At 73.6% G+C, this 54,841-nt stretch carries 56 protein-coding genes (1 of these 56 cut by a window edge); 31 read left to right on the top strand and 25 right to left on the bottom strand.

Features of this window, described 5'->3' with window-relative positions; translation table 11 throughout:
- The 8 genes from ACZ58N_RS23770 to ACZ58N_RS23735 all read left to right on the top strand — a co-directional run.
- Positions 1–8 carry the 3' end of a PP2C family protein-serine/threonine phosphatase gene (locus tag ACZ58N_RS23770; RefSeq protein ID WP_471163272.1) on the top strand. The gene continues 1,195 nt to the left of window position 1, outside the view, so the window shows 8 of its 1,203 coding nt (coding positions 1,196–1,203); the start codon falls outside the window, past its left edge; the stop codon is at positions 6–8.
- 111 nt (positions 9–119) lie between these two features.
- Entirely contained in the window at positions 120–1,400 is a 1,281-nt protein-coding gene (locus ACZ58N_RS23765) for a PP2C family protein-serine/threonine phosphatase (RefSeq protein WP_471163269.1), read from the top strand.
- Positions 1,397–3,118, top strand: coding sequence for a sensor histidine kinase (locus tag ACZ58N_RS23760; protein WP_471163267.1), 1,722 nt, complete (start codon positions 1,397–1,399; stop codon positions 3,116–3,118). Before ACZ58N_RS23765 ends, ACZ58N_RS23760 begins: the two co-directional genes overlap by 4 nt.
- Entirely contained in the window at positions 3,115–3,573 is a 459-nt protein-coding gene (locus tag ACZ58N_RS23755) for a response regulator (RefSeq protein WP_471163264.1), read from the top strand. Before ACZ58N_RS23760 ends, ACZ58N_RS23755 begins: the two co-directional genes overlap by 4 nt.
- Before the next feature lie 25 nt (positions 3,574–3,598).
- On the top strand, positions 3,599–3,961 hold the full coding sequence (locus ACZ58N_RS23750) for an STAS domain-containing protein (protein WP_471163261.1): 363 nt from the start codon (positions 3,599–3,601) through the stop codon (positions 3,959–3,961).
- A gap of 113 nt (positions 3,962–4,074) precedes the next feature.
- Complete coding sequence (locus ACZ58N_RS23745) at positions 4,075–4,515, top strand: ATP-binding protein (RefSeq protein ID WP_471163258.1); 441 nt, start codon at positions 4,075–4,077, stop codon at positions 4,513–4,515.
- 94 nt (positions 4,516–4,609) lie between these two features.
- Positions 4,610–5,320: a restriction endonuclease gene (locus tag ACZ58N_RS23740; RefSeq protein ID WP_471163255.1), complete on the top strand. Its 711-nt coding sequence runs from the start codon at positions 4,610–4,612 to the stop codon at positions 5,318–5,320.
- A 183-nt stretch (positions 5,321–5,503) separates the two neighbouring features.
- A complete protein-coding gene (locus tag ACZ58N_RS23735; protein ID WP_471163253.1) occupies positions 5,504–6,280 on the top strand; it encodes a hypothetical protein in 777 nt (258 codons plus the stop codon).
- 52 nt (positions 6,281–6,332) lie between these two features.
- On the opposite strand, the gene ACZ58N_RS23730 is transcribed toward ACZ58N_RS23735, so the two are convergent.
- Both ACZ58N_RS23730 and ACZ58N_RS23725 read right to left on the bottom strand, forming a co-directional pair.
- The gene (locus ACZ58N_RS23730) at positions 6,333–7,166 is read right to left on the bottom strand and encodes an SDR family oxidoreductase (protein WP_471163250.1); all 834 of its coding nucleotides are present in this window, start codon (positions 7,164–7,166) and stop codon (positions 6,333–6,335) included.
- A 231-nt stretch (positions 7,167–7,397) separates the two neighbouring features.
- Positions 7,398–7,838: a DUF6086 family protein gene (locus tag ACZ58N_RS23725; RefSeq protein WP_471163248.1), complete on the bottom strand. Its 441-nt coding sequence runs from the start codon at positions 7,836–7,838 to the stop codon at positions 7,398–7,400.
- 259 nt (positions 7,839–8,097) lie between these two features.
- On the opposite strand from ACZ58N_RS23725, the gene ACZ58N_RS23720 reads away from it, so the two are divergent.
- Positions 8,098–9,510, top strand: a complete 1,413-nt coding sequence (locus ACZ58N_RS23720) for a lamin tail domain-containing protein (RefSeq protein WP_471163245.1) — start codon at positions 8,098–8,100, stop codon at positions 9,508–9,510.
- 85 nt (positions 9,511–9,595) lie between these two features.
- Here ACZ58N_RS23720 and ACZ58N_RS23715 read toward each other — a convergent pair whose 3' ends face one another.
- Positions 9,596–10,201 (bottom strand): TetR/AcrR family transcriptional regulator, encoded by a 606-nt coding sequence (locus ACZ58N_RS23715; RefSeq protein WP_471163242.1) that lies wholly within the window; start codon positions 10,199–10,201, stop codon positions 9,596–9,598.
- Between the two features lie 148 nt (positions 10,202–10,349).
- On the opposite strand from ACZ58N_RS23715, the gene ACZ58N_RS23710 reads away from it, so the two are divergent.
- Together ACZ58N_RS23710 and puuE are read left to right on the top strand one after the other, a co-directional pair.
- Positions 10,350–10,808, top strand: a complete 459-nt coding sequence (locus ACZ58N_RS23710; RefSeq protein ID WP_471163240.1) for a hypothetical protein — start codon at positions 10,350–10,352, stop codon at positions 10,806–10,808.
- Between the two features lie 96 nt (positions 10,809–10,904).
- Complete coding sequence (gene puuE / locus ACZ58N_RS23705) at positions 10,905–11,813, top strand: allantoinase PuuE (RefSeq protein ID WP_471163237.1); 909 nt, start codon at positions 10,905–10,907, stop codon at positions 11,811–11,813.
- A gap of 61 nt (positions 11,814–11,874) precedes the next feature.
- On the opposite strand, the gene ACZ58N_RS23700 is transcribed toward puuE, so the two are convergent.
- The 3 genes from ACZ58N_RS23700 to ACZ58N_RS23690 all read right to left on the bottom strand — a co-directional run bounded on the left by ACZ58N_RS23700 (position 11,875) and on the right by ACZ58N_RS23690 (position 15,222).
- Positions 11,875–13,311 (bottom strand): MFS transporter, encoded by a 1,437-nt coding sequence (locus ACZ58N_RS23700; RefSeq protein ID WP_471163234.1) that lies wholly within the window; start codon positions 13,309–13,311, stop codon positions 11,875–11,877.
- Between the two features lie 361 nt (positions 13,312–13,672).
- Positions 13,673–14,962 (bottom strand): cytochrome P450, encoded by a 1,290-nt coding sequence (locus ACZ58N_RS23695; RefSeq protein ID WP_471163231.1) that lies wholly within the window; start codon positions 14,960–14,962, stop codon positions 13,673–13,675.
- A gap of 83 nt (positions 14,963–15,045) precedes the next feature.
- Positions 15,046–15,222: a hypothetical protein gene (locus tag ACZ58N_RS23690; RefSeq protein WP_471163229.1), complete on the bottom strand. Its 177-nt coding sequence runs from the start codon at positions 15,220–15,222 to the stop codon at positions 15,046–15,048.
- 573 nt (positions 15,223–15,795) lie between these two features.
- On the opposite strand from ACZ58N_RS23690, the gene ACZ58N_RS23685 reads away from it, so the two are divergent.
- Both ACZ58N_RS23685 and ACZ58N_RS23680 read left to right on the top strand, forming a co-directional pair.
- Positions 15,796–16,644, top strand: a complete 849-nt coding sequence (locus ACZ58N_RS23685) for a hypothetical protein (RefSeq protein WP_471163226.1) — start codon at positions 15,796–15,798, stop codon at positions 16,642–16,644.
- A 271-nt stretch (positions 16,645–16,915) separates the two neighbouring features.
- Positions 16,916–18,229: an aminotransferase family protein gene (locus ACZ58N_RS23680; protein WP_471163224.1), complete on the top strand. Its 1,314-nt coding sequence runs from the start codon at positions 16,916–16,918 to the stop codon at positions 18,227–18,229.
- Positions 18,230–18,315: 86 nt separating this feature from the next.
- Here ACZ58N_RS23680 and ACZ58N_RS23675 read toward each other — a convergent pair whose 3' ends face one another.
- From ACZ58N_RS23675 to ACZ58N_RS23660, 4 genes are all read right to left on the bottom strand, one after another.
- On the bottom strand, positions 18,316–19,560 hold the full coding sequence (locus ACZ58N_RS23675) for a YcaO-like family protein (RefSeq protein ID WP_471163221.1): 1,245 nt from the start codon (positions 19,558–19,560) through the stop codon (positions 18,316–18,318).
- 245 nt (positions 19,561–19,805) lie between these two features.
- Positions 19,806–20,654, bottom strand: coding sequence for an ABC transporter permease (locus ACZ58N_RS23670; protein ID WP_471163219.1), 849 nt, complete (start codon positions 20,652–20,654; stop codon positions 19,806–19,808).
- The gene (locus ACZ58N_RS23665) at positions 20,651–21,763 is read right to left on the bottom strand and encodes an ABC transporter ATP-binding protein (protein ID WP_471163216.1); all 1,113 of its coding nucleotides are present in this window, start codon (positions 21,761–21,763) and stop codon (positions 20,651–20,653) included. Before ACZ58N_RS23665 ends, ACZ58N_RS23670 begins: the two co-directional genes overlap by 4 nt.
- 186 nt (positions 21,764–21,949) lie before the next feature.
- Positions 21,950–22,132: a hypothetical protein gene (locus ACZ58N_RS23660; RefSeq protein WP_471163213.1), complete on the bottom strand. Its 183-nt coding sequence runs from the start codon at positions 22,130–22,132 to the stop codon at positions 21,950–21,952.
- Positions 22,133–22,540: 408 nt separating this feature from the next.
- On the opposite strand from ACZ58N_RS23660, the gene ACZ58N_RS23655 reads away from it, so the two are divergent.
- From ACZ58N_RS23655 to ACZ58N_RS23630, 6 genes are all read left to right on the top strand, one after another.
- Positions 22,541–23,455, top strand: coding sequence for an MbnB/TglH/ChrH family RiPP precursor modification enzyme (locus tag ACZ58N_RS23655; protein ID WP_471163211.1), 915 nt, complete (start codon positions 22,541–22,543; stop codon positions 23,453–23,455).
- Positions 23,452–24,255: a hypothetical protein gene (locus tag ACZ58N_RS23650; protein ID WP_471163208.1), complete on the top strand. Its 804-nt coding sequence runs from the start codon at positions 23,452–23,454 to the stop codon at positions 24,253–24,255. The genes ACZ58N_RS23655 and ACZ58N_RS23650 overlap by 4 nt, the downstream gene beginning before the upstream one ends.
- 175 nt (positions 24,256–24,430) lie before the next feature.
- Complete coding sequence (locus ACZ58N_RS23645; RefSeq protein ID WP_389709427.1) at positions 24,431–24,967, top strand: NUDIX hydrolase family protein; 537 nt, start codon at positions 24,431–24,433, stop codon at positions 24,965–24,967.
- 254 nt (positions 24,968–25,221) lie between these two features.
- The gene (locus ACZ58N_RS23640) at positions 25,222–26,568 is read left to right on the top strand and encodes a phytase (protein ID WP_471163204.1); all 1,347 of its coding nucleotides are present in this window, start codon (positions 25,222–25,224) and stop codon (positions 26,566–26,568) included.
- A gap of 199 nt (positions 26,569–26,767) precedes the next feature.
- Positions 26,768–27,505, top strand: a complete 738-nt coding sequence (locus ACZ58N_RS23635) for a DJ-1/PfpI family protein (RefSeq protein WP_471163201.1) — start codon at positions 26,768–26,770, stop codon at positions 27,503–27,505.
- A gap of 176 nt (positions 27,506–27,681) precedes the next feature.
- Positions 27,682–28,089 carry a VOC family protein gene (locus ACZ58N_RS23630; protein WP_471163198.1) on the top strand — a complete coding sequence of 136 codons (408 nt, stop codon included), beginning with the start codon at positions 27,682–27,684 and terminating at the stop codon, positions 28,087–28,089.
- 95 nt (positions 28,090–28,184) lie between these two features.
- Here the strand turns inward: ACZ58N_RS23630 and ACZ58N_RS23625 are convergent, their stop codons facing one another.
- A complete protein-coding gene (locus ACZ58N_RS23625; RefSeq protein WP_471163196.1) occupies positions 28,185–29,186 on the bottom strand; it encodes an SDR family NAD(P)-dependent oxidoreductase in 1,002 nt (333 codons plus the stop codon).
- Positions 29,183–30,367 (bottom strand): UDP-N-acetylglucosamine--N-acetylmuramyl-(pentapeptide) pyrophosphoryl-undecaprenol N-acetylglucosamine transferase, encoded by a 1,185-nt coding sequence (locus ACZ58N_RS23620; protein WP_471163193.1) that lies wholly within the window; start codon positions 30,365–30,367, stop codon positions 29,183–29,185. Before ACZ58N_RS23620 ends, ACZ58N_RS23625 begins: the two co-directional genes overlap by 4 nt.
- Before the next feature lie 73 nt (positions 30,368–30,440).
- On the opposite strand from ACZ58N_RS23620, the gene ACZ58N_RS23615 reads away from it, so the two are divergent.
- Together ACZ58N_RS23615 and ACZ58N_RS23610 are read left to right on the top strand one after the other, a co-directional pair.
- Positions 30,441–31,205 carry a response regulator transcription factor gene (locus tag ACZ58N_RS23615; RefSeq protein WP_471163190.1) on the top strand — a complete coding sequence of 255 codons (765 nt, stop codon included), beginning with the start codon at positions 30,441–30,443 and terminating at the stop codon, positions 31,203–31,205.
- Entirely contained in the window at positions 31,202–32,590 is a 1,389-nt protein-coding gene (locus tag ACZ58N_RS23610) for a sensor histidine kinase (RefSeq protein ID WP_471163187.1), read from the top strand. Before ACZ58N_RS23615 ends, ACZ58N_RS23610 begins: the two co-directional genes overlap by 4 nt.
- Positions 32,591–32,671: 81 nt before the next feature.
- Here ACZ58N_RS23610 and ACZ58N_RS23605 read toward each other — a convergent pair whose 3' ends face one another.
- Together ACZ58N_RS23605 and ACZ58N_RS23600 are read right to left on the bottom strand one after the other, a co-directional pair.
- Positions 32,672–33,211, bottom strand: coding sequence for a DUF5133 domain-containing protein (locus ACZ58N_RS23605; protein ID WP_471163184.1), 540 nt, complete (start codon positions 33,209–33,211; stop codon positions 32,672–32,674).
- 253 nt (positions 33,212–33,464) lie between these two features.
- On the bottom strand, positions 33,465–33,743 hold the full coding sequence (locus tag ACZ58N_RS23600) for a DUF6480 family protein (protein ID WP_471163181.1): 279 nt from the start codon (positions 33,741–33,743) through the stop codon (positions 33,465–33,467).
- A 281-nt stretch (positions 33,744–34,024) separates the two neighbouring features.
- Between ACZ58N_RS23600 and ACZ58N_RS23595 the strand changes: the two genes are divergently transcribed.
- The gene (locus ACZ58N_RS23595) at positions 34,025–35,257 is read left to right on the top strand and encodes an FAD-dependent oxidoreductase (protein WP_471163179.1); all 1,233 of its coding nucleotides are present in this window, start codon (positions 34,025–34,027) and stop codon (positions 35,255–35,257) included.
- A gap of 131 nt (positions 35,258–35,388) precedes the next feature.
- Positions 35,389–36,630 (top strand): cytochrome P450 family protein, encoded by a 1,242-nt coding sequence (locus ACZ58N_RS23590; protein WP_471163177.1) that lies wholly within the window; start codon positions 35,389–35,391, stop codon positions 36,628–36,630.
- Positions 36,631–36,722: 92 nt separating this feature from the next.
- Here ACZ58N_RS23590 and ACZ58N_RS23585 read toward each other — a convergent pair whose 3' ends face one another.
- From ACZ58N_RS23585 to ACZ58N_RS23575, 3 genes are all read right to left on the bottom strand, one after another.
- Complete coding sequence (locus ACZ58N_RS23585) at positions 36,723–36,941, bottom strand: hypothetical protein (RefSeq protein ID WP_471163174.1); 219 nt, start codon at positions 36,939–36,941, stop codon at positions 36,723–36,725.
- A 197-nt stretch (positions 36,942–37,138) separates the two neighbouring features.
- Entirely contained in the window at positions 37,139–37,690 is a 552-nt protein-coding gene (locus ACZ58N_RS23580) for a DM13 domain-containing protein (RefSeq protein WP_471163171.1), read from the bottom strand.
- 140 nt (positions 37,691–37,830) lie between these two features.
- Positions 37,831–39,072: a saccharopine dehydrogenase family protein gene (locus tag ACZ58N_RS23575; RefSeq protein ID WP_471163168.1), complete on the bottom strand. Its 1,242-nt coding sequence runs from the start codon at positions 39,070–39,072 to the stop codon at positions 37,831–37,833.
- A 179-nt stretch (positions 39,073–39,251) separates the two neighbouring features.
- Between ACZ58N_RS23575 and ACZ58N_RS23570 the strand changes: the two genes are divergently transcribed.
- Both ACZ58N_RS23570 and ACZ58N_RS23565 read left to right on the top strand, forming a co-directional pair.
- Entirely contained in the window at positions 39,252–39,959 is a 708-nt protein-coding gene (locus ACZ58N_RS23570; protein ID WP_471163165.1) for a TetR/AcrR family transcriptional regulator, read from the top strand.
- 202 nt (positions 39,960–40,161) lie between these two features.
- Positions 40,162–41,742 carry an APC family permease gene (locus ACZ58N_RS23565; protein WP_471163163.1) on the top strand — a complete coding sequence of 527 codons (1,581 nt, stop codon included), beginning with the start codon at positions 40,162–40,164 and terminating at the stop codon, positions 41,740–41,742.
- Here the strand turns inward: ACZ58N_RS23565 and ACZ58N_RS23560 are convergent.
- The gene (locus ACZ58N_RS23560; RefSeq protein ID WP_471163161.1) at positions 41,730–42,590 is read right to left on the bottom strand and encodes an MBL fold metallo-hydrolase; all 861 of its coding nucleotides are present in this window, start codon (positions 42,588–42,590) and stop codon (positions 41,730–41,732) included. The genes ACZ58N_RS23565 and ACZ58N_RS23560 overlap by 13 nt on opposite strands.
- Before the next feature lie 134 nt (positions 42,591–42,724).
- Between ACZ58N_RS23560 and ACZ58N_RS23555 the strand changes: the two genes are divergently transcribed.
- The 4 genes from ACZ58N_RS23555 to ACZ58N_RS23540 all read left to right on the top strand — a co-directional run bounded on the left by ACZ58N_RS23555 (position 42,725) and on the right by ACZ58N_RS23540 (position 46,013).
- Positions 42,725–43,282, top strand: a complete 558-nt coding sequence (locus tag ACZ58N_RS23555; RefSeq protein WP_471163158.1) for a pyridoxamine 5'-phosphate oxidase family protein — start codon at positions 42,725–42,727, stop codon at positions 43,280–43,282.
- Between the two features lie 141 nt (positions 43,283–43,423).
- Positions 43,424–44,194, top strand: coding sequence for a VanZ family protein (locus tag ACZ58N_RS23550; RefSeq protein WP_471163155.1), 771 nt, complete (start codon positions 43,424–43,426; stop codon positions 44,192–44,194).
- 9 nt (positions 44,195–44,203) lie between these two features.
- On the top strand, positions 44,204–44,899 hold the full coding sequence (locus tag ACZ58N_RS23545; protein ID WP_471163152.1) for a response regulator transcription factor: 696 nt from the start codon (positions 44,204–44,206) through the stop codon (positions 44,897–44,899).
- The gene (locus tag ACZ58N_RS23540) at positions 44,892–46,013 is read left to right on the top strand and encodes a sensor histidine kinase (protein WP_471163149.1); all 1,122 of its coding nucleotides are present in this window, start codon (positions 44,892–44,894) and stop codon (positions 46,011–46,013) included. Before ACZ58N_RS23545 ends, ACZ58N_RS23540 begins: the two co-directional genes overlap by 8 nt.
- Here the strand turns inward: ACZ58N_RS23540 and ACZ58N_RS23535 are convergent.
- From ACZ58N_RS23535 to ACZ58N_RS23525, 3 genes are all read right to left on the bottom strand, one after another.
- Positions 45,997–46,890 carry a virginiamycin B lyase family protein gene (locus ACZ58N_RS23535; RefSeq protein ID WP_471163147.1) on the bottom strand — a complete coding sequence of 298 codons (894 nt, stop codon included), beginning with the start codon at positions 46,888–46,890 and terminating at the stop codon, positions 45,997–45,999. The two genes, ACZ58N_RS23540 and ACZ58N_RS23535, sit on opposite strands and share 17 nt — an antisense overlap.
- A 256-nt stretch (positions 46,891–47,146) precedes the next feature.
- A complete protein-coding gene (locus ACZ58N_RS23530; RefSeq protein ID WP_471163144.1) occupies positions 47,147–47,359 on the bottom strand; it encodes a DUF4287 domain-containing protein in 213 nt (70 codons plus the stop codon).
- Between the two features lie 102 nt (positions 47,360–47,461).
- Entirely contained in the window at positions 47,462–48,913 is a 1,452-nt protein-coding gene (locus ACZ58N_RS23525; RefSeq protein WP_471163141.1) for an amidase, read from the bottom strand.
- 148 nt (positions 48,914–49,061) lie between these two features.
- Between ACZ58N_RS23525 and ACZ58N_RS23520 the strand changes: the two genes are divergently transcribed.
- A complete protein-coding gene (locus ACZ58N_RS23520; protein WP_471163139.1) occupies positions 49,062–49,685 on the top strand; it encodes a TetR/AcrR family transcriptional regulator in 624 nt (207 codons plus the stop codon).
- Positions 49,686–49,757: 72 nt separating this feature from the next.
- Here ACZ58N_RS23520 and ACZ58N_RS23515 read toward each other — a convergent pair whose 3' ends face one another.
- On the bottom strand, positions 49,758–51,239 hold the full coding sequence (locus ACZ58N_RS23515) for an MFS transporter (RefSeq protein WP_471163137.1): 1,482 nt from the start codon (positions 51,237–51,239) through the stop codon (positions 49,758–49,760).
- 183 nt (positions 51,240–51,422) lie between these two features.
- Here ACZ58N_RS23515 and ACZ58N_RS23510 point away from each other — a divergent pair, with 183 nt between their 5' ends.
- Positions 51,423–52,784 (top strand): AI-2E family transporter, encoded by a 1,362-nt coding sequence (locus ACZ58N_RS23510; RefSeq protein ID WP_471163135.1) that lies wholly within the window; start codon positions 51,423–51,425, stop codon positions 52,782–52,784.
- A 10-nt stretch (positions 52,785–52,794) separates the two neighbouring features.
- On the opposite strand, the gene ACZ58N_RS23505 is transcribed toward ACZ58N_RS23510, so the two are convergent.
- From ACZ58N_RS23505 to ACZ58N_RS23495, 3 genes are read right to left on the bottom strand one after another with little or no spacing between them, the layout of a single operon-like run.
- A complete protein-coding gene (locus tag ACZ58N_RS23505; RefSeq protein ID WP_471163132.1) occupies positions 52,795–53,556 on the bottom strand; it encodes a metallophosphoesterase family protein in 762 nt (253 codons plus the stop codon).
- Positions 53,553–53,807: a hypothetical protein gene (locus ACZ58N_RS23500; RefSeq protein ID WP_389709482.1), complete on the bottom strand. Its 255-nt coding sequence runs from the start codon at positions 53,805–53,807 to the stop codon at positions 53,553–53,555. Before ACZ58N_RS23500 ends, ACZ58N_RS23505 begins: the two co-directional genes overlap by 4 nt.
- Positions 53,804–54,496, bottom strand: a complete 693-nt coding sequence (locus tag ACZ58N_RS23495; protein ID WP_471163129.1) for a nucleotidyltransferase family protein — start codon at positions 54,494–54,496, stop codon at positions 53,804–53,806. Before ACZ58N_RS23495 ends, ACZ58N_RS23500 begins: the two co-directional genes overlap by 4 nt.
- Positions 54,497–54,841 lie beyond the last annotated feature (345 nt).

Raw genomic sequence — 54,841 nt, 5'->3', positions numbered from 1 at the left:
AAGGATAATTGACCGGTTCAAATATTGCCTAACGGCAAATGATCACTCTAAGCTCACCCCCGACGCAACCGGGCGTCCCCCGGGCGCACGCGCTCCGTGGCGAGAGGGGATGGCGCGCCATGGGGAGCACGATCGGCCTGGGGTCACCCCAACCCGCAGGCCGCACACCGCGGCCGACGAGCCCTCCCCCACCGGCCTCCTCCATCGAGCAGGACCGGTCCCACGCCCTGTGGAGCGGCCTTCCGCCGTACGTCCTGCTCATCGAGGACGACGAGGGGGACGCCCTCCTCGTCGAGGAGCTGGTCGAGGACAGCGGCGTCGACCTCCGCCTCGGCCGGGCCAGGTCCCTGTCGGACGCCCTGTCCCGGCTGGAGACCGAGCCGCCCCAGTGCGTCCTGCTCGACCTGCACCTCCCCGATGCCCAGGGACTCGACGGCCTCACGAAGGTGCTGGCGGCCTCCTCCGAGGCCGCGGTGGTGGTCCTCACGGGGCTGTCCGAGGAGCAGGCGGGGCTCGGCGCCGTGGCGGCCGGGGCCCAGGACTACCTGGTCAAGGGCCGCCTGGAGGCCGACGTCTTCGTCCGGGCCATCCGCTACGCGATCCAGCGCAAGCGGACCGAGCTCGCCGCGGTCGCCCTCCAGGCGAGCAAGCTGCGGGCCGAGGAGAACGCCCGCCTGGAGCGGGGCCTGCTGCCGACCCCGCTCCTGCTGGACGACGCCGTCACGGTGGTCGCCCGGTACCGGCCCGGCCGCGCCCAGGCGCTCCTCGGCGGGGACTTCTACGACGTCGTCCAGACCCGCGACGGGGCCACGCACGCCGTGGTGGGCGACGTGTCGGGCCACGGGCCGGGCGAGGCCGCCCTCGGGGTGTGCCTGCGCGTGGCGTGGCGGGCCTTCGTGATGGCGGGCGCTCGGGGCGAGGAACTGCTCAAGCTCCTGGAGGAGATCCTGCTGGCGGAGCGGTCCGGACCCGAGATCTTCGCCACACTCATCGCCGTCACCCGTCCTCCCGGCGCCGACGTCATCTCCGTGCAGCGCGCGGGGCACCCCGGCTTCCTGGTCAGGTCGGCGGCGGGGGTCGACCTCGTGGAGGTTCCCGGGGGTCCCGCCCTCGGCATCATGCCCGGCTGGGGCGCGGACTGGCCCGTGACCGAGGTGCCCCTGGCACCGGACGGCGCCGTGATGCTCTTCACCGACGGTCTGATCGAGGGGCGCGTGGGCCCCGGCTCCGAACGCCTCGACGAGACGGGCCTCCTCGACATCGCCCGTCGGCACTCCGGGCTGCCCGCCGAGGCCTTCGTCGACACCCTCATCCGGGCGGCGCAGGGCCGGGCCGCGGACTGGGGCGGGCTGGCCGACGACGTCGCCGTACTCCACCTCGAATGGAACACCCCCTCGTGAACGCCCGAGAACGAACCGACCCCACTCCCGGTGAGGCCGCTCCCACCGAGCCCCTCCCCACCGAGCCTCCTTCCGCCGCGCTCCCCCCTGCCGGGGTCCCGGTCGCCGCGGCCGGTCGCGGGGGTGCCAGCCTGCGGGCCTGGCTCACCACCGTCCTCGCCGTACTGGCCCTCATGGTCGTCGGCACGGGCGCGGTCGGAGCGACCCTGCTGTCGAACACCACCGAGGCGGGCGACCGGCTCGTCGACGGGATCCTCCCGGCGCAGCGCGACGCGCTCCGGCTGGAGGCGGCCCTGCTGGACCAGGAGACCGGGGTCCGCGGCTACCTCCTGGCCCGCGACCCGGCCCTCCTGGAGCCGTACGAGCGCGGCCTGGAGAGTGGCCGCCGGGCGGCGGAGCGGCTGTCGCTGGTCCAGAACGAGAACGCCGGGGTGCGGGCCGATCTGGTCGCCGTGCAGGACGCCGTGCGCGTCTGGCAGGACGAGTTCGCGACCCCTGCCGTCGCCGCGGTGCGCGCCGGCGGGGAGCCTCCGTCCGTCGTGGCGGGCAAGGAGAAGTTCGACGAGGTGCGCCTGCGGCTCGCGGAGCAGCAGGCACGGCTGGACCGTGTCCAGACGGACGCCCGCGCCACCTTCGGGGAGGCCCGGGTCCAGCGCGACCGGATCCTCCTGGCGATCGTGGCGGCGTTCCTGTTGGCGGGTGCCTGCCTCGGGTTCCTGCTCCACGTGGGCGTCCTGCGTCCGCTCGCCTCGGTGCGGACGGCGTCCCAGCGGGTCGCGGACGGGGAGTTCGAGCGAAAGATCCCCGAGGCCGGGCCGGCCGACCTGCGCTCGCTCGCCCGCGCGGTGGAGGCCATGCGTCGTCGGACCGTCGAGGAGTTGACGGCTTCGCAGCGCAACGCGCGGGAGCTGAACCGCACGGCTGCGGAGCTGGACGCCCAGGCAGGTGAACTTCGGCGTTCGAACGCCGAGTTGGAGCAGTTCGCGTACGTGGCCTCGCACGACCTCCAGGAACCGTTGCGCAAGGTCGCCTCGTTCTGCCAGTTGCTGGAGAAGCGCTACGGGCAGCAACTGGACGAGCGCGGTGTCCAGTACATCGCGTTCGCCGTCGACGGCGCCAAGCGGATGCAGGTGCTGATCAACGACCTGCTGGCGTTCTCCCGGGTGGGCAGGGTCCAGGACGCGCGCGAGACGGTCGCGCTGGACTCCACCGTCGACCGGGCCATGCGCAACCTGGCCGCCGCCGTGGAGGAGCACTCCGCCGAAATCACCCGGCCGGATCGGCTCCCCGAGGTACTGGGCGATCCGACGCTCCTCACCATGCTCTGGCAGAACCTGGTGGCCAACGCCGTCAAGTTCCACTCCCCCGGGCTCGCTCCCCAGGTGGAGATCTCGCTGCTCGACGAGGCCGCGACGGAACCCGGATTCCACACCTTCGCCGTCACGGACAACGGGATCGGCATTCCCGCCGAGTTCGCCGAGAAGGTGTTCGTCATCTTCCAACGGCTGCACGGCCGGGAGACGTACGGTGGCACCGGGATCGGGCTCTCCCTCTGCAAGAAGATCGTCGAGCACTCAGGGGGGCGCATCTGGATCGACACGGCCCACACGCCGGGCACCCGGATCATGTTCACCCTGCCCGTGCTCGCCCCGGACACCACCGCGAGCGACCCGGCCCCCGCATCCGATTCCGCAGTAGACGAAGGAACCAGCCGATGACCACCCCCACCTCCGGGCCCGCGACGGCGCCCGCGGAGATCCTGCTCGTCGAGGACGACGCGGGAGACGAACTCATGACCCGCGAGGCCTTCGAGGACAACAAGATCGGCAACGTCCTGCACGTCGTGCGGGACGGCCTGGAGGCGCTGGACTTCCTCTACCGCCGCGGGGACCACGCCGGCGCGCCGCGCCCGGACCTGATCCTCCTGGACCTGAACCTGCCCAAGTACGACGGCAGGCAGGTCCTCGAACAGATCAAGACGGACCCGGACCTGAGCCACATCCCGGTGGTCGTGCTCACCACCTCGGCGGCCGAGGAGGACATCCTGCGGAGCTACAAACTGCACGCGAACGCCTACGTGACCAAGCCGGTGGACCTCGACCAGTTCATCCGGGCGATCCAGCAGATCGACGACTTCTTCGTCACCGTGGTGAAGTTGCCCCGGGCATTCTGAAAGCGCAGGAGAGGAAGTGGGAAACGTGGACACGCAGAGCGGCGACGCCCGCAACTACGTCGAGACGCGGTCCGACGGGACCGTACGGATCATCGTGATGGCCGGCGAGTTCGACATGGACACCGTGGGTGAACTGCGGACGGCGATGGATCCCGAGGTCGTAGGCATCGAGCGGTTCGTGCTGGACGTCTCCGGTGTGACGTTCGTCGACTCGACCGCCCTCAGCATCATGCTTCAACCCGCCCTGAACCGGCCGGTGGTGCTGGCGGGGACGGTCCCGAGCCGCCTCGCGCGGCTGCTGGAGGTCACGGGCGCGGGCCGGGCGTTCGCCACGGCTCCGGACGTGGCCGAGGCGACGGTCGTGGAGCTCCCTCCGCGGCGGAACTGAGCCCTGGTGGCGTGGGGCCGGAGGAGGAAGGTGTTTGCCTCTGCGATTGCGGGGGCCCGCGCGGGGCAGACGGACACGGTCCGACCGCGACGAGACCGAAGAGGAGGTGAACGGTGCTGCCCGCTGACGGCACACCGCCGCACCCGGTCCCGATCAACGCCATGCAGGCGCGGGATCATGTGCGGTCGCTCATCGAGGCCTCCGGGATCGCGCGGGACGGAGCCGCCGCGGAGGACGCCCTGACCGACGCGCTGCTCGTCACGTCGGAGTTGGTGACGAACGCGATCCGACACGGGGGCGGGATCGTCGATTTCAGCGCCTCCGTCGCCCCGGACGGACTCCGGCTCGCGATCACGGACGCCAACAGCGACAGCCCCGTCACGCTGCCCCGGCCCCCGGGAAGCCTCGGCGCGGGCGGGTTCGGGTGGCCCCTGATCCGTCGGCTGACGCGAAGCGTGACGATCCGGCCGACCCCGCAGGGGGGCAAGCGCATAGAGGTCGTCATGCCGCTGGACGGCGCGGACCGGTCCCCGGACTTCCCCGACCTGCGCTGATTCCCGCTCCTCCCCCGTTTCAAGGGCCGGTTTCCCGGTCACACGAGGAAGCGCGCCCTCCTGGTGCGCGTGACCGAGATGGGGGGACTTCCGTATGACGACACCCGAGGAGGACGCGAGGGCGTCCGCGCGGGGACCCGCGTCGGTGGGCCGCGACATGGTGCTCGCGGTGGGGTTGGTGGGCATATGCGCCGGCGGGCTGGCCGTCTTCCTCAAGACCACGGCCGCGGCCGGGACCGGACTGCCGCTGGTACCGGTCGCGACGGTCGCCGTCCTGACGATCGGGGTGGTCCTGGCGAAGTGGAGCGTGGCGCCCGTGCGGCGCCGCCCCCGCAGGAGGCTCCCGGTGGGCCCGAGCGGGTACGAGTTCGTGGCACCGCCCGCGGACGTCCCCGAGGTGGCCGGCGAGGCACTGGACCACGCCGCGGTCGACGCCGACGGTTTCGAGCACACGGTCGCCGCGCTGTGCGCGCGGGACGGCTGTTCCCCGGTGGAGGTCGTCGGGGGCGCGGGTGACCTGGGCGCCGACGTCATCGCGACGACCCCCGACGGCCTTCGGATCGTCCTGCAGTGCAAGCACTACGCCGAGGACAACCGGGTCGGCTCGCAGGACCTGCAGCGGTTCGGCGGCACCTGCTTCGCGGTCCACGAGGCGGACATCGCGATCGTCGTCACCACCAGCTCCTTCACGGGGCCCGCGGCGGAGTACGCGGCGGCCTGCGGCATCCTCTGCGTCGACGGCGCCGCGCTGGCCGCCTGGACCGACCAGTCCGCGCCGCCCCCGTGGGAGGCCGACGCCCCGTGACCCACCGGCCGCGTGCCGCCGACACGGGCGGGGCGCGGGTCCTGCCGGCGGTACGCGCGGCCGTGGAGCGTACCGTTCCCGTGCCCCGAACGGCCGTACGGGGCGGTGCAGCCGCCGCGGGGGATGCAGGCTGGAGGGAGTATGGGCCCCGCCGGGGGCCGGACCGGGTCAGGAGGTGTGGCGATGGCCGGCTTGGAGTCCCTGGCGTCGTTCGCGCCGTTCCTCGTGCCCGTGGTCACCGGCCTGGTGGGCGGGATCAGCCTGATCATCAGGGACCGCCGCGACTCCCGGAGCGCTGACCACCACTACCGCAAGCGCCTGGAGCGGGCCCAGCTGGAGGTGCAGTTCATCACCGGCTGGATCGAGGCGAAGAAGCTCGCGCCGACCGCCTCGGCCACGGCCCCGGCTCCGGGGCGGGCACCGGAGCCGGGCCGATGGCTCGACGAGTGCTACGCCTCGGTACGCGGCTTCGAGGTCGCCTCCCGCCACCAGCGGGGAGGGCCGGGCCGGCTGAGGCGACTGCTCCTGCTGCGCCCGCTCCGCGGCCGCCCGGCCCAGGCCATGCAGGTCCTGTACTGGATCTCGCTGCTCATCTTCAACGGGGCTCTCGCCTGGTGGGTGAGCATGATTGTCGACGGTCCGCCCGCCTTCTTCGGGAACGACCCCGAGTCCCGGTCCGACGACGTCGACTCGGTCCTGGGAGTGGCCGGCTCCTTCCTGCTGGCGGCCGTGGTCCTGTGGGTGTGGGCCGTACACCTGGACGCCGCGGACGCGGGGGACGAGCACGCCGCGCGGATCGACACGGCGGCGTGGGCCGCGCAGGAGGACGCGCGCCGCCTGGCCGCGCGCGGGAAGCCGGCCCGCACGGGCGGGAAGAGGGCCCGGGGGAAAGACGCGGGGCGGGACGGCGATCCACCCGATCGGAAGGGCGACGCGGGACCGGACGGTCCCGCGGTCTGACCGACCCCGTCGCTCATCCCTCCCGCGCGCTCCCTCCGCCTTGCCCGGGGCCTCATGCCGGCGGCGGCCCCTGCACGAAGGTCCGGGCCTCGGCGAATTCCTCGCGGTAGGCCTGCTCCGCGACCTCCAGGTAGCCGAAGGCGTCGTCGCCGACCGGGATCCGCAAGGGGGTGGGGGTGTCGGCGGCGACGATGCCGAGGACCCTCGCGGCGAAGTCCTCGGGACGACCCGTTTCGGGGTTCTCCGCGAGGCCGCGCGCCCCTTCGAGCATCTCCCGGTTCGTGGCGTCGTAGGCGGGGATCCTCCGACGTGCCTCGGCCATGGACGTTCCGTAGCGGGTGGCGAACATGCCCGGTTCCAGTACGGTGACGCGGATGTTGTGCGGGGCCGCCTCGACGGCGAGGGCCTGGCTCATCCCTTCGAGTGCGTGTTTCCCGGCGACGTAGGCGGCCAGGCCGGGGAAGGCCATCCGGCCGACCACGGAGGAGACGTTCAGGATGTGGCCGTGCCCCTGCGCCCGCATCAGCGGCAGGACGAGACGGGCGAGCCGCCAGGGGCCGACGACCAGGGTTTCCAGTTGATCGCGCAGCTCGCTGTCGGAGACCTCCTCGACCGCGCCGAACAGGCCGACGCCGGCGTTGTTGACCAGGACGTCGATGCCGCCGAGACGGTCGAGGGCCGTGCGGACGGCGTCCTCGCAGGAGGCCGCGTCACGCAGTTCCAGCGGGACGGGGAGGATGCGGCCGGGCCAGGCGGCGGCCAGTTCCTCCAGGTCGGCGGTCTTGCGGGCGGTGACCGCCAGTTCGTCCCCGGCCCGCGCCGCCGCGGTGGCCAGCGCGTGCCCGAGGCCCGATGAACATCCCGTGACCAGCCAGCGTCGTCCCATGCGTTCCCCCGTCGTGGTCGTGGTGCCCGTAGGAGTCGTGCCGGCGCGCACGGCGGTTCCGATGGCTGTCCCGTGCGGCCCGGCGAACGAACCGTCGCGTTCCGGCCGGCCGGAACGCGACGGCAATTCATCGTCAGGGGGCTCGCGCCCGGCGACCATCCCTCTCGTGGGGGCGTGCGGAGGCGCGCGGGCGCACGTTCGGGCGCACGGCCCGGGTCCGCTCCCGCGACGTCAGCGGGGCATGCGCCCCGCGAGTTCCCGCGCCCTCGCGCGCAGGCCGTCCGCCCAGGCCACACCGTCCGCCGGTACGGACATCCCGGTACCGGCGGAACCCTGCACGTCCTGGAACGGGGGCTCGCACCCGGCGGCGAGGAGCGTCCAGTTCACCCGTACCCCGGCCCGCTCCGCGAGGACCAGCACGGTCGCGGTGAACCCCTCGGAGAGCGCGAGCGTGATGGCGTGGCCCGTCCTGCGGTGCCGCGCCAGCAGGGCGTTGACGAAGATCTCCAGGGTCTCGGGGGTGATCTCGCTTTCGTCGTTCCCCAACTCACCGATCCCGGACGGCAGATCGAGCTCCGCCTCGAACAGGGCGACATGTCGCTCGAACAGACGGGCGGCCCCGTTGGACGGGTTCCACAGACACTCGTCGCCCAGCAAGAACAACTGACTCATCGCCGCCCCCTCAACCGATCTCGAAGGCGCACCCTATCCGCCCCCACGGGCCGCGTGTCGCGGGCCCGGGCCACCCGGTGCCGTGAGGCAGGACCCCGGCGCGCCTCGCCGCCGCTCCCCCGGTTGCGCCGCCGCCCGACGCGTTCCGTCGCCGTTCACGGTCCGCCCATGTCGTGTGGGGCGATTGTTCGGTCCGGGCCGCGAACCTCGGGCGGTCCTGAGCTCACGAACGAGCTCCACGATCCTCGGGAAGTACACCGTGACCGCATCGCGCGCACCCCGTCGGCGCCGCACCCTCGCCCTCCGGCTCGCCGTCGCCCCGGCGTTGGCCGCCACCCTGACGGCCGCCCCCGCCCAGGCCGCACCGGCCGACGACATCCGCATCAACGAGGTGGTGACGACGGGCGACATCGACGACTCCATCGAGCTGTACAACAAGGGCGGCGCCTCGGTCGACGTCTCGGGCTGGATCCTCAAGGACGACGCCAACGGCTCGAAGTACAAGATCGCCTCCGGTACCACCCTGGCTCCCGGGGCCTTCCGTTCCTTCGACGTCCACTCCTCGTTCGGTCTCGGCTCCTCCGACAAGGCGCGGCTGTACCTGCCGGACGGCAGCACGCTCGTCGACAGCTTCACCTGGAGCAAGCACTCGGACCCGTCGTGGTCGCGCTGCCCCGACGGCACCGGAGCGTTCAAGGTCGCCGCGCGGACCCTCGGCGCCGCCAACTCCTGCGGCACCGGCGGCGGCACCACCCCGGTGGCCTGGCCCGGCGGTTCCTCGGTGGCGACCGCCGACGCCTCCGACGTGTTCGGTCAGGACCTGAGCGGACTCCAGCAGGACGGCGCCGTGATGTGGGGCGCCCAGAACTCCGGGAAGCTGTGGCGACTGGTCCGAAACGGGTCCGGTGGCTGGACGCCCGACACGACCGCCGGCTGGTCCTCCGGCAAGGCCCTGCGCTTCCCCGGCGGCTCCGGGACGCCGGACGCCGAAGGCGTCGCCGTCACCGGCTCGGGCGCGGCCGGTGGGGTGTTCGTCGCCTCCGAGCGCAACGGCGACGCGTCCGGCACCAGCCGACTGTCCGTCCTGCGCTACGACGTGAGCGGGTCGGCCGGCACCCTGACCGCCACCCGCGAGTGGAACCTGACGTCGGACCTGCCCGCGGTCGGGTCCAACCTCGGCCTCGAAGCGGTCACCTGGGTCCCGGACGACCACCTGACCAGCGCCGGCTTCACGGACGCCTCGACCGGGGCGGCGTACGATCCCGCCCGCTACGGCGCCCACACCGGCGGCGTGTTCTTCGTCGGCGTCGAGGGCACCGGCATGATCTACGGCTACGTCCTCGCCGAGTCGGGAGGCCACACCCGTGTCGCCGCCCTCAACAGCGGCATGTCGGGGGTGATGGAACTGCAGTGGGAGCCGCAGGCCGCCCGGCTGTGGGCCGTCTGCGACGACACCTGCTCCGGCCGGACCACCACCCTGCGGGTCGACGCGTCCGGGGCCTTCGCCAGCGTCGCCGTCCACAACCGCCCCACCGGCATGCCGAACCTCAACAACGAAGGCTTCGCCATCGCCCCGGCCGCCGAGTGCGTCGCCGGAACCAAGCCCGTCGTCTGGTCCGACGACAGCAACACCGGCGGTCACGCCCTCCGCAGGGGCACCATCGACTGCTGACGCGTCACATCCCACGGCCCGGGACGGCGGACCTCCCGTCCCCCGGGCCGGCCGGACGCACGGCGGGCGGCCGCCCTCGGCATCCTCACCGATCGAGGTCGGGGCCGGGGGCCGCCCCTCCGACCGCCCCGATGCCGGCGATCAGCACGTCGAGGCCGCGCTTGACGCGGTCCACCTCCCAACCGCGCTCGGCGCGCTGGAAGTCGAAGAGGCCGGGCGTGTACGCCATGAGCAGCAGGTCGGCCAGGTAGGCGGCGTCCACGGCGGGAGCGAGCTCCGCCACCATGCCCGCGATCTGCTCGTGGTGACGACGGAACGGGGCGCTGCGGTAACGGCCCGCCGGCGCGCTCGCCTCGGCCAGGAGCAGCAGTTCCCGGTTGGCGTCGACGAGTTCCACCAGGCCGTGCAGGAAGGCGCGCAGGCGGTCGGCGGCCGGCGGTGTCGTTCCGCCCTCGCAGTACCGTGCGAACGCCTCCTGGAAGCCGGTCTCGTTGTCCTCGATCAGCGCGTAGACGAGCCCCGCCCGGTTGTGGAAGCGCCGGTAGACGGTACCGACCCCGACCCCGGCCTCCTTGGCCACGGCGTCCAGGGACAGGCCGGCGGAGCCGTCGGCCGCGAGCAGCCGCCGGGTGGCGTCGAGGATGCGGAGTCGGTTGCGGGCGGCATCGGCGCGCTCGGTGGGGGCGGTCATGCGGAGGAGCGTAACGGACGGAGCGGAGAGCTCTCCGGTTAGCCTTGAAAACCGGAGACTTCTCCACTTAAGCTTGCGTCGACCCAACCGGAGATCCCTCCGGTTCAGGACCGGGCTCCAGCACGCCCCTCGCAAGGAGATCGCCGTCATGACCATCGCACCCGACACGACAGCCGCTCCCCTCCTCGACGGCCGGATCATCGGCATCACCTACCACGCGATAGCCGCCGTGCGGGACCAGCTGCTCGCCTCGCTCGGCTTGACCTTCCACCGGTCCGTGGCGCTCAAGGCGGTCGCCGACGGGCTCGACCGGGCCGCCGTGGTCGAGCACGTGACCTCGACGCTCAAGGTCGACGCGGCGCGGGCACACGCACTGCTCGACGAGCTCGCCGGCGACGGGCTGCTCACCGGCCCCCGGCCGTCCCTCACGGACCTCGGCGCAAGCCTCCACCAGGGCTTCACCGACGCCGTCTCCGGACTGACCGAGCGGCTCTACGGCGACCTCCCGGCGGCCGAACGGGAGATCGCGGCCCGCGCCCTCGCCCAGGTCGCCGCCAGGGCGAACGCCGAACTCGCCGCACTGGCCGCCCCCTCCACGCAGGTCTGACGCCGCCCGCGGGCCGGGGAACCACTACGGTCGACAGGCCCCGGTCAACGGCGTGCCCGCTCCCGCCGAACCGGGGCCGGCGGTAGATTGCCGCCCGTGTCCGAGCATCCGCGCGACTTCGTCGGCTACGGCGCCGAGCCGCCGCACGCGGCCTGGCCCGGTGGCGCCCGCGTCGCCGTCAGCCTGGTCCTCAACTACGAGGAGGGCGGGGAACGGAACGTCCTGGAGGGCGATGCCACCTCCGAGGGATTCCTCCACGAACTCGTGGGCTCGCCGCCCGTCGTCGGCGGGCGCGATCTGAACGTCGAGTCACTGTTCGCCTACGGTTCGCGCGCCGGATTCTGGCGCGTCCACCGCACGCTCGCCGCGCACGGCGTGCCGCTCACCGTGTACGCCGTGGCCCAGGCACTGGAACGCAACCCGGACGCGGCGCGGGCGATGGCCGCCGCCGGCTGGGAGGTCGCGGGCCACGGCCGGCGCTGGATCGACTACCGCCAGGTGCCCGAGGCCGTCGAGCGCGCCGACATCGCGCGCTCGGTCGCGACGATCGAGCGGCTCGTGGGCCGCCGGCCCGTCGGCTGGTACACCGGCCGGACGAGCCCCCACACGCGGCGGCTCGTCGTCGAGGAGGGCGGGTTCCTCTACGACTCCGACGACTACTCGGACGACCTGCCCTTTCTCGTGGAGGCGGCCGGACGCGAGCACCTCGTGCTCCCGTACAGCCTCGACGCGAACGACTTCAAGTTCCTGATCGTCCACGGATTCACGACCGCCGACGACATGCTCACGTACCTCATCGACACGTTCGACGCGCTGCACGCGGAGGGCGCCGACCGCCCCCGCATGATGAGCGTCGGCATGCACTGCCGGATCATCGGCAGGCCCGGTCGCATCAGGGCGCTCGACGGCTTCCTCGAACACGTCGCACGGCGCGGCGGTGCCTGGGTCGCCACGCGCGAGCAGATCGCACGGCACTGGCTGGCCACCCACCCTCCGGCCCGCTGAGCACGAGGAGCGGAGCGGTGGACGGGTGACGGACGGGGCGTCGCTCGGTTCGCGACGCCGGTCAGGCCTCGGCGGCGGCGCGGTGGGACCAGGCGGGCCGACGGGCGGGATGCGTGAACACCGACACCGGGACGGGCACGGTCGTGGTCGCCGCCGGGAACAGGGGCGTGGCCCGGTGACGGGCGGCGGCGACGAAGGCCGTGACCGCGAGCGCGGCGCAGCCCGCGCCGGCCAGCCAGAACGCGGTCCGCGGGCCCAGGGACTGCGCGACGACGCCGGTCAGGGGTGCGCCGATGGCTGCCGACCCGAGGGTGAACAGCATGCCCAGTCCGGCCGCCCGGCCCTGGAGGGCGGGGCCGGCGCCCAGCTGGAGGGCCGTGCTGGCCGTCGTCGTGAAGCACAGTGCCGCGGCTCCCAGGGGCACCAGGACGACGCCGAACGCCTGCAGGGAGGGGGCGAATCCGGCGGCCGTCTGGAGGACCGCCAGGGCCAGGGCGCTCACCGCGAGGACCCGGATCGGGCAGGCGCGCAGTCGTGAGGCGAGCAGGGCGCCGCCGAGGGCACCGACCGCCAGCATCGTGCTCAGCAGGCCGAAGGATTGCGGTGCGGCGCCGAAACCGGTGGTGGCCAGCGCCGGGAGCAGGACCGCGAAGTTCAGCCCCACCAGACCCATGAGTCCGCTCAGCATGAGGATGCACCGCAGCTTCGGGTGGGCGGCCACCTCGCGGATGCCTCCCGACGCCCGGCCCACACCCGCGGCCGGGAGACGCCGGGGTGACGCGCCGGCGCCGCGTCGCGCCGACGCGGACAGGACGCGGTCGACGGCCGGCGCGGCCTCGTGGCCCCCGGGCGACCGGACGGCGAGCAGGGTCGCCGCGCACAGGACCGTCAGGCCCGCGCAGAACAGGAACGTCCAACCGATGCCCAGGCAGGCGATGACGAGTCCGGCCAGTGCGGGGCCGATGATCCGGGCGAGCTGGAAACCGGCCGCGGCCAGCCCCGTGGCACCGCGGCGGGCGTCCTGGGGGACGAGCTGGGGGATGAAGGCCTGACGTGTGGGGCCCTCCAGCGCCGACACCAGGCCGAGCAGCCCGGCCAGGACGCAGACCGACCACATCCGTGCGGTACCGGTCAGTACCAGCACGGTCATGGCGAGCGCCAACGTCACACTGAACGCGTTGCACAGGAGCATCAGGGAACGTCGACGGCACCGGTCGGCGACCGATCCGCCCCACAGGCCGCACAGCAGGGCCGGCAGGCACTGCACGGTCACGACCAGTCCGACCGCGGCGACGCTTCCGGTGAGATGCAGCACCAGCCAGTCCTGCGCGGTGCGCTGCACCCAGGTTCCGGTGCCGGCCACGGACTGGGAGAGGAGGAACAGCCGGAAATCGCGGGAGGCGAGTGCGCCCTTGCGCGCGGCGGCGGTGCGCAGGGCCCGGGAGGGTCCGGCGAGGGCGGTGATCAGGCTGCGGAGGGTGCTGCGGAAGCTGCACATGGCACGAACGCTCCTGGGCGGGGTGGGGTCGTGGCGTCCGCGCCGGTGGTGACGGCTGCGCGCGTCCCGGTCGGCGGGGTGCGGGCGGTTTCGCCGGTGGCGGGCGACGCCGTCCGCGGAACCGGTGGCCCTGTGCGTGGGGCGGGCCTGCTCTCCTGCGGACTCCCTCGACCATAGGAAGGGACCCGGGCCGGCGGATTCCCCCAGGAGGGCCCCGGGCAGGATGAACGTCCTCGCCGACCGGAAGGCCCGGACGGACCGGAAGGCCCGGACGGTCACGTCGTCGGGCGCTTCCGTCAGCCGGTCGGTCGGGTCGGACCGGGCGGCAGGGGTCGGCCCGTCCCACGGCCGGCCGGTGGTGTCAGGGGCGGGGGTGGACACCGTCGCAGGCGATGTCGAGCCGGCGCGGGCCCCGCAGTACGGCGTTGCGGCGGTAGGGCGGCGGATCGGCGAGCAGGCGGGGGCGCTCCAGGCGCGTGGCGAGGCGGGTCAGTGCGATCTGGGCCTCCAGCCGGGCCAAGGGGGCCCCGAAGCAGCTGTGGATGCCGCTGCCCAGGCCCAGGTGGGTCAGGTCCCCGCGGTCCGGGTCGAAGCGCTCCGGCCGGTCGAATCGTTCCGGGTCGCGGTTTCCGGCGGCGAGGACGAGCCAGATCGACGCGCCGCGGGGGATGGTGGTGCCACGGACCTCGATGTCGGTGAGCGGGGTGCGCTGCGGGAGGAGTTGGACCGGCGGCTCGTAGCGCAGCAGCTCCTCGACCAGGGGCGCCGCGTACCCGGGGTTCTTGCGCAGCCGGTCGAGGGCCTCGGGGTGGCGGAGCAGGGTGAGCGTGCCGTTGGCGATGAGGTTGACCGTCGTCTCGTGTCCGGCGATGAGCAACAGGGCCGAGGTGGTGAGGAGTTCGATGGTGCTGAGGGGGCCGTCGGGGCCGGTGGCGGCGGCCAGTTGCGAGAGCATGTCGTCGCCGGGCTTGTGGCGTCGTTCGTCGATGAGCTCGGCGAGGTAACCGCCGAGCGCGAGCCGCGCGTCACGGGAGGCGTGCCGGCGTCGTGCGGGGTCGGGGTCGTCCGGGTCGGGGTCCAGGCTGGCGGCGATGGTGTCCGCCCAGGTGTGGAAGCGCGCCTCGTCCTCGCGGGGAACTCCCAGCAGACGGCAGATCACGGTCACGGGGAACGGGTAGGCGAACTGGCTCACCACGTCGATGTGCCCCGGGTCGCCCTGGGCGTCGATCCCGTCGATGAGGTCGTCGACCGCGGACTCCAGCTCGGGGCGCATGTCGTGCACCCGGTGCGGGGTGTGCGGCGGCCCGAACTGCCGCATGGTGGCCCGGCGCAGCCGGTCGTGCTCCGGCGGGTCCAGCCGCAGGAAGCTCGGCGGGAGTTGACCGGACCCGGCTCCCGCCGGGTCATCGGGGGTGTTCGCGGATCCGCCCTCGGCCTCGGCCAGCGGGTCGGTGGCCGAGGTGGCCAGGTTGCGGGATTCCGAACTGACCCGGGGATCGTGGAGCAGGGACTGGATGTCCCGGAAGGAACTGATCACGTACGGGCCGTCGGCCTCCTGGTAGACGGGGGTGGGCCGCAGCCGCTCGTAGAGCGGGTACGGGTCGGCACGGTTCTCGTAGTCGAGGATGCGGTGCAGGAGGTTCTGGCTCACGGTGTACTGCCCTTCGGTGGGGGACGCGCCACGCCCGGGCCGCCCCGCGCGCGGCGCGGAGCGGCCCCGACGGGCTTCCTGGTTCAGGCCGTGCGACGCGGGCCTTCGGCGCTGTTCTTGGCGGCGCAGCCGCAGCTGGGGCTGTAGCAGAGCCGCTTGTCCCCGCCGTCGGAGCGGCGGCCGGGGCGCAGTTCGAGGGTCAGGGGAAGCGTCGCGGTCGGTGCGGGCGACCGGGTGAGGGTGTGGGCGGAGGCGTTCATCGCGGGTTCCTTCGTAGGAGGGCCGGCGTCCGGTGGGGCGCCGGTTCCCACGCTAGGGAGGCGCCCCGGGGGCGTTCGTCCTCCGGACGGTCCGTCGCGGGACGACACCCCGGCACCGCTCCCGGTTCCGTGGTCCCGGCCGGGGAGCGACCCGGCGCGCAGGTCCGCGGCGGCGTCCGCCGGGTCCGCCGGGTCCGCCGGGTCCGCCGGGTCCGCCGGGTCGACCGTTCGCAGGACACCGGGCCGGACGGCGGCGTGCTGAGCTGGTCCGTGGCCCCGGGCCCGGGCCGTACGGGCTCCGTCGGGCCGTGCGCACGGCGGCGACCCCCGCCGAACTCCCCGAAAGGCGGCAGCCATGACCGAACGTCTCCTGTTCCCCCACGGTGTCGGCGGCGCCACGTCCGGCGTCGACCGGCCGGTCGGCCCGGTACGACGGGAACCGGCCGGTCGCGGTCCGGTCGAGGACCGGCGCCCGCGACCGACGCACGTACCCGCGCCCGGGCATCGGCCACGACCGCACCCGGACGCGGCACTCCGCCCCGTCACACCGGGGACGCGGGCGGGGGCGGCGGCATGAGCGTGCAGGCCGCGTTCGCGGCGCTGCTGGCCGCCCCGGGCCGCCTGTGCCCCGAGTTGCTGCGGCACCCGGACCGGCTGGCCGCCCGGTACGGCCTGTCCCAGCAGGAGCTGGGGATCCTCGCGGGCGTACCGCAGGCGGCGTACGAGGCGATGGCGCGCGAGGTGAGCGCGAAGGCGCGCGTCGTCCTGGGGGTGGCGCTGCCGCAGACCGTCCGGGAGGCGGAGCGGCACCACGAGGCCGCCCTGGAGGCCTACCTGTCCGGCACGGTGCGGACGGCGGACGGCGACCATCCGTTGGACGCGGCCCGGGAGGGTCGGTTGTTCCTCGACTCCGGGGGCGGACGGTTCCCGGCCGACCTGCTGGACTTCGCCCGGTTGGAGCTCCGCCAGTACGAACTCCTCCAGGATCGGGTGGCGGCGTCGGCCGCACGACGTTGGGAGGAGATCGCCCTCCGGGAGGCAGCCGCCCTGCGACGGGCTCCGGAGCGGGTTCTCCGTGGCTGCCCGATGGCGCCCGCCACGGTGCGCGTCGAGGTGTTCGACCACGACGTGACCGCTGCGGGGGCGCCGGCGGAGATCCCCGCGGGCCGCACGGTGGTGCTGCTGCACCGCTCGTGGGACGCGCCGGTCCTGACGTACCGCGTGGGGACGGGCACCGCCCTGCTGATGCGGCTGTGCGACGGCAGCAGGACCGGTGAGGAGGTCATCGAGGCGGCGGAGGTCCCCCTGGACGCGGGCGCGGAAACGCTGGGCACCCTGGCCGCGGCGGGTCTGGTCGTCGTCGCGGACCCTTGGGGGCTCGGGGCGGAGGTCCACATCCCGGGTCCCGCCGGATCCGCGTGAGCGGAAGGATCCCGGCGGGCGGAAGGATCCGGGCGGCCGGAGGGATCCGGGCGCCCAATCCGGAGCTGCGGTGGGGCGAGCCGCCCCGGGTGCGGCGTCGTCCGCCGGATCCCACGAACGCATGACCCGGGCCCGTGGGGCGGGTGCCTACGGTGAAGGCGTTCCGCACCACGCCACGCCAGGAGGCCCCCATGCTGCCGGACCGTACTCCCCGAGCTCCGAGCCACCACGGCGGACCTCCCACCCGCCGCTCCCCCGTCGGAGGCGGGTCGTGACCGCGCCGGCCCCGGTCCGCGACACCGGTTACCCGGTCCTGCTGCCCAACGCGATCGTCGGCAGTTCCCCCGCGGCCCGGCTGTGCCTGGTGCGGGGCAAGGGCGCGGTGCTGTGGGACAGCACCGGGCGGGCGCTGATCGACACGCTGGCGGGCCTCGGGCAGTGCGCCGTCGGCTACGGTCGGGACGAGTTGGCCGACGCGGCGGCGGCGCAGATGCGCGAGCTGTCCGCGTACCCGCTGCACGCCGGTCCGGTCAACGAACCGGCCCTGTTGCTGGCCCGCCGGCTGGCGGCCCTGTCCCCCGCGCCCGGCAGCCGGATCAGTTACACCGGGTCGGGCAGCGAGGGCGTCGAGACGGCGCTGAAGCTCGCGCGCCTCGCGCACTTCCACCACAGCGGTCAGCACCGGCCGTTCGTCCTGGCCCTGGAGGGCTCCTACCACGGTGCCACGGCCGGGGCGCTGGCCGTCACCGCCCGGCCGGACGTGCACCAGGGGCTCGGTCCGCCGTCACGGCACACCGTACGACTGACCCGGCCGGACCCCCGCGTACTGGGCCCGGACGCGGTCCCGATGCTGGTGCGCGAGCTGGAACGGGCGATCGAACGGGTGGGTCCCGGGTTGATCGGCGCGTTCATCGGCGAACCCGTCATGGGGGTCGCGGGCGCCATCGTCCCGCCGCCCGGCTACTGGCCGGAGGTCCGCCGGGTGCTGGACGCGCACGGCATCCTGCTCATCGCGGACGAGGTGGCCACCGGATACGGCCGGACCGGCGACTGGTTCGCCTCTCCCCGGTTCGGGATCCACCCCGACATCGTCGTCACCGCGAAGGCCCTGACCAGCGGATACCTGCCGATGGGCGCCGTATTGGTGGGGCGCGGGGTCCTCGACATGCTGGACGGGTTCCCCCTGCGGCACGGTTTCACGGCGAGCGGGCACGCCACGGGCGCGGCCGTCGCGCTGGCCAACCTGGACGTCATCGAACGCGAGGGGCTCGCCGGGCGCGCCGCCGAGACCGGCTCCCGGATCCTCGCGGCCCTGCGGCCACTGGAGCAGTTGCCCTGGGTGCGGGAGGTGCGCGGCTGCGGCCTGATGGTCGCCGTGGACTTCGGCGGCGACCCCGCTGTCGTGGAGCGCGCGCGGGCCATTCCCGGCCGGGCCGCCGAGGCCGGTGTGCTGATCCCGCACGCCGCGGGCCTGATCAAGCTGACTCCGCCGCTGGTCCTCACCGACGCGCAGGCGGAGCAGATCGTGGACGTGGTCACCGCGGAGGTCCGCCGCCTGGGCTCCGGCTCGGCGGGGAGCGGCTGATACGGCACCCGCCCCGGCGGCTCTCCTGTCCGTGCCTCGGCCCCCACGATGTTCCGTGGGGGCCGAGGCACGGACAGGAGTCGGCCTCACCCGGCCGCGTTCCGACCGGCGCGCACGCGGCGGGAGGCCGGTACCGCCGCGACCGTGGGCGGCGGGGTGCGCTCCTCCACCGGCCGGACGGGGACGCGCGGTGCGACGAGCAGGGTGTGGGCGAGTTCCAGCCCGGCGGGAAGGTTGGTGAGCGTCGCGACGCGCAGCGACATGCCCAGCCCGGCGAGCAGGTCCAGGATGCGCCGCAGGTGCGCGGCCGGGGAGGTGGGTGCGCCGCGCGGGACGAAGGGCACCGGTTCCCACCGCTCGCCGTCGCCCCGCCCCGTGTCGCCGTGCCTCGATCCGGCACGACCAGATCCGGCACGACCCGATCCGGCACGACCCGATCCGACCCGCCGCGTACGGGTCCGCCCTCCGTCGGGCAGGACGGCCGCCCAGGGCGGAAGGGCACCGGCGGCCACGGTGGTCATGTGCGCGGCGTCGGCCGAGACGACCGTCGGACGGCGCCCCCAGGCCGTGCCCACCGGCACCGTGTCCTCCAGCAGTTCCCGGCAGGCCCGGCGCACGGCGAACTCCGGCGACAGCGAGGTGCCGAGCCCCAGGCGCGGCGACTCCGCCGGAGCGGTCCTGGCGTACGCGAGGAAGACGGGTACCGGGGCGTCGATCGGGATGATGCCCACCTCGGCGCCGATCCGGCCGCCCGTCCGGTGCACGACGTCGGCCAGGCCGGGAGGGAGCGTCGACGGGTCCAGCACCGGCACCGGCGCCGGACCCGCGTACGGGCCGTACGCGACGGCGTCGGCCAGGAAACGGGCCACCGCCATCCGCTCCACGGCCTCGTTCACTGCGTGCAGGAGGGCTTCGGTCTCGGTGCAACCCATTCCGGTACCACCGACCGCTGCGACGTCCGGACCGTGCGCCACGCCGCCGGTCGACACGTCGGCGCGCCGGCCCGGTGTCCGCCGTCCTGCGGCGTGACTTTCCAACGCCTCCATCAGGGCGCCGGCCCGGGCGGATTCCGTGCTTCCGGCGCCCAGCCCCCGGCCGGCGACGCTGCCGTCGGCGTGGCGCAGGGTGCAGGCGAACACGGTGGGGTCACCTCCGAAGCAGAGCATGTCGGCGTGGAGCCCGAGGAGATGGGCGCAGCGCAGGCCCCGTGCCTCGGCCTCGACGGCGTCGACGGTCCGTTCACCGCCGTCGGGTGGCAGGCCGTGGCGGCGCGGTAGGAGGGCGGCGAGCGGTGGCACGGCCGCGAGGCGGGTGGTGGGGAGCGTGGACATGGCGAGACCTCCGCTGTCGGGCCCGAAGACCGGTGTGTACCGGGGCGGTTGCCCCCTTCGAGTGGAGCCCGCGGGGGCCGGTCCGGCCGTCGTACGTTCGGTCCGTATCCGGGTCGGTCCGGTGGCGGCGCACCGTCCGTCGGCAGCGGCCATCGGGGCGGCCCCCGACGACGGCCGCCCGCAGCGCGCGTCAACGGCGTCCGCGGCGACCGTCCCGCCCGAGGGGTGCGGGGGCGGCGCGCCGGTCAGCCGCGCCGGAACAGGCGGGCCGCCGCCCACAGCATGAGCAGACCCGCGCAGAGGACGAGCAGGAGTTCCATCCAGACCGGGACCCGGTAGCTCCCCCAGGTGACCCCGGGGGCCGCGGACGTCGCGCCGACGGCGGCGAACACCGCTCTGCGCAGCGGGTCCACTCCGTATGCGAGGGGGTCGAAGCGGGTGACGACGGACAGCCAGCCGGGCAGGCGCGACAACGGGAAGAGCGCGCCGGACAGGAAGAACAGGGGTTGCACCACCATCTGGGTGAACGCCATGAAGGATTGGACGGAGCGCATGCGGGCGGCCACGAGCACTCCGAGGCAGGAGAACATGAAGCCGAGCAGGGCCATCTCGCCGAGCAGCGTCAACATGAGTCGGGGGGTGTACGGAACGCCGACCGCTCCGGCGAGGGCCAGCACGATCGTGCCCTGGATCAGTGCGGTGGTGGCCCCGCCCAGACACTTGCCGGTGACGATGGCCGTTCGGCTCACCGGCGCCACCAGCATCTCGCGCAGGAAGCCGAACTCCCGGTCCCACACGATGGAAGCGGCCGCTCCGATCGACGCGAAGACGACCGGCATGGCGAGGGCGCCGGGGTAGAGGAAGGTCTGGTACGGCATTCCGTAGACGGGCCGGGTCAGCGAGCCCAGGCCGGCGCCCAGCGCGAAGAGGAACAGCATCGGCTGGAGCAGGGCCGTGACGACCCGGACCGGTTCGGCGAGCAGGCGGAGCATGTCGCGGTGCCAGACGACGCGGACCGTGCGCAGGTGTCCGCGCAGGCCCAGTCCGGGTGTGGCGAGGGTGAGGGGGGCTCCGACGAACCCGACGGCGGTCATCGTGTCCTCCGGCGGCGCTCGGCCTGCGCCGCCCGGGCGGCCGCGGGCGACCGGCGGGGGCCGGAGTCGGCATCGGGGGCGGTGCCGTCCTCCGGCTGCCCGCCCCGGTCGGTCCAGGCCAGGAACACGTCGTCGAGCGAGGGCCGGGAGACTTCCATCGAGGTGACCGGGACGCCCAGTCCGCCGGCGAGTCCGGGCAGGAAGCTCGGCCCGTCCGGGACCAGGACCACCACGGCGCCGTCGTCCTGGGCGTGTCCGCGCAGCCCGAAGCGCTCCCGGAGCGCGGCCAGTGCCGCACCGGTGTCGGAGGTGGTGAACCGCACCCGGTCCGCGCCGCGTTCGGCCTTCAGTTCCGCCGGGGTGCCCACGGCGGCGATCCGGCCGTGGTTCATGATCGCGACGCGGTCGCAGACCTCGGCCTCGTCCAGGTAGTGCGTGGTCATGAAGATCGTGACGCCTTCGGTGCGCCGCAGATCGCGGATGCAGGTCCACAGGTGGCGGCGCGTCTGGGGGTCGAGACCGACGGTGGGTTCGTCGAGGAACAGCACGCGCGGCGCGTGGAGCAGTCCGCGGGCGATCTCCAGGCGTCGCTGCATGCCGCCGGAGAGCGTCTTGACCTTGCTGCGGCGCCGGTCGGTCAGGCCCACCAGTTCGAGGACCCGTTCGACCCGGGGGCCGATGGCCTTGCGCGGGACCCCGTACATCTGGGCGTGGAAGCGGAGGTTGCGTTCCACGGTGAGCTGCGAGTCGAGGGTGGACTCCTGGAAGACCAGCCCGATCTGTCGGCGGGTCGCCGCCCGCTCGCGGACGACGTCATGGCCGGCGACGGTGGCGCTGCCGCCCGAGGGCTCGACGAGCGTGCACAGCATGCCGATGGTCGTCGACTTGCCGGCCCCGTTGGGTCCGAGGAAGCCGAAGATCTCACCGGCGTGCACCCGCAGGTCGACGCCGCGGACGGCGGTGATGTCGCCGTACGTCTTGGTCAGGCCGCGGGCCTCCACGGCCGGCACGGGATCCGGGACGGCAGCGGCGGGGGCGGGGGCCGGATCCGTGGTGCGCGCGCGGGTGGCGCCGGCCTTCGTGGGGCGGAACGGCGGTGCGGTGATCACGACGTGGCTCCTCGGGTCCTCGATGCCGGTGGCTGTCCTCGACCGTATTCAGGGCTGCGCCGCGACCTCGTCGTCCGGCTGGACGAAGGCTTGGACGACGTCGGGTGCGCGGCTCGCGGGACGGTGACGGGCATGGTGCGAGGGCGGTGGGACGCGGGGTCCCACCGCCCTCCGGGACGGGCTCGCTCAGCGGCGCGGCCGGGCGGTCGCCGAGCGGGCCGGGGTCTCGGCCGGGACGACGGTCAGGCAGTCCACACAGCTCTGCTGGCAGGCCGGCGAGGCTGATCCGGCCGGTGCCTGCATCAGGGCGAACCCGAACTCCGTCGCGGTGGCGGTGGTGGGACGGACTCCTGCGGTCTTGGTGGTCATGGTGTGCTCCGATCGGAATGGGTGTCCTTCGTTCCGGGTCCGGGTCCGGGACGCTGTCGTCCGGAACCCCACCGGTGCCCGGGGACCGGGTGGCCCACCGGCAGCGGCGTCCACCACGCTAGGAACCCCGGGTGCGGGCTGCTGTCCTCCCATGGGACGACCCGGGGGGACGATCCGGGCCGGCGGTCGGGCGGGACGACGAACCGGTCTCCCCCCGAGCCCCGGTCCCCCGGGCTTCGGTCCCGGCCGGCGTTCCTTCCGACCTCCGGCCCCTCCTGCCGATCAGCGCCGCGTCGCGCGCCGCGTCCGTCCTCCCGCTCCACCGTTCGCAGGACGGATCCGACGGGGCGGGCTGCCTAGCCTCGATCCAGGAGCACCGGCAGACCGCCGTCACGCTGAGGAGTCACCATGCCCGCACACCTGCCCCGGCTCGGTTCCGGACTCGGCTACCGCAACGAGCTCGCCTCGGATGTCGCCGCCGCCGGCGAGGCCGTCGACTGGCTCGAAGTGATCACCGAGCACTACCTGTTCGCTCCGCCCGACGTGCGCGAGTCCCTGGGCGAACTGCGCCGCGGTCATCCCCTCGTACCGCACGGGCTGGAGTTGTCGCTGGGATCGCCGGAGGAACCCGATCCGCACTACGTCCAGGCGCTGGCCGCCCTCGTCGAGGAGATCGACGCCCCGTGGTTCAGCGACCACATCTGTTTCACCCGCGCCGGCGGGGTCTCCGTGGGGACCCTGACGCCGCTGCCGCGCAGTCGGGGCGTCGCCCGTGACTTCGCCCGCCGCGCCCAGGCGGTCCAGGTGGCCGTGGGCGTGCCGTTGATCCTGGAGAACATCACCTATCACCTGGACCTGCCGCACCCGCTGACCGAGGCCGAGTTCCTCACGGAGCTGATGGAGCACTGCGACTGCGGGCTGCTCCTCGACCTGACGAACCTCGACATCAACTCCCGCAACCACCACTACGACGTCGGGGAGTTCCTCGACACGATCCCGCTGGAGCGGGTGGTGCAGGTGCACCTCGCGGGTGGCACCGAGAGCGTGGACGGCACGGCGCGGGACACCCACAGCGCACCCGTACCGGAACAGGTGTGGCAGCTGTTGGGCGAACTCGCGGGCCGGACCGATCTCAAGGCCACCCTGGTGGAACGCGACCAGGACTTCCCCGACGACTTCTCGGAACTCACCGCCGAGATCGACCGCGCCCGAAGGACGGCCCGGTTCGGGGCGCCGCGGCGGGCGGCCGGGCAAGCGACCGCACGGGCCGCGGGCGAACGGGCCGCCGGAGGACGCGCCGCCGGACGGGCGGCCGGGCGATGAGCGTCGTCGACGTACTGGCCGCCCTGCTGACCGGCGCCCCGCTCACCGTCGCCGAGCTGCGTGCGGACCCCGAGGGGTTGCGCCGCCGGTACGACCTCAGCGAGGAGGACCTGGCGCTGATCAGCCGCGTTCCGGACACCGCGTACGCGAGGGTCGCCGGGGACGTCGCCGAGAAGCACCGGGTGGTCATCGGGCTCGCCCTGCCCGGAACCGTCGCCGAGGTCCTCGCCCGGCACGGGACGGTGATGCGGGAGTACGTCACCGGTTCCGTCCGTCCCTCGCACCCGGACGACCCCGTCGGAGCGGTGCGCTCCGCCACGGCTTTCCTGGACTTCGCGGCCGGACGGCTCCCGTCGGGCCTGCTGACGTTCGGCCGCTTCGAACTGGAGCGGTACCGCCTCGGTACGGACGAGGTGGCGGTGCAGGCGGCACGCCACTGGCACGAAACCGGGGAGCGGCAGGTCGCCGCCCTCGACGCCGAGGCGATCGAGGGCGGGGTTCCGGTGGTGCCGGCGACCGTCGTCGTCATCGACCTCGACCACGACGTGACCGACCCGGGCGCACCCGGCACGGTCCCCTCCACCCCCGTCTCGGTGGCCCTCCAACGGACCTGGCAGGAACCGGTCCGGGCGTTCCGGCTCGACTCCGGCACCCGGGAACTGCTGCGGAGGTGTGACGGCACCCGCACCGGGGAGCAGGCGGCCTCCGCGGCCGGGGCCGGTCCGCAGGTGGGCGGCGCGGCACTGCTGGCACTGGCCCGGTCCGGCCTGCTGGTGGTGGCGAGGAACGCGGTGCGTTGAGACCGCGCCGGTCGGCCGCCACCGGACGCCGGTCCGGCTGGGCCGACGCTTGGTCGCGCGTACGGGTTTCGCCCCGTCAGAACCGAACGCGGTGGCGGACGCACGCACCCGAACCGCCTTGCGCGAACCGGCCCCGATGACTGCGGGCGCTCCACCAGGAACGTATGCTCAAGCAATGTCTGACACGACCGAAACCACGCCCGGCTGGCTGACCTCCGACGAACTGGAAACAGCCCGGACCCGGATGCCCATCCTGTACGTGGAGGCCGTGCCCGTACGAGTGGACGACAGCGGCGAAGTCACCAGCATCGGGCTGCTGCTGCGCATGGGTCCTGCCGGGACGGTCAGCCGGACCCTGGTGTCCGGCCGCGTCCTGCACCACGAGCGGGTGCGTGACGCGCTGCTGCGGCATCTGGAGAAGGACCTCGGCCCGGTCGCCCTGCCGCGGATCCCCTCCTCGCTCCAGCCCTTCACCGTTGCCGAGTACTTCCCCACCGTCGGCGTGACCTCGTACCACGACCCGCGCCAGCACGCGGTGTCCCTCGCCTACATCGTCCCGGTGACCGGCGACTGCCGCCCCCGCCAGGACGCGCTGGACCTGGTCTGGTTCAGTCCTCAGGAGGCGGCCTCCGAAGCCGTGCAGAGCGAGATGCCCGGCGGACACGGGGTGCTGCTGAAGCAGGCCCTGGCCCACGTGGGCCACACGTACTGAAAGCCGCCGCGCGGGAACCACGGGGGCGCGGGAGCCTCCGTGGACCGCGCGGGCGGTCGGGCGGGCCGACTGCCCGGGGCGCGGTGCGGCGGCGCCGGGCGAGCGGTGCCCGGGCGGTCGGGGGATCCGAGCCACATCATGTTCATGTGGCGCTCGGTCGTGCGTCACCCGGTGACGGCGATTTCGTCACGCGGGGGCTCCAGTCTTCAGCCGCTGTTGCCCGCACGAGTCCGACCGACCACTGGAGACGCCTGGTGGAACCGCACCGCCCCGACCGCCCGCGCCGCACTCGCCCCGCTCGTCCCGTCGCGGCGGCGCTCGCCCTGACCGCGGCGTTCGCCGTCCTCGCCGGTCTCACCGGGGCCGGCCCCGCCGCTGCGCACGGTCGCGGGAAGGAGCCGCTGCCCGCCGTCACGCCCGTGGCCGAGACCGCCACGTTGTTCGACGACGAGGAGGGCGGAAACGCCAACGCGGACGACCCCGCCATCTGGCGCGACAACGCCGACCCCGACCGCAGTCTCGTCATCGCCACCGCCAAGGAGGGCGGGCTGCGCGCCTACGACCTCGGGGCGCGCCAGGTGCAGGCACTGCCCGCGCCGAACGGGCCCGGCCCCGGGGACGCACCGGGGCGGTTCAACAACGTCGACCTGGTCCACGGGATGCGACTGTCCACGGGTCGGGCGGATCTCGCCGTCGTCACCGACCGCGGAAACGATCGGCTCCGCTTCTACCGCATCGACGGCGACCGGCCCGGTGGCCCGCTGACCGACGTCACCGCGCCGGCCGTTCCGCCCGTGTTCTCCGCCTCGCAGCAGGACATCAACGACCAGCGGACCGCGTACGGCCTGGCGACCTGGACGGACCGCGCCACCGGCCGCACCCACGCCCTGGTCAGCCGCCGCCACGAGACCCGCGTCGCCCTCCTCGAACTGACGGCCGCCCCCGGCGGCACGGTCGGATACCGGCTCGTGCGAACCCTGGACCTGCCCTCGTCCTTCCGGCTGCCGAACGGCAGTTCCTGGACCCCCTGCGGCGAACCGGGCGAGCGGCCTCAGGTCGAGGGCATGGTCGTCGACCCGGCGAACGGCACCCTCTACGCGGGCCAGGAGGACGTCGGCATCTGGCGGATGCGTGCCGATCTGACGTCGGCGCCGGTGCTGGTCGACCGCGTCCGCGAGTACGGCGTGCCGGCCGTGTACGACGAGGGAACCGAGGAGTGCGTGCCGGGCGCCGACCCCGGCTTCGGCGGGCGCCGACTGTCCGCGGACGTGGAAGGGCTGACCATCATCGACGAGGGGGACGGTGACGGCCACCTCATGGTGTCGAGCCAGGGCGACAACACCTTCGCCTTCTATGACCGCGAGCGGAAGGACGGGCACGAGTACGAGGGCGGCGTCCGCGTCACCGCGCGCTCCCGCGTCCTCGACGGCTCGGAGGAGTGCGACGGCGCCGCGGCCCTGAACAAGCCGCTCGGCCGCGCGTTCCCCCGCGGCCTGCTCGTCGTCCAGGACGGTCACGACAGCCCCGAGGACGGTCCGCGCACCGCCACGGGCTTCAAGTTCGTCGACCTGGGTGAGGTCTTGGACGCCCTGGACGACTGACCGTGCCGTCGAACCCCGGGCGGCCCGGCAGGCGGGACCGCCCGGGGCCGCCCGGGCCGCTGTGGCGTACGCCACGGCCTGCGTGGGGAACTCCCCCGGCCCGCGGCCCGACTTCTGACCGCAGGGGCGGACGCACCGCGCCCGCCCGCTCCCCCGAGGCCGCACGGGCCGGGGAACCCGCGATCGGAACGGACCACGAATGAACCGCAGGGACTTGCTCCGGGCCTCGACCGCGATCGGTGCCACCGCCGCCACGGTCGGCGCGGGCACCGGACCGGCAGCGGCAGCCGCACCACGATCCGCGGCCGGCGGCCCGCTGCGCGTGCAGGTCGTCATGTTCGACGGGGTGGAGGAGCTCGACTTCGCCGCCCCCTACGAGGTCTTCTCGGCCGCCCGCTTCTTCACGGACCGCGGGGTCGACGTCCGCTACGTGACGGTCTCCGGCCCGGGGACCGTCCGGGCCGCCTACGGAACACGGGTCGAGGTCGAGCACGCCTGGGCTCCCCGTTCGGCGGACATCATCGTGGTGCCCGGCGGCGGGTACGCCCGTCGGGACGGCCCCGGCGTCCCGGCCGAGATCACCAAGGGCACGCTCCCCCGGAGTCTGGCCTCGGCGGCCCGGCCCGGCCTCACGATCAGCGGGCTCTGCACGGGAGTCATGCTGCTGTCCGCCGCCGGACTGACCAGGAACCGTCCCTGCACGACCCACCACAAGGCCCGCCCCGATCTGGAGCAGCAGGGCGGGCTGGTGAAGCAGGCTCGCGTGGTGGACGACGGCGACCTGGTCACGGCGGGCGGCATCACCTCGGGTCTGGAGCTCGCCCTGTGGCTCGTGCGCCGGGAGTTGGGTGCGGACGCGGCGACGGGCATCGAGGCGATGCTCGAATACGAGGCCCGCGGCACGGTGTGGGCCCGCCCGCCGGCTCCGCGGCCGTGACCCGTACGTTCTCGCGGGCGCCGTAGGGGTCCGGTGCGGCGACCCTCGCCGATGGGCCGGGGCCGTCCCTCACCCGGCTCCGGCAACGAGTGCGCGTGCTTCACCACGCGCGTCGCCCCGCTCCCCGGCGCGCGGCGTCGGCCGTCCCCCCGGACCGTCGGCCTACACTCGCGGGCATGGCATCCCGCATCAGTGAGTTGGTCATCGACGCCGCCGATCCCGAACGGCTCGCCGCGTTCTGGTGCGGCGTCCTCGGCTACGTCGAACTGGGACGGGAGGACGACGGGAGCATCGAGATCGGTCCGCCCGGCATCGGTTTCGGCGGACCGCAGCCCACTCTCATCCTCAGCCCCAGCAGCGATCCGCGGCGCGGGAAGCTCCCCCTGCACATCGACATCAACCCCACCGACCGTGACCAGGAAGCCGAGTTGGAGCGACTGCTGGCCCTCGGCGCCGGGCCCGCCGACATCGGCCAGAGCGGCAGCGAGGGCTGGCACGTCCTGATCGACCCGGAGGGCAACGAGTTCTGCCTCCTGCGCACCCGGCTCCGGCCCCTGGGCACGGACGCCCGAACCGGAGCCTGACGGCGGGTGCCGGATCCGGCCAGGGAGGACCCGCGCGGCCCCGAGGGGGCGACGGCCGGAGCGGGTGGCGGGTGGCGCCCCCTTGCGTACCGGACCTACACCGCGTAGCGGCCCGGGGCGAAGAGGGAGGGGTTCGCCGCGATCCAGTCCGAGGTGTGGCGCAGTCCCTCCTCCAGGCCGACCCGGGGACGCCAGCCGGCCCAGTCGCGGGCCCGGCCGTTGTCCGACAGGAGGCGCTGGACCTCGCTGCCCGACGGGCGCAGTCGGGCCGGGTCGACCACCACCTCGGCGTCCCGGCCGGAGGCCTTGATCAAGGCCTGGGCCAGGTCGCCCACGGAGATCTCCTCGCCGGTGCCGAGGTTGACGCACTCGCCCAGTGCCCGGTCGCAGTCGGCCACCGCGAGGAAGCCCTCGGCCGTGTCCGTGACGTAGGTGAAGTCACGGGTCGGGGTGAGCGAGCCGAGGCGTATCTCGCGGGAGCCCGCGTGGAGTTGGGCGAGGATCGTCGGGATGACGGCGCGTGCCGACTGGCGGGGGCCGTACGTGTTGAAGGGGCGGACGACCGTCACCGGCAGTTCGAAGGCGTGGTGGAAGGAGAGCGCCATCATGTCGGCGCCGATCTTCGACGCGGAGTACGGCGACTGCGGTTGCAGCGGGTGGCTCTCGGAGATCGGGGCGGTCAGCGCCGTCCCGTAGACCTCGCTGGTCGAGGTGTGCACGAGGCGGCGCACGTCGTGGCGGCGGCAGGCCTCGGCCACGTTCTGGGTGCCGGTGACGTTGGTCTGCACGTAGGCGCCCGGTGAGTCGTAGCTGTAGGGGATGCCGATCAGCGCCGCCAGGTGGAAGACCGTGTCGCAGCCGGCGACGGCGTCGCTGACCCGGCCGGCGTCCCGGACGTCACCGGCCCACATCTCCACGGGGCCGTCCGGGTCGGCGAGGTGGCGTGCCAGGTGGCCCTTCTCCGCGTACGGCTTGTAGTGGACGAAGGCCCGCACGCGCGCGCCCCGGGCCACCAGCAGGTCGACCAGTGTCGATCCGATGAAGCCTTCGGCTCCGGTGACGAGGACGGTGCGGCCGGTCCAGCTGTTCGGGTTCATACGCGCTCCAGGTGAGGGGTGGGGATGAAGCCGGCGACGCGGAGGACTTCCGCGGCCAGCAGTTCGGCGGCCCGCGCGTGCGGGCCGGGGTCGGCGGCGCCGGCCATCGACGCCAGCCGCGCCGGATCGGCCAGCAGCGGCCCGATGCAGCCGGCGAGGCGTTCGGCGGTGGTCTCGGCGTCGGGCAGCAGCACTCCCGCGCCCGCGTCGGTCAGGACCCGCGCGTTGTGGGTCTGGTGGTCGCCGGGGGCGTGCGGGTAGGGCACGAGGACGGCGGGGACGCCGGTGGCCGCCAGTTCGGCGACGGTCGCCGAGCCGGCGCGACACACCACGAGGTCGGCGGCCGCGTAGACGAGGTCCATGCGGTCCAGGTACGGCACGGCCCGGGCGATGCGCTGCCCGCCGGAGGCCGCGAGGTCGGCCACCGTGTCGGGGAGCGCCGCCGGGCCCGTCTTGATCAGCAGCTGCACGTCGTCCCGGTACTGCCACGCCCCGGCCAGGGCGGTCGCCGCACGGGTGAGGCGGACGGCGCCCAGGCTCCCGCCGTTGAAGACGACGAGCCGCCGTCCCGCGGGGACGCCGAGCGCACGCCGGGCGTCGGCGCGCAGGGCCGTCCGGTCCGCCGCGGGGAGTTCGGCGAGCCCGGACAGGGCTGCGGAGATCGGCATTCCGGTGGTGAGGGCCCGGGAACCGCCGGTGAGGTGGCCGCGGCTGCGGTCGAAGGCGACCGCGATGTGCGGGGTGAGCCGGGCCGCGAACTGGTTGGCGCGGCCTGGGACGGCGTTGGACTCGTGGATCACGGCCGGCAGGCCGGCGAGGCGGGCACCGAGGACGGCGGGCGCACTGGGGTAGCCGCCCATGCCCACGGCGACCTGGGCGCCCTGGGCGCGGATCACGGATCGGGCCTGGTGGGCGGAGCGCAGCAGGGCGGCGGGCAACAGGTAGCGCTTGGCGCCCAGGGCCGGGTCGAAGGGGATCATGTCGACGGTGTGCAGGCGGTATCCGGCGCCGGGGATCAGCTCGGTCTCCAGGCCCCGCTCGGTCCCGATGAACGAGACCACGGCGCCCGGCACGGCCGCGCGCAGTGCCTCGGCGAGCGCGAGGCCGGGGTAGATGTGCCCGCCGGTGCCGCCCGCACCGATCACGACGGACAGTGCCGCGGGTGTGTGTGGTGTGGTCATGGCCGCACACTCCCGGTGCGCCCTAAGAACGTTCTAAGAGGTTCTCTCAGACGGCTTTGGCAGGCTGTCCCCCATGAACAGTGCGGACAACACGGGCAATGCCGGCAAGGCCGATCATTCGGGCTACGCGGGCGGTGCCGTCGGCGGTACGGCCCCCGGGCCGCGGATCCTCGTGGTCGATGACGAGCCCGAGGTGCGGGCCGCCGTCGAGGACGGCCTCGCCGTCGAGGGGTACGAGGTGCGGGGCGCGGCGGACGGCCTCACCGCCCTCTCGCAGGTGGCGGCCTGGGAGCCCGACGCCGTCGTCCTCGACGTGATGATGCCCGTGCTCGACGGACTGGCCGTCTGCCGGCAGCTCCGTGCGCTGGGCGACCGTACGCCCGTCCTCGTGCTGACGGCCCTCGACTCCGTCAGCGAGCGGGTCGACGGGCTGGAGGCGGGGGCCGACGACTACCTCGTGAAACCGTTCGCCCTGGACGAGCTGGTCGCCCGGGTCCGGGCACTGTTGCGGCGGGCCGCGCCCGGTTCGGCGGGCGGCGCCCCGCTCGGCTTCGCCGACCTCGTACTGGATCCGGCGACCCGGACCGGGCGGCGGGGCGGGCGGCCGTTGGAGTTCAGCCGCACGGAGGCGGCCCTGTTGGAGCTCCTGTTGCGCCACCCGGGCCAGGTCCTGCCGCGCGAGTCGATCCTGGAACTGGTGTGGGGCCGCGACTTCGGGCCGGACTCCAATTCCCTGGCCGTCTACGTCGGCTACCTGCGCCGGAAGTTGGAGGCCGGCGGGGAGCCCCGGCTGGTGCACACCGTCCACGGGGTCGGTTACCGGCTGGACGCGGCGTGAGCGGCGCGGGCCGTCGGCGGCTCGGCGGCGCTTGGCGCAGGCGGCGTCCACTGCGGACCCGGCTCGCGCTGGCCGTCACCGCCGCCGTGGCGTTCGTTGCGGTCGGGGTGTGCGCGGCGGCGTTCGTCGTGGTCCGGTCCGCGCTGTACCAGCAGCTCGACCTCAGTCTGACCCAGTCGGCGCGGCTCGCCGCCCAGCGCGAACCGGGGGCCGCGCCGGGGACCCTGGCCGGGGAGTGCCGGTTCCTGGCGGCCCCGGCGTGCGCGGAGGTGGTGGCGGCCGACCCCGCCCGCGCCCCGGGAACGCCGGGGCTGCTGCCCGTGGCTCCGGCCGCGCGGGAGGTCGCCGCCGGTCGGCGGGCCCCCTTCTACACGAACATCACGGTGTCCGGATATCCGGCCCGGATGCTCACGACCGACTACGCGAAGGGGCGGGCGCTCCAGGTCGCACTGCGTGCGGACACCGTCGAGGACGGCATCGAGGAGGCCGCGCGGTGGCTCGTGGCGACGGCGGCGGCCGGGGTGCTGCTGGCCGCGTTCCTCGGACACTGGGTGTCGCGGACCGGTCTGGCCCCGGTGACCCGGCTCACCGCGACGGCCGAGCGGATCGCCGCGACCCGGGACCCGCGGCACCGGATCGAACTGCCGCCGCCGGGACGGGAGGACGAGATCACCCGGCTGGCCGGGACCTTCAACACCATGTTGGGCGAGCTGGAGCAGTCGGTCACCGCCCAGCGCCGGTTGGTCGCGGACGCCTCGCACGAACTGCGCACCCCGTTGACGGCGCTGCGCACCAACGCCGAGCTGCTGGCGCGGGGCGAGCGGCTCACGCCGGACCAGCGCGAGCGGGCGTCCGCCGCGCTGGGGCGCCAGCTCAGGGAGGTGACGGGGCTGGTGAACGACCTGATCGAGCTGGCCCGCGACGAGGAACCGCAGCCCTTGGTGGAGCAGGTCCGGCTGGGTGCGTTGGTGGAGTACTGCGCGCAGGCGGCACGGACGCACTGGCCGGACGTCCCGATCCGGGTGCGGGTGCCCGAGGGTCCGGTCGTGGTGCCGGGGGTCCCGTCCCGGCTGAGCAGGCTGTTGGGGAACCTGCTCGACAACGCGGCGAAGTTCAGCCGGGGCGGGCTGCCCGTGGAGGTGGAGCTGGTGGCGGGCGGCTCCTGCCGGGGTGCGGAGCTGACGGTCCGCGATCACGGGCCGGGGATCTCCGCGGAGGACCTGCCGTACGTCTTCGACCGCTTCTACCGGGCCGGGGCGGCCCGTGCCCTACCGGGCTCCGGGCTGGGCCTGGCCATGGCGCGGCAGATCGCGCGGGCGCACTCGGCCGAGCTGACGGCGGAGGCGGCCCCCGGTGGGGGCGCGCTGTTCCGGTTGACGTTCTGAGCACGGCGTGCGCACCGCGGTCGGGGCCCGCGCCGCCGCGGTCAGCACCGGGCCCGCGTGGGCCGGGCCCACGTGGGCGGGTCAGGCCGTTCCGGCCAGGTGGCGTTCCGCCGCGAGCACCGCCTCGTGCGCGCTGGGACGGCCCATGAGGACGCACAGGGTGTGGGCGGCATCGTCCATGGCCCGCGCGGCGCCGGGGTCGTGCGGGGTGCTCGTGAGGCGGGCCTGGCAGCCCCGCAGCCGGGAGAGGACCTCTTCGGTCCGGGTGCGGCTGGGCGGCGGTCCGGTGTGCGTCGGCCCCTTCGAGGGCGTTTCCGTCGAAGGGGTGCGGGCGGCCTCCACCGCGCGCTGCAGGGCCCGCACGACGCGTCCCGCCGCGGGAACGGGTGCGTCGGCGGGCGCCGCGGTCACCGCGGTCATCACGGCCACGAGGTCGACGACGGAGACGTGGGCGAGGTCGGCCGCCGTCGCGAGGATCAGGCGCGCGTGCCGGGCCGTGCACGGCGTCGACGCCATGATGAGGCCCACGGCGCGGGCGACCGCCCGTTGCCCCGGGAACGGATCCGCCGACCGGGTCACCGCGGCGGCGGTCTGCTGTGTCAGAGGACCGGGCTCGGTCATGCGTTGCCCTTTCGTTCCGGGGCGGCGGCCAGGAGGTGGCCGGGTGCGGGCGCGAGGTGCGGTCGTCCCGGGTGCGGTCGCGGGTGCCGGGAGCGGCTTCCGGAGCGGTTGCGGGTGCCGGGAGCGGTTTCGGGGTGTGCATGAAACATATGTCGGTGCCCGCCGGGATCCGGCGCGCGGCACGGCCTTCATCCGTGCCCGGGCCGAGCCGGTCCGGGCACCCGGAGGCGAAAACGCGGTTCGGTCGGGGTGCTCAGAGGTCCAGGAAGACCGCGTAGGCGAGGAAGAAGAGGGCGCAGGCGAAGGCCAACAGGCAGATGATCACGAGCGGCCCCATGCCCCAGCCGCGTGTGAGGGGCCGGTACGGGCCCGCCCCGGTGCCGGTGCTCGACTCCCCCGGCGGCGTCTCGCCCGGCGGCACACCGTGCGACATGAGCGGCGGGCCGGGCGACACGGCGGGCGGTGGCGACGAGGCGACCGGCGGCGGAATCGGCCCGGGCCTCGGGTCCGGTTCCGGGATGTGTGCGGACATGGGGTTCTCCTCACCTCGACGGCTCACCTCGACGGCCACGTCCGTTCCCCGCGCCCTCGGGGCCCGCGTGACACGCGGGTGGTCCCGGAGGCCCGGGATGCCCGGCGCCTACCCACGACCCACCCCGGCACTCATGGGTTCCGTACCCGGGCGGAACCGCCCGCTCCGGCCCGCTCGACACCCCGTCGCGGCCCGCTCGACACCGTCCTGACGGGTCCCGGAGCCCTGATTGCGGTATATGTCCTCTGGGGCCCGCCCGGCCCCCGAAGGGAGTGGTTGCCGTGGAGCGCACGACGTGCTGCGTGGTGGGAGGCGGACCGGCCGGCATGGTGCTGGGGCTGTTGCTGGCCAGGGCGGGGGTGGAGGTGACCGTGCTGGAGAAGCACGGCGACTTCCTGCGCGACTTCCGAGGTGACACCGTGCACCCGTCGACCCTGTCCCTGCTGGACGACATCGGTCTCGCGGAACGGTTCGCCCGGCTGCCGCAGCGCCGCGTGACGTCCGTCCAACTGCCCATCGGACCGGACCGCTCGCTCGTCATGGTCGGGAACATCGGGGCGCTGCCCGGCAAGTACAACTACATCGCGATGGTGCCCCAGTGGGACCTGCTCGACCTCCTCGCCGACGAAGCGCGCCGGGAGCCGTCCTTCGACCTCCGTATGAACACCGAGGCGACGTCCTTCCTGATGGAGGGCGGGCGCGTGGCCGGCGTGCGGTACCGGTCCGCGGACGGCGCCACCGGCGAGCTCCGGGCCCACCTGACCGTGGCGTGCGACGGCCGCGGCTCGCCGGCCAGGGCGCTGCCCGAACTGGGACTGGAGGGCTTCCCGTGCCCCATGGACGCCTGGTGGTTCCGGCTGCCGCGCCACGAGGACGACCCCAGCGGGTTGCTCGGAGCCGTGGGTGACCGGTTCTTCACCGCGCTCATCGATCGTGGCGACTACTGGCAGTGTGCGGCGCTCATCCCCAAGGGCACCGATGTGGAGCGGCGCGCGGAGGGCCTGGAGCGCTTCAACGAGCGGTTCGCGGAGGCCGCTCCCTGGCTCGCCGACCGGGCCCACGTGCTCACCTCCTGGGACGAGGTCAAACTGCTCGACGTCCGCCTCGAACGGCTCCGCCGCTGGCACCGCCCCGGGCTGCTGTGCATCGGTGACGCGGCCCACGCCATGTCGCCGGTCTTCGGCATCGGCATCAACCTCGCGGTCCAGGACGCGGTGGCGGCCGCCCGCCACCTGGTGCGGCCGTTGCGGGAGCATGCCGTGGGACTTCGGGACGTACGCCGCGTGCAGCAGCGCCGGCTGCCCACCACGGTGGCCACGCAGGGCCTCCAGCGCCTCGCCCACCGTCAGGTCATCGAGCCGCTGCTGGCCGGGGGTACCGCGTTCGGCGATCCCCGACGGGCCAAACGACTGACCGAGCTCATCACGGACTCCCGGTGGTTGAACCGGGTGCCCGCCTACTTCCTCGCCTACGGGGCCCTGCGGGAGCGGCCCCCGAGGGAGTCACTGCGCTGAACCGCACGCGAATGCCGACGCATCGCGCACACCGGGGCGAGGCGCGCACCCGGGCATCGCGCACACCGGGGCGACGCGCACACCCGGGCATCGCGCGCTCCGAACCGGAAAGACACCCTTCGGGAGGCACCATGACCGAACGGCCGACCCTTCTGCCCTACGCCGACCCGGCCTTCCTCGCGGATCCGTTCCCGCTGTACCGGCAACTGCGGGAGGACGGCCCCGTGCGCCGCACCGTCATCGCGGGCGGTCTGGAGGCATGGCTCGTCACCCGCTACGAGGACGGGCTGGCCGCCCTGTCCGACCCCCGCCTCAGCAGCGACGTGCGCGACGCCGCCGACACCCGGCTCCTGCGACAGCTACCCGGAACCGAGCGCGAGTCGATGCTCGGCAACATGCTCCGCAGCGCCCCGCCCGACCACACCCGTTTGCGCCGCCTGGTGTCGAAGGCCTTCACCGCCCGCCGCGTGGCGGGGATGCGGCCGAGGATCCAGGCCGTCACCGACCGGTTGCTGGACGGGATCGGCCCGGCCGGCCGGGCCGACCTCGTCGCGGAATTCGCACTGCCGCTCCCGGTCACGGTGATCAGCGAACTGCTGGGCGTGCCCGTGGACGACCGTCATGACTTCCAGCACTGGACCGACCGCATGATCATGCGGGGCGCGCAGCCGCCGGATCCCGCCGTGGTGAACGAGGCGTGGCTGCACATGCGCGCCTACGTCACCGAACTCATCCGCGACAAGCGGGACCGGCCCGCCGACGACCTGCTCAGCGACCTCGTCGCGGCCCGGGACGAGGAACAGCGGCTCACCGAGGACGAACTCGTCGCCATGGTGTTCCTGCTGCTGGCGGCCGGCTACATCACGACGGTCAATCTGATCGGCGGTGGCATCGCCATGCTGCTCGCGCACCCCGACCAGCTCGACCTGCTGCGTTCCGATCCGGCGCTGCTGCCGGGCGCGATCGAGGAGTTCCTGCGCTACGACGGTCCGGTCAGCCCCGGCATCGCCCGGTTCGCCCGGGAGGACATCGAGATCGCGGGCGTGAGCATCCCGCGCGGGGCGACCGTGCTGATCGGCTCGGCCCTCGCCGATCGCGATCCGGCGCGCTTCCCCGACCCGGAGCGGCTGGACATCACCCGGCAGGACAACGCCCACCTGGCGTTCGGGCACGGCATCCACTACTGCCTGGGCGCCCCGCTGGCACGACTGGAGGGCCAGATCGCGATCGGCACCGCCCTGCGTCGGCTCCCCGGCCTCGCCCTCGCCGTACCGCCGGAGGAGATCCCGTGGCGACCGGGCGGCCTGCGCGGCCCCCGGAGCCTACCGGTGACCTTCGAGCGCGGAGGACCGGGGGCCGTGCGGCCCGCGTAGCGGTTCCCCCGTACGGGCGACGAGGACCCGACCGGGGCGCCGAGGGGCTCCGGCCGGGTCCTCGCTGCTGAGCGTCCCGGTGTGTGGGCGGGTCAGGACTCCCCGTCTCGCCGCTCGTCCTCGTCGCGCTCGCGCGGGTTCTCGTCCTGACGCGGGTACTTGAGCTCCTCGGGGCTCTTGCCCCGGGCCTTCACCGCACTCGTGGCGGGGTGGACGGGGTCCTGCTCGGGGCGGCGCGTGCGCTCCTGCTCCTGCTCCTGCTCCTCGCGGCCCTTGCCCGGCTCCTGGCGCTTGTCCTGCATACCGCCCATGACGGCGACTCCTCGTGACGGATGGGATGGGGTTTCCTCGGCTCCACGCTGGGGTTCCCCGGGGCTGTCCGCAACCGCTGGAGCGGCCGTGCACGACGTCGCCACGGCCCGTCGGCTGTGGGCGCTCTCGGAGCGGACCGGTGTGCGCTTCGCGCTGCCGGACGGAGCGCCCCGACGGCCGTGAACGGCCGTGGCCGTCAGGCGCCGGCCAGTTCGGCGGCGCCGAAGGACACGTCGAAGCGGTCGCACCAGATGGTGACGCTGGTGTACTCGGACAGGTCGAGGCCGGCCGGCACCTCGTAGTTCTGGTCGCCCTTGTTCCCCTTGAGCTTGCCCAGGCTGACGTGCTTGCCGTCGTCGAAGACGCGCCAGCCCGCCGTGCCCTCCTTGACGGGGGCGTCCGTCAGCCACACCCGCAGGTCAGGCCCGTTGCTGGTGTCGAGGTCCTCCAGGCGCAGCGTGTGCGAACCGTCCGCGAGACGGATGAGTTGCGCGGTGCCGGTGGTGGTGTGCTCGTGGCTGATCAGGTTCCCCCGGGCGACGGTCAGCGGCGCCGGGGCGGCCGGAACGGGGGCTCCGGCCTGCGGCGCGGACGGTGCCGACCGCGGGGCCGTCGGCAGGGCCTCGTCGACGCGGTCGTCCTGCCAGAGCTTCCACGGCTGGAACCAGTACACGCCCACGCCGATCAGCACCAGGGCCGTCACCAGCCCTCCGATGAAGAACCGTCCGCGTCGCTTTCCGTTCACCACTGCCGCTCCCCTGCCGAACCCGCTGATCGTTTCCCCCATTGAACGCGGTGACCGGACGGCATCGCCACAGGACGACGATGACGAAATCCTTACGCGCGGGCGGCCCCGGGAGGCCGCCCGCGCCGGTCGGGTCACCGACCCTACGCCGCCGGGGTGGTGGCGGCCTGGTCGCGCATGCCCCAGGGCGAGCCGTACGCCGTGAGCAGGTCGAGGAAGGGCAGGGGCGGCAGGGCTTCGGGGCCGAGGACGCCCGCCCGGGACCACACTCCGGTGGCCAGCAGTTCGAGGGCCACCACCGGGTTGACCGCGGTCTGCCAGACCACGGCCTGGGAGCCGTACTCCCGCATGGACCACTGGTTGTCGACCACGTGGTAGAGGTAGACCTCGCGGGGCAGGCCGTCCTTGGTGCCCTTGACCCAGGTGCCGGCGCAGGTCTTGCCGGTCATCCGGTCCCCGAGGCCGGCCGGGTCGGGCAGGCAGGCGGCGACCACGTCACGGGGCGAGACCCGGACCGGACCGCCCTCGCCGCGGACGGTGACCGGTTCGGTGGAGTCCAGGCCCAGGGCGTGGAGCGTCTTGAGCTTGCCGATGAAGTCGTCACCTAGGCCGTACTTGAAGGTGACCCGACCGGCCCCCACCCAGCGGGGAATGAGGAGTACCTCCTCGTGCTCGACGTTGACGCACTCGACGGGACCGATGCCCTCGGGGAAATCGAAGACCTCCGGCTCGCTGAACGGCTCGGTGGTGAACCAACCCCGCTCGCGCTCGTACACCACGGGCGGGTTGAGACACTCCTCGATCGTCGTCCAGATGTTGAAGGACGGGGCGAAGTCGTAGCCCTCGACGGCCAGGTTGGCCCCGTCGCGGATGCCGATCTCCTCGATCTCGTCGAAGAGTTCGTCCGCCGCGTAGCGGGCGAACACGTCGGAGAGTCCGGGCTCCACACCCATGCCGACGAGCGCCAGCCGACCCGACTTCTCCCATTCCTCGGCCCGTTCGAACTGCTCGTCGCCCAGCTTCACCCCGCACTCGCTGTGCGGGTGTTCGGGGTGCGGGCGGGAGAGGGACATGGCCATGTCGAGGTAGTGGCTGCCCGCCGTCAGCGAGGCGTTGAACAGGGGCATCACGAAGCGCGGGTCGGTCGCGTTCATCAGGACGTCGCACCCCTGCTCCGAGAGCAGCCGGGCGACCGCCGCCTCGTCGGAGGCGTCGACCCGGCAGGCGCTGAAGCGCCGCTCCTCGTCGCCCAGGGCCGCCACCGCCGCCTGCGCGCGGCCCAGGTCGTAGTCGGCGACGACGAAGTGGTCGAAGAAGTCGCGGCGGGCGGCGATCCGGGTGATCGCGCTGCCGACGCCGCCGGCACCCACGAGCAGTACACGCATGGCGAGGTCCTCTCTCTGTGAGGCGTGTGCCTCAGGGGCTGATGGAACCCGCCGCCCCAAGCTAAGGTCAATGGTGTTGGCATAAGGCTGGAGCAGGTGCCGGGCACCCGGTGCGGGGCGCCGGCATGCGGGCGCGCCGAACGCGGCGGGGTCGAGGGAATCGAAGGAGAGGGCGGGCGATGGCGAAGGACGTGGTTCCGGAGGATGCGCGCAGGCGACGGCGTCCGACCCGGCAGGGGACGGTGCTCTCCGAGCGGTTGATCGTCGAGACGGCGCTGCGGATGGTGCGCGAGCACGGCAGTGCGGGGCTCTCGGCCCGGCGGCTCGGCGCCGCCCTGGGCGCGGACCCCAGCACCCTGTACCGGTACTTCGACGGCATGGACGGCCTCACCCTGGCCATGGGCGAGGAGCTGATCGGCCGGGCGCTCGCCGGCTGGCTCCCGACCGGGCGGTGGCGCGAGGACCTGCGCTCCCTCGGGCTCCGCATCCACGGCGCCTACCTCGCCCATCCGCAGGCCGCGTTGCTGACGGCGAGCCGGGTGAGCGGCCGACCGCGGGAGATCGCCGCCGACGAGGCGATCCTCGGCAGCCTGCGCGCCGCCGGATTCCCCGACGGGGACGCCGTGCGGATCTACCACGCCTACATCGACCAGTGCCTGGCCTTCGCCGCGCTCGACGCGGGCCCCTTCGCGCTGGCGGCGGAGGCCCGCGAGGCGGACGAGGAGCGGTGGGAGTCGACGTACGCCCGTCTGCCGGCGGACGAGTACCCGAACATCGCGGCCACCGTCCGGCTGCTGGCCGCCCGAATGCCACACAGCGCCTACCCGGTCGCGCTGGACATGCTGCTGGACAGCGCCGAACGCGAACTGACCGGCCTGTCCGGCTGACCGGCCGGTCCGCGAGGTCCCGGGACGGGTCAGCGCGGTCCCGGAACGGACGGGCCGGGGACGCCCGGCCCGCCGGCGCGGGGCGCGGGGCGTCCCGGCCGAGCCGGGGGGGTCGCTTATGCCAACACCATTGACCCCTCGTACGGCGCGCGGGTTTCCTCTTCGCATTCACGCCCCGTTCACACCGCACCAGTGAGGGACCATGGTCGAAGACACCCCGCGGACGCCGGCCGCCACGCTCAAACCGAACGCGATCGGTTTCGTCGACGCCCTCGCCATCGGGCTCAACGCCACCTCGCCGGCGTACTCCCTGGCCGCCGTGATCGGGCCGATCGTGGCCCTGGTCGGCGTCCACGCCCCCGGGGTGATGCTCGCGTCGTTCGTTCCGATGGTGCTCATCGCTTCCGCTTTCTACTACCTGAACCGGGCGGATCCCGACTGCGGCACGACCTTCTCCTGGGTGACGCGCGCGCTGGGGCCGACGGCCGGTTGGCTGGGCGGGTGGGCGATCACGATGACCGGCGTCCTGGTGGTGGGCTCGCTCGCCGATGTGGCCGTCAACTTCGGCCTGTTGGCCGTGGGCCTCGACGGCTGGGCCGGGAACACCCTGGTCCGCCAGTCGCTGACCGTGCTGCTGATCGTGGCGATGGCCGCGCTGTGCGTACGTGACACCCGGGCGGCGGCCCGTCTGCAGAACGTCCTCGTCCTGCTCCAGACCGTCTGCCTGTTCGTGTTCGCGGCCGTGGCCCTCCACCAGGTCTTCTCCGGAACCGGGTCCCTCGACGCGGTGCGTCCCGCCGCCGGTTGGCTCAACCCGTTCGGGGCCGGCGGCACGGCGTTGACGGGCGGGCTGCTGCTCGGCGTGTTCGTCTACTGGGGCTGGGAGTCGGCCGTCAACCTGTCCGAGGAGACGACGGACCCCTCCTCCACCCCGGGTCGGGCCGGCATCTGGTCCACGGTGGTCCTGTTGGCCACGTACGTCTCGGTGGCCTTCGCCGTGGTCGCCTTCGCGGGCACCGGCTACCTCAGCGCGCACGCGGACGACGAGGAGGCCGTGTTCGCCTCCCTGGCCCACGAGGTGCTCGGCGGCTGGGACTGGATCGTCCTCCTCGCCGTGGCGACATCGGCACTCGCCTCGACCCAGACGACGATCATCCCGGCCTCGCGCACGGCACTGTCCATGGCGCGCAGGCACGCCCTCCCCCGCGCCTTCGGCCGGATCCACGGCCGGTTCCGCACGCCCGCGGTCAGCACCTGGTGGGTCGCCGGTACGGCCACCGTCTGGTACCTGGTCATCCACCGGATCAGCGAGAACGCCCTCGCCGACTCCCTGACGGCCCTGTCCCTGCTGATCGCGTTCTACTACGCCCTCACCGGCGTCGCCTGCGCGGTCTACCACCGGCGCCGACTCACCGCGGGCGTGCGCGAGTTCCTCCTCATCGGCGCCGGGCCGGTCATCGGGGCGGGCATGCTGGCCTGGTTGCTGGTGGAGGCGGTCGCCGACATGGCGGACCCGGCGAACTCGGCGGGCGGGACGTCCTGGTTCGGCCTCGGTCCGCCCCTGGTCATCGCCCTGGGCCTGAGTGTCGTCGGCATCGTGGTGATGCTCGCCCGGCGTGCGGTGTCCGCGACGTTCTGGGAGGAGCGCCCCACCGCCTACGCGGGCCCGGGCGCGGCGGCCCTGGACGCCGGGCGGGACAGCGGGCCGGGCGGGGAGCAACCCGAGCCGGACACGGACCGCGTGGCGGCCGGCTCGGGCGGCCGGTCCGGTCAGTCCCGGTAGACCAGGACGAACTCGTCGTACGGGTGGGTCCCTCGGCGCTGCTTCGTCTCGTCGAGGGCCCGACGCAGCGCGTGCAGGTGGCCGGTGGTCAGCTGGAGCGGGGGCTCGTCCGGTTGGTGGGTGGTCCCTCGCGGGTAGTCCTCGCCGGCCGTGGTCGTCATCTCGATGTGGCAGCCCAGTACGTGGCGGACGGTGCGGGTCGCGCAGAATTCCAGCAGCCGGTCGACGGTGTCCGAGTAGGCGTCCCGGTCCTCGATGTAGAGCCGGCCGGGGTAGACGGTGTCGCCGGTCAGCAGCAGCCCGGTGTGCCGGTCGTGGAGGACCAGCCCCGCCTCCTGGTGCCCGGGCCCGGGAATCAGGTCGAGGATCCGACCGCCCAGGTCGAGCTCGCCCGGCCGGTGGGGCCAGTCCCGGAGCCCGAAGTACGCCGTGACCTCGTCCAGGCCCGCCCCCACGACGGTGGTGTGCGGCCGGTCCGCGAACAGGACGTCCGCGGCGGTGTGGTCGTCGTGCCCGTGGGTGTGGGCGACCAGCAGGGCGTACTCCCGTCGCGGGTGGCGGGCCAGCCAGTCCGCCACGAGGGCGTCGACGGTTTCCCGGAGGGGGAAGTGGGCGGCGTCGGCGGACGCGCCGGTGTCGAGCAGCAGGGCTCGGTCGTTGCCGAAGAGGAGGAACAGGAACGGCGCCTCGTAGTGGACGGACTTGTTCTGGCGCAGGACGACCGTGTGTTCGGTGTACGCGTGGACCTGGATCTCCGGGGCGGGGTCGTGCTTCGGGGACGGCCAACCCGCGTGCCAGACGACGTCGAGGCTGCCTTCGACCGGGGCGTCCCGCAGAAAATCGATCACGCGTCCAATCTACCGGCGGGGTGGTCGGCGCCGGCCGTCGGACCGGTGCGGGCGGTCGGTGTGGCCCGTGCGGGCGTGTCGGTGGCCGGCCGACGGCCGGCCGTTCGACGATGGGAGGAGGAAGGAGATCTGCCATGCCGGATCAAGGACCCACCGACCAGCCCACGACCGAGCTCGACGCCCGCTACAGTTCGGCGCTCCAGCCCCGTCCCGGTGCCGAGGACGTCACCGCCACCGAGTGGTCGCAGGCATTGCGGCTGCTGGAGGCCGCGGAGATCTTCTGGCTCTCGACGGTGCGGCCGGACGGCCGGCTCCACGTGACCCCGGTCATCGCCGCCTGGCACGACGGGGCGCTGCACTTCTCGACCGGCCCGGGGGAACAGAAGGCCAAGAACCTCGCCCACGACGGCCACTGCGCGGTGACCACGGGCGGCAACTCCCTGACGGAGGGGCTCGACCTGGTGGTCGAGGGCCGGGCCGTGCAGGTTTCGGATCCGGCGGCGCTGGAGGGGGTGATCGCGGCGTACGAGGCGAAGTACGGTGCCCACATCACTTCCCCCGAGGGCACCTTCCACGGCATCGGGGACGCGTTCCGCACGGGCGACGCCGTGGTGTTCGCCGTGGCCCCGACCACCGCGTACGGCTTCGGCCGGGACGACGGGGTGTACAGCCACACCCGGTGGTCGTTCTGACCCGGTGAGCGGCCGAGGGGCGTCCCGTGCATCGCGGGCGTACCGAGGCCCGTGTATCGCGGGCGTATCGAGGCCCGTGTATCGCGGGCGTATCGAGAACCGGATACGCCGGCGCGACGGCCCCGCGTGTCCCATGGGGGCATGAACCGTGACGCATCCCTGACAGCATCTCGGCGCCGTTGGCGCGGGATCGTGCTCCTCGGCCCGGTGGTCCTCGTCGTGGCGGGCGCCGCGTTCCTGTTGCGGCGGCCGCTCATGATGTCCGCCCCGGTGTGCCTGGCCGGGCGGTGGCACGGTTGCTTCGACACGTTCAACGGCGTGGTGCTCATGACGCTGGTCTCGGTGCCGCTGTCCCTGTTTCTGGTGTGGGGCATGGCCCGCCGGCGGCGGGCGGCGGGCGTCGCGGGGGCTTGGCGGACCTCTCTGGCCGAGGTGGGCATGGTGCACGGGACGGCGCCGTTCGTGTGGATGATCCTGATGCCGGGCGCCGGGGCCGGGATCGTCCCCGGCCGGGTGAGTCTCGTGCCGCTGTTGGACCTGGTCACGATGGGGCCGCTCGGGATCGTGGGCAACCTGCTGGTCTTCGCGTCGCTGGGCTTCTTCGCGCCGGTGCGGTTCGCCGCGGTGGCGTCGGTGCCGCGGGTCCTGGCCCTCGGGGCGGGCTGCTCGGTGCTGGTGGAGAGCGCGCAGTACGTCCTGCGGTTGGACCGGGTGTCCTCGGTGGACGACGTACTGGTCAACGCCACCGGCGCCGCGCTGGCCGCACTGGCGTCGCGCCGCTGGTGGCGCGGCGCGGAGCAGCCGTCGGCGGAGCGGCCCCGCCCCTCGCGGGCGGCATCGGCGTCGACGGAGGCGCCGCAGCTGCCGCAGCCGGCGTCGTACGCCCGCCGGGGCTCACGGGACAGCGCTTAGGCTTCGGGCATGCGCGTACTGATCGTGGAGGACGAGCCGTACCTGGCCGAGGCCGTCCGCGACGGTCTACGGCTGGAGGCCATCGCCGCCGACATCGCCGGCGACGGCGACTCCGCCCTGGCCCTCCTGGACGTCAACTGCTACGACCTCGCGGTCCTCGACCGCGACATTCCCGGCCCTTCCGGGGACGAGGTCGCGCGACACATCGTCGCCTCCGGCAGCGGCATCCCGATCCTCATGCTCACCGCGGCGGACCGCATCGACGACAAGGCGTCCGGGTTCGGGCTCGGCGCCGACGACTACCTCACCAAGCCGTTCGAGCTGCGGGAGCTGGTCCTGCGGCTGCGGGCGCTCGATCGGAGACGCGCGTACGCCCGGCCCCCGGTCCGTGAGATCGCGGGTCTGCGGCTCGACCCGTTCCGCCGTGAGGTCTTCCGCGACGGACGGCACGTCGCGCTCACCCGCAAACAGTTCGCCGTGCTCGAAGTCCTCGTCGCCGCCGAGGGCGGTGTCGTCAGCAGCGAGGAGCTGCTGGAACGGGCCTGGGACGAGCACGCCGACCCGTTCACCAACGCGGTCCGCATCACCGTCTCCGCGTTGCGCAAACGGCTCGGTGAGCCCTGGGCCATCGCCACGGTGCCGGGCGTCGGCTACCGGATCGGTCCCGGCCCGGACGCCGCCCGCCCCGGCGGTGCGCGTGCGTAGGGGGTCGGGGCTCAGCGCCCGGTGGAAGCTCACCCTCAGCTATGCCGGCTTCCTCACCGTCGCCGGAGCCCTCCTTTTGGCGGTGGTGTGGGTGTTCCTGCTGCGATACGTCCCCGACAATTCCCGGGGCCTTCTGGGGGTCTCGCCCAACCGGTACCTCCTCGTGCGCACCTTCGCCCCGGCCGCGGCCTCGGCGATGTTCCTCCTGCTCGTGTTCGGCCTCGTCGGGGGGTGGGTGCTGGCCGGTCGGATGCTCGCGCCGCTCACCCGGATCACGGCCGCGGCCCGGGCGGCGGGCAGCGGATCACTGTCGCACCGGGTGCGCATGGAGGGCCGGCAGGACGAGTTCCGTGAACTGGCCGACGCGTTCGACGCCATGCTCGAACAGGTCGAGTCGCACGTCACCGAACAGCAGAGGTTCGCCGCGAACGCCTCGCACGAACTGCGCACCCCGTTGGCCATCTCGCGGACGTTGCTGGATGTCGCCCGCAGGGATCCCGCCGGTGACCGGGACGCGGTCCTCGAACGCCTTCAGGTGGTCAACACGCGTGCGATCGTCCTGACCGAGGCCCTCCTGCTGCTCAGCCGCAGCGACCGGGGGAACTTCACGCGGGAGGACGTGGACCTCTCGCTCGTCGCCGAGGAGGCCGCGGAAACCCTGCTGCACCTCGCCGAACGGCGCGGGGTCACGCTCGACGTCACCGGCGGGGCGACCCGGACCCGCGGCTCGGCGGAGCTCCTGCTGCGGATGGTGACCAACCTCGTGCAGAACGCCGTCGTCCACAACCTCCCCACCGGCGGCACCGTGACGGTCCACACCGAGGCGCGGCCCGACGGGTGCGTGCTGCGGGTCGAGAACACGGGCCGACCGGTGCCGCCGGACCTGGTGCCGACCCTCACCGAGGCCTTCCGCCGGGGGACGGAACGCGTCCGGACCGACGAGCACGCGGGCGCCGGCCTCGGCCTCGCCCTCGTGCAGAGCGTGGTCCGCGCCCACGACGGCACGCTCGACCTCGTCCCCCGCCCCGGCGGCGGTCTCCTCGTCACGGTTCGGCTTCCCGACACGCGGCTGGTGTCGTCCGCGGTGGAGGAACGGGTCAGCGGAGCTTCGTGAGGCCCTTGTCGACGGCGTCGACGGGGCCGGGGCGGGCCTTCGCCGGCGGGAAGGCGAGGCCCGTCGGCGTGTTGAGGCCGGTGGAGGGGAGGGTGACCTGCCCGCCGCCCGTCTCCCGTACGCGCACCACCCGGTTGTTGAAACCGTCGGCCACGTAGAGGTTTCCGGTGCCGTCGAGCGCGAGGCCCAACGGATCGCTGAGGCCGGTGAGGGGGACCGTGCTCTGCTGCCCGTCGGCCGCGGACACCTTCACGACGCGGTTGTTGCCGCTGTCGGAGACGTAGAGGTCACCGGCCGCGTTGAGCGCGAGGCCGGTCGGCTGGGACAGGCCCACCGTGGGCACGGTGGTCTGACCGCTCCCGTCCGCGGCCACCTTGACGACGCGGTCGTTGACGAAGTCGGCCACGTAGAGGTCCCCGTCGGGCTCCAGCGCCAGACCCCAGGGGTGCAGCAGGCCCGTGGTGGGGACGGTCGTCTGGGGGCCGCCGGTGGGGACCTTCACCACCCGGTCGTTGAAGCTGTCGGCGATGTAGACGCTTCCGGCGGCATCGACGGCGAGGCCGAGCGGACGCGACAGGTCGACGGTGGGCACCGTGGTCTGTCCCCCGCCGTTCGGGGGCAGCGTCACCACCCGGTTGTTGCCCGTGTCGGAGACGTACAGGGCGCCGGTGGTGTCCCAGGTGATACCGGTGGGGCGCACCAGTCCCTCCAGGGGCACCGTCGTCCCGTCGCCGCCGTCCGCCGGGAGCGTGACGACCCGGTTGTTGCCGTAGTCGCTCACGTACAGCGGCGGTCCGGTCGGCGAGCGGTCGGCGGCGGCCTGCGTCGCGCCCGCGGGTGCGGTCGGCAGGGCGCACAGCGCCATCAGGCCCGCCACGGCCGCCAGCCGCCGGGTCCCCGCCCATGTCGTTCGGTCGGTGCGGGCCGAGGATCGCCCGCGCGTCCCCACTCGTTCCCGTGCTCGTGCTCGTGCCGTCACGCGTTCCACGACTCACCCACCTGTTCCGACCGGGTCCCCCGTCACCCGCCGACCCTAGGAAGGCGCACCCGGATGCGCGGAAGCCACGCCACCGGCCGGAACAGGGCCACTCCAATGCCACCGGCGGTGGCGGGGCGGAAGCGGGAGCGCCGCGTCACTTCCCGGTGGACTCGGCGAGGGTGTGCGCGACGAGGGCATTGGCGTGGCCGTGGCCCAGGCCGTGCTCCGCCTTGAGCCAGGAGACGAGCTCCATGTGCTTGGTGAGCGGCGAGGCGACGATGGGCGCCTTCCATTCGGCGATCGGGCGACCGTACTTCTTCTCGATCGAGGGGAAGTAGGAGGCGGGGCCCTTCACGGCTTCGGTCATGGCTGCTCGTCCTGTCTGTCGTCGGTCTGTCTTTCGCCGGTGCGGTCACAAGGTTGACCCGGTCCGCTCGCGGAACTCATCGGCCGGACGGAGTGACCCGTGTCACACCGTCGCGGCCGTCCCCGCCCAGGTTCCCGGTGTGCGGTGGGCCCAGGGTGCGGCGCGCTCCAGTTGGCCCGCGAGGCGGAACAGGACGTCCTCGCGCCCGTGGCCGGCGGCGAACTGGATGCCGATGGGCAGGCCGGTCGCGGGGTCCGAGGCGAGGGGCACGGACATGGCCGGGGTGCCCGCGACGTTGAAGGCGGCCGTGAAGGGCGAGCGGTGGAACAGCTGCGCCACCCACGCCAACCCGTCGCCGCCGGCAGCCCCGTCCGCGTACGTACCGAGGTGGACCGGCAGCTCGGGCAGGGTCGGCGTCATCAGCAGGTCATGCCGGGTGAAGTAGTCACCGACGGCCCGCGCCACCCGGTTGCGCACCTCCAACGCCCCCACGAACTCCGCCCCGCCGACCCGCTGTCCCCAGCGGTAGCAGGCGAGGGTCTGCGGCTCCAGGGTGGAGGCGTCGATCGGACGGCCCGTCCCGGCCGCGAGACCGTCGATCCAGGCCACCAGGTTGACGTTCCACAACCGGGCGTTGGCCAGTAGGAACTCCTCCTGGTCGACGCCGAGGTCCAGCCGGACGACCTCCACGTGGTGGCCGAGCGACGCGGCCAGCTCGCCGACCCGTTCGGTGGCGGCGCTGACGGCGGGGTCCACGGCGCGGCCGCCCCACGGCGTGGTGAGCAGGCCCACGCGCAACCGGCCGGGGGCGCGGTCGACCTCGTGCGCGTAGGGGCGGCGCGGCGCCGCCGCGGAGTACGGGTCGCCCGTTTCCGGGCCACCGATCAGGTCGAGCAGGGTCGCGCTGTCGCGCACGGTGCGGCTGAGGGCCCCGTGGACGGCGAGTCCGTTGAACACCTCGTCGGCGTCGGGGCCCATGGATATCCGGCCCCGGGTGGGTTTGAGGCCGAACAACCCCGTGCTCGCGGCCGGTACGCGGATGGAGCCCGCGGCGTCGGTGGCGTGCGCGAGCGGGACGAGCCCGGAGGCCACCGCCGCCGCGGATCCGCCGCTGGAGCCGCCGGGGGTGCGCGTCAGGTCCCAGGGATTGCGGGCGGGACCGTACAGGACGGGCTCGGTGGTGGTGCTGAAGGCGAATTCGGGCGTGGTGGTGCGCCCCAGGGTGACCAGGCCCGCGCGCCGGAAGCGCCTCATGAGGAACGAGTCGTGCGGCGCCGTGTTCCCTTCGGCCAGCCGACTGCCGAGCTCGACGCGCTTGCCGGCCATGGCCACGGCGAGGTCCTTGATGAGGAACGGGACACCGGCCAGCGGTGTGCTCCCCGGGACGGGCCGGTCCTCGGCGGGCCAGCTCTCCACGACGGCGCCCACCGCGGGGTTGATCGCGTCGATGGCCGCCCTGGCGGTGGCCGCCAGTTCGTCCGGGGTGACGTCCCCCTGGGCCACGAGCGCGGCCAGGCCGACCGCGTCGTGGTCGGTGTACTCGGAGATCTTCATGGTGATCCGTTCTCTGTCCCGCGAACCGGGAATACCGATGATTCCCGAGCGATACCGATCGGTATCGTTCGGGAGTGATCGGTAACGTAGCATGGGTGCGGAGAGCCACCGACCGGCAGTGAGCAGTGAGCAGTGAGGCGAGGCAGGCATGAGCGGTGCACCCAGGCCCGGGCGGGACTCACGAGTGGCTCGGCTGCCCCCTCGCGAGCGGATCCTGGACGCGGCGGAGGAATTGTTCTCCACGGAGGGGATCCGGGCGGTGGGCGTTCAGGCCATCGCCGACCGGGCCGAAACGACGAAGATGGCCCTGTACCGGCACTTCGACACCAAGGACGCGCTGATCGAGGAGTGGCTGCGGATCGTCGCGGCCGGCTACGCGGCGGCGTTCGACGCCGCCGAGGCGGCCCATCCGCACGATGCCCGCGCACAGGTCCTCGCCGTCACCGCCTTCGTGGTGGAGGGACTCCCCGACATCTCGCACCGGGGCTGCCCCTTCGTCACCTCGCTCGCCTCACTACCCGACCGCGCCCACCCGGCACGCCTCCTGATCGAGACCCACAAGGCCGGCCAGCTGCGCCGACTGACGGACATGTGCGTACGGGCAGGCCTCGACCGGCCCGACGATGCGGCGGCCGAGATCACGTTCCTCCTGGAGGGAGCGCAGATCTGCGCCCAGAACGGGAGCGTCGAGCGGGCGGGAGAACGCCTGACGGCCATGGTCACCGCCCGCCTGGACCACCGGCCCGCCCGAGGGCCCGCCCCGCGGGCTTGACAGGACCGGATCGCACGGACGGGTCGATCGGGGGTGTCTGCTGCCGAACGAATGGCGGGCCGTCCGCGCGGATCAGGTCGACCGGGTTGCCGGTTCCGCGGGGTGGGCCGACAGCGGGGTCGCGATGTCCTCCAGGGAACGGCCCTCCGCGGCGACCGCGTAGAAGACGGCGACCAGCCCCGCGGCGACCATCAGCGCGGCTCCGATGCAGAAGGCGAGCGCGGCGTCGGCCACCACTCCGCTGGAGGTCAGCCCGGCGAAGATCAGGGGGCCGGAGATGCCGCCGGCCGCGGTGCCGACGGCGTAGAAGAAGGCGATCGACATCGCGCGGGTCTCCATCGGGAAGATCTCGCTGACCGTCAGGTACGCCGAACTCGCGCCGGCGGAGGCGAAGAAGAGCACGACGCACCAGCAGGCGGTCATGGTCGTCGCGGAGAGGTGGCCGGCGCCGAACAGCCAGGCCGTCCCGAACAGCAGCAGGCCGGACAGGATGTACGTGCCGGAGATCATGACGCGACGGCCGACCGTGTCGAACAACCGGCCCAGCAGTAGCGGCCCGAGGAAGTTGCCGACGGCGATGACGGCGAAGTAGTAGCCGGTGACCGAGCTGGGGACGTCGAAGAAGGTGACGAGGATCGAGCCGAAGCCGAAGGTGATCGCGTTGTAGAGGAAGGCCTGCCCGACGAACAGGGACAGGCCCAGCGCGGCTCGGCGCGGGTACGTGCGAAACACCGTTTTCGCGATCTCGCCGAAGCCGATGCTCCGGCGCACGGTGATGGTGATGGCCTCGCCGGGTTCCGGCAGCGGCTTACCCGTTTCCGCCTCCACCTGGCGCTCGACGTCGGCGACCAGGTCTTCGGCCTCCTGCACCCGGCCGTGCATGAACATCCAGCGCGGGCTCTCGGGCACGTGTCGTCGTACGAGCAGGATGACCAGGCCGAGGACGACGCCGAGGGCGAACGTCAGCCGCCAACCCACCGACGGCGCGAAGATCTCGGTGTTCAGGGCGACGACGGAAAGCAGCGCTCCGGCGACCGCTCCGAGCCAGAAACTGCCGTTGATGATGAGGTCGACTCGGCCCCGGTACTTGCTGGGGATCAGTTCGTCGATCGCCGAGTTGATGGCCGCGTACTCGCCGCCGATGCCGAAGCCGGTCAGGAAGCGGAAGAGGAAGAACCACCAGGACGAGAAGGAGAGTGCCGTCAGGGCGGTCGCGGCCAGGTAGACCGCGAGCGTGATCAGGAAGAGCTTCTTGCGTCCGAACAGGTCGGTGAGGCGGCCGAAGAACAGCGCGCCGGCGCAGGCACCCGCCACGTACAGGGCGGCGGCGAGACCCGTGACCTGCGCGTCGGTGATGGACAGACCGCTGCCGTCCTCGGAGAGGCGGCTGGCGATGCTGCCCACGACGGTCACTTCGAGACCGTCCAGGATCCAGACGGTTCCCAACCCGATCACGATCATCCAGTGCCATCGGGACCAGGGCAACCGGTCCAGTCGCGCCGGCACCTTGGTGGTGACCGTTCCCGTGTTCATCGTCCTCGCGGTGTCCGACATGCCGCCCGTCTGCCCCCGCGCCCCCAGGCCAAACGGGGCCCATCCGGGGGGTGTTGTGCGCCCGGGATCCCCCGCGGTCGAGGGCTCCCCACGGACCCCGGGCGGCCGGCGGGCCCGGAACGGCCGCGGAATCGGTTCGGCTGATCTCGGGAAATGGGGGCAGAAGGCCAGCGACGAGAAGGGATGGTCCGGATGCCCGGAACCCACACATGGCTCGACCGCGTGAAGAACGGTGCCACCGCGGTCGGCGAACGGCGCGCGCGGGCCCTGGCACGCCGCAACGCCGAGTACGAGGCCGAGTACGCGGAGCAGGCCGAGCGCGTGGCCCAGCTGCGCAGGGCCCGCACACGGGCCCCGGACCCGGCCGGTGCGGTGCCCTGGGGGGTCCGCGTGGCCGCGGAGGCGGCCTGGCGGTTCGTGGTCCTCGCCGCCGCCCTGTGGGTCGTGATGCAGGTGATCGGCGCGGTCCGGCTGGTCGCCCTCGCCTTCGTCGTCGCGCTGCTGGTCACCGCCCTGCTCCAGCCGACGGTCGCCCGGCTGCACCGCCGCGGGCTGCCTCAGGGGCTCGCCACCGCCGTCACCGCGATATTCGGGTTCCTCGTACTGGGTCTGGTCGGCTGGTTCGTCGTATGGCAGGTGCTCGACAACCTCGACACCTTGTCCGGGCGCCTCCAGGAGGGCATCGCCGAACTCAAGCGTTGGCTCGTCGACAGCCCCCTCCACGTGACCGAACAGCAGATCAACGACGTCGCGCAGAAACTGACCGACGCGATCGGCACCAGTACCAGCGAGATCACCTCGACCGGTCTGCAAGGCGTGACGGTCCTGGTCGAGATCATCACCGGCATGCTCCTGGCCATGTTCTGCACGCTATGCCTGCTCTACGACGGCCCGCGCGTATGGCAGTGGACGCTGAAGCTGATCCCCGCGGCCGCCCGCCCCGGCGTGGCCGACGCGGGCCCGCGGGCCTGGCGCACGCTGACCGCGTACGTGCGCGGAACGATGATCGTCGCCCTCATCGACGCCCTCTTCATCGGCATCGGCATCTACTTCCTCGGTGTGCCCCTGGCGGTACCCATCGGCGTCGTGATCTTCCTGGCCTCGTTCGTGCCGCTCGTCGGCGCCGTCGCCTCGGGGGCGCTCGCGGTGATCGTCGCCCTGGTGACCCAAGGCGTGTTCACGGCGCTCATGGCCCTGCTGGTGGTCCTCGTCGTCCAGCAGATCGAGGGCCACATCCTGCAACCGTTCATCCTGGGGCGGGCGGTGCGCCTGCACCCGCTGGCGGTGCTGCTGGCCGTGGCCACGGGCGGTCTGGTCGCCGGGATCGGCGGTGCGGTCGTCGCCGTGCCACTGGTGGCCGTCGCCAACACGGTGATCGTCCACCTCCGTGCCTACGCCGCCGACGAAGGCTCGGAGCAACCCGCCGGCGAGGGGGACGTGGTCGGTGGGGAGGGGACCGCCCTCCCCACCGATGACGGGGAGCGGTCCCGGCAGCACGACGAAGAGCCCCCGCGGCCCGAAGTGGGGCCGCAGGGGCTCACGTAGGCCGGTCCCGTCAGGACCCGGCGCCGTCGGAAGGCGGCGTCGGGGACCCGGAGGGCGACAGGTGGTAGACGGCGAAGGCCCGGTCGATGACGGGCATGGCCACGTTGCGCACCCGCACCCCGCCGGCCGTCATGCCGTGCTCGGTGCCCGAGTGGGCGTGGCCGTGGACGGCGAGATCGGCCCCCGCGCCGTCCATGGCCTCCGCGAGGAGGTAGCTGCCCAGGAAGGGGTAGATCTCCAAGGGTTCCCCGGCGAGGGTGTCCGGGACGGGCGCGTAGTGGGTGAGGGCGATGCGCAGGTCGCTCCCGGCGTCCTGGAGACCGAGCAGCGCCTTTTCGAGTCCTCCCGCGCAGGTGCGGGTGTACTGGATGAAGGCCTTCATCTCCGGTTCCCCGAAGTCGCTGCCGCTGCGCCCGGCGAAGCCGCCGCCGAAGCCCTTGGTCCCGGCCACCCCCACCCTCGTACCGTTCAGGTCGAGGACGACACCGGTGCCCTCCAGGACGTGCACCCCGGCGGCCGTGAGTTCCTCCGCGACGGCTTCCTCCTGGTCGCTCTGGTAGTCGTGGTTGCCGAGCACCGCGACGACGGGCACGGCCAACCCGGCCACCTCGCGGGCCACCACCCCGGCCTCCTCCCTGGTGCCGTGCCGCGTCAGGTCACCGGCCAGGAGCAGCAGGTCCGCGCAGTCGCCCAGGGTGTCGAAGGCGGGCCGCAGGAATCCTGCGCTGCCGGGGCCCAGGTGAATGTCCCCGACGGCCGCCACTCGGATCACGACAGTTCCTCCGCCCTGCCGGGCGGCGCCGGTCGGCTGACCATGAGGTCCTCCTGCCAGTCCAGACCGGCCAGTTCCTCCGCGGCGAGCCTCAACACCTCCGCCCGGCACTCCGGGCTGGTCACGCTGCCCGAGATCACCGCACGGGACCCGCGCGCCTCGACGCGCACGCCCAACTCCGCGATGTCCTCGCGGGCCAGCCGGTCCCTCAGGTGCTCGATGCGGTACTCCACCATGTCGTGCGACGTCATGGGTTCTCCTCCCGTAGCGGCCCGCACCGGCCGGGTCCGTGGGTGTTCCTGCTCTCGATGACGTCCAGCCGCTCCAGCAGGTGGAGGAAGGCGTCGGGCAGCGGCTCGGACCCGTGGTCACGTTCCAGGCGACCCCAGTCGATCTGTTCCCTCAGCATCCGTGCCATCGGCAGCAGGTCGCCGAAGTCGCAGTAGTGCTCGCAGAGCGCGGCGAGCCGGCTGCCCATGAGGTCCGTGGGCGCGAGGACGGGCATCCACACGGAGTCGACCGCTTTCAGTTCGGCCCGCTCCAGGAGTTCCGTGCTCACCGGCCGACGCTCCAGCTCGAAGATCAGGTCGATCTCCTCGCCGCCGGACCGGCCCTTGACGAGCCAGTCCTCCGGGGCGCGGCGCATCTCGATGCCGCCCTCCTCCAGGGCCTTGATGGCCGCGTCGGCGTCCTCGGGCCGGACACAGAAGTCGGTGTCGTGCTGGAACATGGCCGGCAGACCGTGGGCGAACGCGGCCACGCTGCCGGCCAGGGCGAACGGCGGTCCCGACCGCTTGAGGAGGGCGGCCACCAGTTTGGTGGTCTCCAGGATCGCCTGGGTGTGGTCCTTGGGCAATGGTCCCTCGGCGGGGACGGGTGGGCTCAGGGCCTGGGGCGCAGCCTGCCCGGTGGAGGCGAGCGGCGGCTTGGTGGGCGTCATGAGGAGCGCGTACCCGCGCCTTCGCGCTGAAATCTCCCCCACGTCCCCGGAGTGCGGTCGGGCGGCGCGTGCGTACCGCCGTTCACCGGTACGAGGGGTGTCCCGATCGGCCGTTCGACTCCGGGAGGCCACGGCGTGGCGAACGTGACACGGCCTCGGGGGGGGGGGGGGGGGGGGGGGGGGGGGGGGGGGGGGGGGGGGGGGGGGGGGGGGGGGGGGGGGGGGGGGGGGGGGGGGGGGGGGGGGGGGAAGGGGGGGGGGGGGGGGGGGGGGGGGGGGGGGGGGGGGGGGGGGGGGGGGGGGGGGGGGGGGGGGGGGGGGGGGGGGGGGGGGGGGGGGGGGGGG

This window comes from Streptomyces sp. NPDC040432 (genome assembly GCF_055595445.1).
This window is presented reverse-complemented; position numbering and strand designations above follow the sequence as displayed.

Bases quoted from the DNA above. Each gene is read 5' to 3' on its own strand.
- ACZ58N_RS23765 (WP_471163269.1), top strand. From the start codon at position 120: ATGGGGAGCACGATCGGCCTGGGGTCACCCCAACCCGCAGGCCGCACA.
- ACZ58N_RS23755 (WP_471163264.1), top strand. From the start codon at position 3,115: ATGACCACCCCCACCTCCGGGCCCGCGACGGCGCCCGCGGAGATCCTG.
- ACZ58N_RS23740 (WP_471163255.1), top strand. From the start codon at position 4,610: ATGACGACACCCGAGGAGGACGCGAGGGCGTCCGCGCGGGGACCCGCG.
- ACZ58N_RS23735 (WP_471163253.1), top strand. From the start codon at position 5,504: ATGGCCGGCTTGGAGTCCCTGGCGTCGTTCGCGCCGTTCCTCGTGCCC.
- ACZ58N_RS23730 (WP_471163250.1), bottom strand. From the start codon at position 7,166: ATGGGACGACGCTGGCTGGTCACGGGATGTTCATCGGGCCTCGGGCAC.
- ACZ58N_RS23725 (WP_471163248.1), bottom strand. From the start codon at position 7,838: ATGAGTCAGTTGTTCTTGCTGGGCGACGAGTGTCTGTGGAACCCGTCC.
- ACZ58N_RS23715 (WP_471163242.1), bottom strand. From the start codon at position 10,201: ATGACCGCCCCCACCGAGCGCGCCGATGCCGCCCGCAACCGACTCCGC.
- ACZ58N_RS23710 (WP_471163240.1), top strand. From the start codon at position 10,350: ATGACCATCGCACCCGACACGACAGCCGCTCCCCTCCTCGACGGCCGG.
- ACZ58N_RS23700 (WP_471163234.1), bottom strand. From the start codon at position 13,311: ATGTGCAGCTTCCGCAGCACCCTCCGCAGCCTGATCACCGCCCTCGCC.
- ACZ58N_RS23690 (WP_471163229.1), bottom strand. From the start codon at position 15,222: ATGAACGCCTCCGCCCACACCCTCACCCGGTCGCCCGCACCGACCGCG.
- ACZ58N_RS23685 (WP_471163226.1), top strand. From the start codon at position 15,796: ATGAGCGTGCAGGCCGCGTTCGCGGCGCTGCTGGCCGCCCCGGGCCGC.
- ACZ58N_RS23675 (WP_471163221.1), bottom strand. From the start codon at position 19,560: ATGTCCACGCTCCCCACCACCCGCCTCGCGGCCGTGCCACCGCTCGCC.
- ACZ58N_RS23670 (WP_471163219.1), bottom strand. From the start codon at position 20,654: ATGACCGCCGTCGGGTTCGTCGGAGCCCCCCTCACCCTCGCCACACCC.
- ACZ58N_RS23660 (WP_471163213.1), bottom strand. From the start codon at position 22,132: ATGACCACCAAGACCGCAGGAGTCCGTCCCACCACCGCCACCGCGACG.
- ACZ58N_RS23655 (WP_471163211.1), top strand. From the start codon at position 22,541: ATGCCCGCACACCTGCCCCGGCTCGGTTCCGGACTCGGCTACCGCAAC.
- ACZ58N_RS23650 (WP_471163208.1), top strand. From the start codon at position 23,452: ATGAGCGTCGTCGACGTACTGGCCGCCCTGCTGACCGGCGCCCCGCTC.
- ACZ58N_RS23645 (WP_389709427.1), top strand. From the start codon at position 24,431: ATGTCTGACACGACCGAAACCACGCCCGGCTGGCTGACCTCCGACGAA.
- ACZ58N_RS23635 (WP_471163201.1), top strand. From the start codon at position 26,768: ATGAACCGCAGGGACTTGCTCCGGGCCTCGACCGCGATCGGTGCCACC.
- ACZ58N_RS23630 (WP_471163198.1), top strand. From the start codon at position 27,682: ATGGCATCCCGCATCAGTGAGTTGGTCATCGACGCCGCCGATCCCGAA.
- ACZ58N_RS23625 (WP_471163196.1), bottom strand. From the start codon at position 29,186: ATGAACCCGAACAGCTGGACCGGCCGCACCGTCCTCGTCACCGGAGCC.
- ACZ58N_RS23620 (WP_471163193.1), bottom strand. From the start codon at position 30,367: ATGACCACACCACACACACCCGCGGCACTGTCCGTCGTGATCGGTGCG.
- ACZ58N_RS23615 (WP_471163190.1), top strand. From the start codon at position 30,441: ATGAACAGTGCGGACAACACGGGCAATGCCGGCAAGGCCGATCATTCG.
- ACZ58N_RS23605 (WP_471163184.1), bottom strand. From the start codon at position 33,211: ATGACCGAGCCCGGTCCTCTGACACAGCAGACCGCCGCCGCGGTGACC.
- ACZ58N_RS23600 (WP_471163181.1), bottom strand. From the start codon at position 33,743: ATGTCCGCACACATCCCGGAACCGGACCCGAGGCCCGGGCCGATTCCG.
- ACZ58N_RS23590 (WP_471163177.1), top strand. From the start codon at position 35,389: ATGACCGAACGGCCGACCCTTCTGCCCTACGCCGACCCGGCCTTCCTC.
- ACZ58N_RS23585 (WP_471163174.1), bottom strand. From the start codon at position 36,941: ATGGGCGGTATGCAGGACAAGCGCCAGGAGCCGGGCAAGGGCCGCGAG.
- ACZ58N_RS23575 (WP_471163168.1), bottom strand. From the start codon at position 39,072: ATGCGTGTACTGCTCGTGGGTGCCGGCGGCGTCGGCAGCGCGATCACC.
- ACZ58N_RS23570 (WP_471163165.1), top strand. From the start codon at position 39,252: ATGGCGAAGGACGTGGTTCCGGAGGATGCGCGCAGGCGACGGCGTCCG.
- ACZ58N_RS23565 (WP_471163163.1), top strand. From the start codon at position 40,162: ATGGTCGAAGACACCCCGCGGACGCCGGCCGCCACGCTCAAACCGAAC.
- ACZ58N_RS23555 (WP_471163158.1), top strand. From the start codon at position 42,725: ATGCCGGATCAAGGACCCACCGACCAGCCCACGACCGAGCTCGACGCC.
- ACZ58N_RS23550 (WP_471163155.1), top strand. From the start codon at position 43,424: ATGAACCGTGACGCATCCCTGACAGCATCTCGGCGCCGTTGGCGCGGG.
- ACZ58N_RS23545 (WP_471163152.1), top strand. From the start codon at position 44,204: ATGCGCGTACTGATCGTGGAGGACGAGCCGTACCTGGCCGAGGCCGTC.
- ACZ58N_RS23530 (WP_471163144.1), bottom strand. From the start codon at position 47,359: ATGACCGAAGCCGTGAAGGGCCCCGCCTCCTACTTCCCCTCGATCGAG.
- ACZ58N_RS23525 (WP_471163141.1), bottom strand. From the start codon at position 48,913: ATGAAGATCTCCGAGTACACCGACCACGACGCGGTCGGCCTGGCCGCG.
- ACZ58N_RS23520 (WP_471163139.1), top strand. From the start codon at position 49,062: ATGAGCGGTGCACCCAGGCCCGGGCGGGACTCACGAGTGGCTCGGCTG.
- ACZ58N_RS23515 (WP_471163137.1), bottom strand. From the start codon at position 51,239: ATGTCGGACACCGCGAGGACGATGAACACGGGAACGGTCACCACCAAG.
- ACZ58N_RS23510 (WP_471163135.1), top strand. From the start codon at position 51,423: ATGGTCCGGATGCCCGGAACCCACACATGGCTCGACCGCGTGAAGAAC.
- ACZ58N_RS23500 (WP_389709482.1), bottom strand. From the start codon at position 53,807: ATGACGTCGCACGACATGGTGGAGTACCGCATCGAGCACCTGAGGGAC.
- ACZ58N_RS23495 (WP_471163129.1), bottom strand. From the start codon at position 54,496: ATGACGCCCACCAAGCCGCCGCTCGCCTCCACCGGGCAGGCTGCGCCC.